Raw genomic sequence first — 47,339 nt, 5'->3', positions numbered from 1 at the left:
TCTCCAGACTCGAACGAGGGCTCACCCGCGACGACGATCTGGCCCACGCCTACCGCGACTGGATCCAGACCGCTTGACAGCAATAGGAGCATCAGTGGACCCGGGCCGCGGCTGCGGCTGCCGCCCCCTAGGGCCGGGGGGCCGGCAGGTACGGGGCCGTGGACGGCAGGGAGAGGTCCGAGGGGAGGAGGGAGCCGATCCAGCAGTCGCGGCGCACGCCCTTGTTGTTGATCGCGGAGCGCAACGTGCCCTCCATGGTGAAGCCCGCCCGTTGGGCCACCGCGCGGGAGGCCGTGTTGCCGACCTCGGCGCGCCACTCCACGCGGTCGATCGCCCGCTCGGCGAAGGACCAGCGGGAGGCGGCGACGGCGGCCTCCGTGACGTACCCCCGGCCGCGGTGCTCCTTGGTGCCCCAGAACCCGATCTCGCCGGCGCCCAGGGAGATCATCGTGACGCCGAGCATGCCCACCAGGTCCCCGGCGGGGAGGAAGAGGCCGAAGGTGAACATCGAGTCGTTGGCCCAGCCGTCCGGGACCATCTGCTCGGTGAAGCCCCGGGCGTGCTCCGGGAGGTAGGGCGAGGGGATCGTCGTCCAGCGCTGGATGTCGGGGTCCCGCGCGGCGGCGTACACGGCCTCGGTGTCCTGGGGGCCGACCGTGCGCAGGACCAGACGGTCGGTGGTGAGCGTGACGGGTTCCATCGGCCGATTCTGCGCGGTGCCCCGTGGCCAACGCCATCTTTTTGCCATGCGTGAACAAGCGGTCACTTTTCGTGCAATTCGCCGGAGGGCGCGGCACCATCCGCGGGGCCCGGACGTTGAACCCGATGACAGCAGACAGGGAAGCTGGATGTAAGGAGTGGACGGTCCCCGTTGCGGCAGGCCTCCCGGGGCGGCGGGGTCCTCGCATACGATGGCCGTTGCTCAGTCCGTCACAGGAAACCGACCGTCCCAGGCCCGACCGGCAAGGAGACCAAGCCCCGTGTCCGTCCTCTCGAAGATCATGCGTGCAGGCGAAGGCAAGATCCTGCGCAAGCTGCACCGCATCGCGGACCAGGTCAACTCCATCGAAGAGGACTTCGCTGACCTCTCCGACGCCGAGCTGAGGGCCCTCACCGATGAGTACAAGCAGCGCTACGCCGACGGTGAGAGCCTGGACGACCTGCTGCCCGAAGCCTTCGCCACCGTCCGGGAGGCCGCCAAGCGCGTCCTGGGCCAGCGGCACTACGACGTGCAGGTGTCGGGCGGCGCGGCCCTGCACATGGGCTACGTGGCCGAGATGAAGACCGGTGAGGGCAAGACCCTCGTCAGTACGCTGCCCGCCTATCTCAACGCCCTGTCCGGCGAGGGCGTGCACATCGTCACGGTCAACGACTACCTGGCCGAGCGCGACGCCGAGACGATGGGCCGCGTCCACAAGTTCCTCGGCCTGTCCGTCGGCTGCATCCTCGCCAACCAGACGCCGGCCCAGCGCCGCGAGATGTACGGCTGCGACATCACCTACGGCACGAACAACGAGTTCGGCTTCGACTACCTGCGCGACAACATGGCGTGGTCCAAGGACGAACTCGTCCAGCGCGGCCACAACTTCGCCATCGTCGACGAGGTCGACTCCATCCTCGTGGACGAGGCCCGTACACCGCTGATCATCTCCGGCCCGGCCGACCAGGCCACCAAGTGGTACGGCGACTTCGCCAAGCTGGTCACCCGCCTGAAGAAGGGCGAGGCAGGCAACACCCTCAAGGGCATCGAGGAGACCGGCGACTACGAGGTCGACGAGAAGAAGCGCACCGTCGCCATCCACGAGCCGGGCGTCGCCAAGGTCGAGGACTGGCTGGGCATCGACAACCTCTACGAGTCGGTGAACACCCCCCTCGTCGGGTACCTGAACAACGCCATCAAGGCCAAGGAACTCTTCAAGAAGGACAAGGACTACGTCGTCATCGACGGCGAGGTCATGATCGTCGACGAGCACACCGGCCGTATCCTCGCCGGCCGCCGCTACAACGAGGGCATGCACCAGGCGATCGAGGCGAAGGAAGGGGTGGACATCAAGGACGAGAACCAGACCCTCGCCACGATCACCCTCCAGAACTTCTTCCGCCTCTACAAGCGCCACGACCACAACGACAAGGAACAGCCCGGCCTGTCCGGCATGACCGGTACGGCGATGACCGAGGCAGCCGAGTTCCACCAGATCTACAAGCTCGGTGTGGTGCCCATCCCGACCAACCGGCCGATGATCCGCGACGACCAGTCGGACCTGATCTACCGCACCGAGGTCGCGAAGTTCGAGGCGGTCGTCGACGACATCGAGGAGAAGCACCGCAAGGGCCAGCCGATCCTCGTCGGCACCACCTCGGTCGAGAAGTCCGAGTACCTCTCGCAGCAGCTCAGCAAGCGCGGCGTCCAGCACGAGGTGCTGAACGCCAAGCAGCACGACCGGGAGGCGACGATCGTCGCCCAGGCGGGCCGCAAGGGCTCCGTCACGGTGGCCACGAACATGGCCGGCCGCGGTACGGACATCAAGCTCGGCGGCAGCCCCGAGGACCTCGCCGAGGCGGAGCTGCGCCAGCGCGGCCTCGACCCCGAGGAGCACATCGAGGAGTGGGCCGCGGCCCTGCCCGCCGCGCTGGAGCGCGCCGAGCAGGCGGTCAAGGCGGAGTTCGAAGAGGTCACGGACCTCGGCGGCCTCTACGTCCTGGGCACCGAGCGGCACGAGTCGCGGCGCATCGACAACCAGCTCCGCGGTCGTTCCGGCCGCCAGGGCGACCCCGGCGAGTCCCGTTTCTACCTCTCCCTGGGCGACGACCTGATGCGGCTGTTCAAGGCCCAGATGGTCGAGCGCGTGATGTCGATGGCCAACGTCCCCGACGACGTGCCGATCGAGAACAAGATGGTCACGCGCGCCATCGCCTCCGCCCAGTCGCAGGTCGAGACGCAGAACTTCGAGACGCGTAAGAACGTCCTGAAGTACGACGAGGTCCTCAACCGCCAGCGCGAGGTCATCTACGGGGAGCGCCGCCGCGTTCTGGAGGGCGAGGACCTGCAGGAGCAGATCCAGCACTTCACGAACGACACGATCGACGCGTACGTGCAGGCCGAGACCGCCGAGGGCTTCCCGGAGGACTGGGACCTCGACCGGCTGTGGGGTGCCTTCAAGCAGCTCTACCCGGTGAAGGTCACCGTCGAGGAGCTGGAGGAGGCGGCCGGCGACCGCGCCGGGCTGACCGCCGACTACATCGCGGAGTCCATCAAGGACGACGTCCAGGAGCAGTACGAGGCGCGGGAGACGCAGCTCGGCTCGGAGATCATGCGCGAGCTGGAGCGCCGGGTCGTCCTCTCGGTCCTGGACCGCAAGTGGCGCGAGCACCTCTACGAGATGGACTACCTCCAGGAGGGCATCGGCCTGCGCGCGATGGCGCAGAAGGACCCGCTGGTCGAGTACCAGCGTGAGGGCTTCGACATGTTCCAGGCCATGATGGAGGGCATCAAGGAGGAGTCCGTCGGCTACCTGTTCAACCTGGAGGTCCAGGTCGAGCAGCAGGTCGAGGAGGTTCCGGTCGAGGACACGGCGCCGTCGCTCGACAAGGGCGCGCAGGACGCGGTCCCCGCCCAGGCGGGCGCCCGTCCGGAGATCCGCGCCAAGGGACTCGACGCTCCGCAGCGCCGGGACCTGCACTTCTCCGCGCCGACCGTGGACGGCGAGGGCGGTGTCGTCGAGGGCGAATTCACCGACGGCGAGTCCGGGCAGGCCCAGTCCGACGGGTCCGACGGGCTCACGCGCGCGGAGCGCCGCAAGCAGGCCAAGGGCGGACGGCGCCGCAAGAAGTGACGGTGCGGTGCCTGCGGGCGCCGTAGCGGTGGGAAGGGCCGGTCACCCGCGGGTGACCGGCCCTTCGCCGTCGGGTTCAGTCGTCGTCCGCGTGCGGCCTGCGGGGGCCGCCCAGTTCCACCGCCGTGCAGCGCCAGCGCAGGTCCCGGCCCTGCTCCAGACGGAAGGCCATGGCGCGCAGCCGGTCGCCCGCACCGATGCGGGCGAAGACCTCGAGGGCGCCCGGACGGGGCTCGAAATAGCCGATGTCGCGGACGACGGGGAGGGCGCCGCGGGTGCGCAGGGGGCCGCGTTCGGCGAGGTGGGCCAGGTCGTCGTAGGCGCGGCCGACGGTGTGGCGGAGCATCGAGTGGACGGGACGCCGGCCACTGAGCACGCCGAGGAGTAGCTCGGCGAAGCGGTCGGTGGGGCGCAACTGCGGGACGGGGCGGCGAGGGGTCTGGGCGGGGACGAGAGGCGCCGCGGCGGGCCTGGCGGGCCGAGGGACCGCCGGTGCGGTCGGGCGCGCGGTGGGGGCCGTGGCGGGGTTCGTGGCGGGGTTCGCGGTGTCGTTGGCGGCGGGCGCCGGGGCGAAGACCGCGGAGGGGCCCGGGGTGAGGGCCGTGAGGGAGGTGCCCGCCGACGTGACCGGTCCCGTCCCGGTGCCCCGGCCCGGACCGGCCGTGGGCGGACGGGTGTCCGCCGGTCGCGTACGGGCCCGCCGGGACCGGCCGGGGGAGCCCGGCGGACGCCCACCGGGCGCCGCGGCACGCGCCCCACGTGCGCCCGGCCTGCGGGGCGGCACACCGCCGGGCTCGCGGGGCGGGACGTCGGCGGGGTCGGTAGCCATCGGAACGAGCCCGTACGGGCGCGGCACCGGGCCGCCGCCGGGCATGGGGAGCGGGGCGTCGGCGGGTTCGCCGCCGGGGGTGCGGGGCGGTACACGGCCGGGTTCGCCGCCGGGGGTGCGGGGCGGTACACGGCCGGGTTCGTGGGACGGGTCGCCGCCGGGCGTGCGGGACAGGGCGCCGCCGGGTTCGCCGGGCGGGGGCGGGGTGAGTGGGTCGTTCGGTGTGTGGAGGGGTGGGCGGAGCTGGGTCCTGGTCATGACCTTGTGCATGGGAGTCCCCGTTCGTCGGCCCGGGTGATACCGGACAGTAACTTTGCGGTCGGGGATCTTGTACGGGTAGCGGGGGCCGTGAGGCAAGGAGGCCGGCGGCCGGGTCGCGGGGGTCGGGATGTTCACCTATCAGAGTGACCGGGGCGGTGGGAGAGCCCGGGATGGAGAGGGTGGGCCGGGTGAATTCCGGGCCCGGAGTGGACGTGTCGGGCGCCCCGGGTGGGGACTCGAAAGGGGACACCCGCACGTATCCTGAAGGCTCTCCCGCCCCGGACGCCGCCGAGCGCTCCGGCGGCGTCCCCGACCAAGAAAGCGGCAGACTCATGCGCGTCTACGTCCCCCTGACCCTGTCCGGCCTCGCCGAGGCGCACCGGACGGGAGAGCTGGGGACCGGGCCGCTAGTCGCCCATGCCGTCACGCCCGCGCTGCGCGAGTGGTACCTCTCGGACGACATCGAGGAGCTGGAGTATGCCGCCCTGAACCGGGCCGCGCTGGCCTCGCTGAGGCTGCTCGCGGCCGACTCCGGCGCGGCGCGGCGCCGGGTCGTGGTCGCCGCCGACGTACCCGACGGCGCCGTCGCGGCCGACCCGGACCGGGGGGCCGATCCGGCGGCGCCGGGCGAGGTGCGCCTCGCCGGGCCCCTGCCGCTGGCCGAGGCGGCCTCGGTGCACGTCGACGCGGCCGATGCGGAGGCGGACGTGACGGCCGCGGCCGAGGCCCTCGCGGCGGCGGACGGCGGGGACGACGACGCCCGGTTCGTCGTGGACGGCGCGGAGGACCACGAGCTGCTGTGGTACGCGACGCAGGAGATCCCCGGCCTGGTGGGACCCGGTCGGTGACACCGCGGCGCCTTGATTGTCAGTGGCGGCGGGTACGTTTTCGGGCATGGGGATGCAGACGGGCGCACACATCGTGTGGGACTGGAACGGCACGCTGTTCCACGACAACGACGCGATCATCGGCGCGACGAACGCGGCGTTCGCCGAGCTGGGGATGACGCCGATCACGCTGGAGCAGTACCGGGCGCTGTACTGCGTGCCGGTGCCGAAGTTCTACGAGCGGCTGATGGGGCGGCTGCCCACCGACGCCGAGTGGGAGGTCATGGACGCGACCTTCCAGCGCCACTACACCGAGCAGCGGGGCCGGTGCCGGCTCGCCGAGGGCGCGACGGAGCTGCTCACCGGGTGGCGCTCGGCGGGACGCAGCCAGTCGATCCTCAGCTTGTACGGCCATGACGAGCTGGTGCCGCTGGTCAAAGGGCTCGGGATCGAGGCGCACTTCATACGCGTCGACGGGCGGACGGGGCCGTCCGGCGGCAGCAAGGCCGAGCACATGGTGCGGCATCTCGCGGAGCTGGCACTGGCCGGGGTGGAGCCCGCTCGGACCGTGGTGATCGGGGACGCCGCCGACGACGCGGTCGCCGCGCGGCACGTCGGAGCGGGAGCGGTGCTGTACACCGGGGGGTCGCACGGCCGGGCCAGCCTCGAGGAGGTCGGGGTGCCGGTGGTGGACACGTTGGGGGAGGCCGTGAAGGTGGCGGAGGGACTCGCGGCGTGACGGCGCCGCGGGCCGTGCCCCTCGGCCGGGTCGTAGCTGCGCGGGTCGTAGCTGTGCCGGTCGAAGCTGTGCGGAACGTAGCTGTGCGGGTCGAAGCTGTGCGGAACGTCCAAGTTGTGGGCCCGGTTTTGTACACATGCGGCCCGTGACGGGGGGCCCGTGCGGGGCGATAGCCTTGTGGCGTGATCAGCGCGATAGTTCGCGGGGGCACTGTTGCCCCTGCCCTGCGCCCGGCACACACGGACCACATCCGTGTCCGGGCGGCGGTCGCTGATCCTCGCGGGCGGGACGGGGCATCCAAGGCCCCCGGTACGGCGCCGCGCACTCCCCGGACGGTGACGGCGAGAGCGATGTCACACCCGGCGGAAGCGGCGACATTGGCTGATATGCCCCCGCTCTTCTCACCTTGCGGCATAGCGTCGGAGCAGACCGGACATCCCGTGTCCCGACGTCATGCCGGAAGGCAGGAGACCGTACTTCCTTCTACGTCACGCAACGGCGCGCGACAGGAGTCAGAGGACAATGCAGACCAAGCTGGACGAAGCCAGGGCCGAGCTGCTCGAAAGGGCCGCGCGGGTAGCTGAGAACAGCCCGGTCGGGGGGCACCTACCGACCGGGACGACGGGCGAGGGAACTCCGGGCACCCCGGACTCCCCGGACGGCACCCCGGACGCTCCGGACGGCTCCCCGGACTACGCGTCCGTGTTCGCGTTCCTCCAGCGCTACTACCGGCACACCGCCCCGGAGGACCTTGCCGACCGCGACCCGGTGGACGTCTTCGGAGCCGCCGTCTCGCACTACCGGCTCGCCGAGAACCGCCCGCAGGGCACGGCGAACGTCCGGGTGCACACCCCGACGGTCGAGGAGAACGGCTGGACGTGCAGCCACTCCGTCGTCGAGGTGGTCACCGACGACATGCCTTTCCTCGTCGACTCCGTGACCAACGAGCTGACCCGCCAGGGCCGCGGCATCCACGTCGTCGTCCACCCGCAGATCGTGGTGCGGCGCGACATCGCCGGCAAGCTCGTCGAGGTGCTCACCGGCCCGCCCGCCGCCGACCTCCCGCACGACGCGCACGTCGAGTCCTGGATCCACGTCGAGATCGACCGCGAGACCGACCGCGGTGACCTGAAGCAGATCACCGCCGACCTGCTGCGCGTCCTGAACGACGTCCGCGAGACAGTCGAGGACTGGGGCAAGATGCGGGACGCGGCCGTCCGCATCGCGGAGCGGCTGGCGACCGAGGCCACCCCCCAGGACCTCCCCGCGCGGGAGCTGGAGGAGGCCGGCGAGCTGCTGCGCTGGCTGGCCGACGACCACTTCACCTTCCTCGGCTACCGCGAGTACGAGCTGCGCGAGGACGACTCCCTCGCCGCCGTCGCGGGCACCGGCCTCGGCATCCTGCGCTCCGACCCGCACCACGCGACCGACGAGAGCCACCCCGTCAGCCCCTCCTTCGAGCGGCTCCCCGCCGACGCCCGGGCCAAGGCCCGCGAGCACCGGCTGCTGGTGCTGACCAAGGCGAACAGCCGGGCCACCGTGCACCGGCCGTCGTACCTCGACTACGTCGGCGTCAAGAAGTTCGACGAGAACGGCAACGTCGTCGGCGAGCGGCGCTTCCTCGGCCTGTTCTCCTCCGCCGCCTACACCGAGTCCGTCCGCAGGGTGCCGGTCGTGCGGCGCAAGGTGGAGGAGGTGCTGGCGCGGGCCGGTTTCTCACCCAACAGCCACGACGGACGGGACCTGCTCCAGATCCTGGAGACGTACCCGCGCGACGAGATGTTCCAGATGCCGGTCGAGGAGCTGGAGCCGATCGTCACCTCCGTGCTCTACCTCCAGGAGCGGCGCCGTCTGCGCCTCTACCTGCGCCAGGACGAGTACGGCCGCTACTACTCGGCTCTCGTCTACCTCCCCCGCGACCGCTACACCACCGGTGTCCGGCTGCGGATCATCGACATCCTCAAGGAGGAGCTCGGCGGCATCAGCGTCGACTTCACCGCCTGGAACACCGAGTCGATCCTGTCCCGTCTGCACTTCGTGGTCCGCGTCCCGCAGGGCACCGAGCTGCCGCAGTTGTCCGACGCCGACAAGGAGCGCATCGAGGCCCGCCTCGTCGAGGCCGCCCGCTCCTGGGCCGACGGATTCGGCGAGGCGCTGACCGCCGAGGTCGGCGAGGAACGCGCCGCGGAACTGCTGCGCCACTACGGCGGCGCCTTCCCCGAGGGCTACAAGGCCGACCACGGTCCGCGCTCCGCGGTCGCCGACCTCGGTCACCTGGAGCGGCTCGACGAGAAGAAGACCTTCGCGCTGAGCCTGTACGAGCCGGTCGGCGCCGCCCCCGAGGAACGGCGTTTCAAGATCTACCAGAAGGGCGGCCAGGTCTCCCTGTCGGCCGTGCTGCCGGTGCTCAGCCGACTCGGCGTCGAGGTCACCGACGAGCGGCCCTACGAGCTGCGCTGCGTGGACCGCACGACGGCCTGGATCTACGACTTCGGCCTGCGCATGCCCAAGGCGGTGGCCGGCGGCGCCGACTACCTCGGCGACGACGCCCGCGAGCGCGTCCAGGACGCCTTCGCCGCCACCTGGACCGGCAAGGCGGAGAACGACGGCTTCAACTCCCTCGTGCTCAGCGCCGGTCTGACCTGGCGCGAGGCCATGGTGCTGCGCGCGTACGCCAAGTACCTGCGGCAGGCCGGCTCCACGTTCAGCCAGGACTACATGGAGGACACCCTCCGCAACAACGTCCACACCACGCGCCTGCTCATCAACCTGTTCGAGGCCCGGATGGCGCCGGAGCGGCAGCGCGCCGGCCGCGAGATCGTCGACGCCCTGCTCGAAGAGGTCGACGCCGCCCTCGACCAGGTCGCGAGCCTCGACGAGGACCGGATCCTGCGGTCCTTCCTCACCGTCATCAAGGCGACGCTGCGGACCAACTTCTTCCAGGAGGCGACCGGCGGCGCGCCGCACGACTACGTCTCCATGAAGTTCGACCCGCAGGCCATCCCCGACCTGCCCGCGCCGCGCCCCGCGTTCGAGATCTGGGTGTACTCGCCGCGCGTCGAGGGCGTGCACCTGCGCTTCGGCAAGGTCGCGCGCGGTGGTCTGCGCTGGTCGGACCGCCGGGAGGACTTCCGCACCGAGATCCTCGGCCTGGTCAAGGCGCAGATGGTGAAGAACACCGTCATCGTGCCGGTGGGCGCCAAGGGCGGCTTCGTCGCCAAGCAACTGCCCGACCCGGGCGTCGACCGCGACGCGTGGCTGGCGGAGGGCATCGCCAGCTACAAGACGTTCATCTCGGCGCTGCTCGACATCACCGACAACATGGTGGCCGGCGAGGTCGTGCACCCCGCGGACGTCGTCCGGCACGACGAGGACGACACCTACCTCGTCGTCGCCGCCGACAAGGGCACCGCGAAGTTCTCGGACATCGCCAACGAGGTCGCCGAGTCCTACAACTTCTGGCTCGGCGACGCCTTCGCCTCCGGCGGCAGCGCGGGCTACGACCACAAGGGCATGGGCATCACCGCCCGCGGCGCCTGGGAGTCCGTCAAGCGGCACTTCCGGGAGCTGGGCGTGGACACCCAGACCCAGGACTTCACCGTCGTCGGCGTCGGCGACATGTCCGGTGACGTCTTCGGCAACGGCATGCTGCTCAGCGAGCACATCCGCCTGGTCGCCGCCTTCGACCACCGGCACATCTTCGTCGACCCGGTCCCGGACGCGGCCAGCTCGTACGCCGAACGCCGCCGGCTGTTCGAGCTGCCGCGCTCCTCGTGGGAGGACTACAACACCGAGCTGCTCTCGGCGGGCGGCGGCATCTTCCCGCGCACGGCCAAGTCGATCCCGGTCAACGCGCACATCCGCGAGGCCCTCGGCATCGAGTCGGGCGTCACCAAGATGACCCCGGCCGAGCTGATGAAGGCGATCCTCAGCTCCCCGGTCGACCTGCTGTGGAACGGCGGCATCGGTACGTACGTCAAGGCGTCCACCGAGTCCAACGCCGACGTCGGCGACAAGGCCAACGACGCCATCCGCGTCGACGGCAAGGCCCTGCGGGTCCAGGTCGTAGGCGAGGGCGGCAACCTGGGCCTGACCCAGCTCGGCCGGATCGAGTTCGCGCTCCAGGGCGGCAGGCTCAACACCGACGCCATCGACAACAGCGCGGGCGTGGACACCTCCGACCACGAGGTGAACATCAAGATCCTGCTCAACGGTCTCGTCAAGGACGGCGACATGACCGTCAAGCAGCGCAACAAGCTGCTCGCCCGGATGACCGACGAGGTCGGCGCGCTGGTCCTGCGCAACAACTACGCGCAGAACACGGCGATCGCCAACGCGCTGGCCCAGTCCAAGGACATGATGAACGCCCAGCAGCGCTTCATGCGGCACCTGGTCAGGGAGGGCCACCTCAACCGGGCCCTGGAGTTCCTGCCCACCGACCGCCAGATCCGCGAGCGGCTCGGCACCGGACACGGCCTGACCGGACCGGAGACGGCCGTGCTGCTGGCGTACACGAAGATCACGGTCGCCGAGGAGCTGCTGCACACCTCGCTGCCCGACGACCCGTACCTCAAGGGCCTGCTGCACGCGTACTTCCCCACGGCGCTGCGCGAGGAGTTCCTGGAGCAGGTCGACGGTCACCCGCTGCGCCGCGAGATCACGACGACCGTCCTGGTCAACGACACGGTCAACACGGGCGGTACGACGTATCTGCACCGGATGCGCGAGGAGACCGGCGCGTCGCTTGAGGAGATCGTGCGGGCGCAGACCGTGGCCCGGGCGATCTTCCGTTCCTCCGTGGTGTGGGACGCGGTCGAGGCCCTGGACACCAAGGTCGACGCCGCGGTGCAGACCCGTATCCGGCTGCACTCGCGCCGGCTGGTCGAGCGCGGCACGCGCTGGCTGCTCAACAACCGGCCGCAGCCGCTGGAGCTGGCCGAGACGGTGGAGTTCTTCGCCGAGCGGGTCGAGCAGGTCTGGTCGCAGTTGCCGAAGCTGCTGCGCGGCGCGGACGCGGAGTGGTACCAGCACATCTACGACGAGCTGACCGCCGCCGGAGTCCCGGACGAGCCGGCCACGCGGGTGGCCGGGTTCTCCTCGGCCTTCGCGACGCTGGACATCGTGTCGGTGGCCGACCGCATGGGCAAGGAGCCGCTGGACGTCGCCGAGGTGTACTACGACGTTGCCGACCGGCTCGGCGTCACCCAGTTGAAGGACCGCATCAGCGACCTGCCCCGCACCGACCGCTGGCAGTCCATGGCCCGCGCGGCGATCCGCGAGGACCTGTACGCGGCGCACGCGTCGCTCACCGCCGACGTCCTGGCGGCGGGCAACGGCAGGTCGACGCCCGAGCAGCGGTTCAAGGCGTGGGAGCAGAAGAACGCCGCGATCCTCGGCCGGGCCCGCACCACGCTGGAGGAGATCCGCAGCTCGGACGCGTTCGACCTGTCCAACCTGTCGGTGGCGATGCGGACGATGCGGACGCTGCTGCGCACGCACGGGTGACGGCGTAGCCGTGTGAGGCGCCCCGGGCCGGTGCGGCCCGGGGCGCCTTTGTGTCCGGGTTACCCGCTGGGTCAGTGAAGGATGTTGGCTGCCAAGCGGGACGCTCTGCGTGTTCGGGGGGTGGACAGGCGGCGTATCGCCGGGCGGATCAGGGACGACGTGGTGCCCGTCGGCCGCCAGTGGATCTGGAGGCGGCCCGGGTTGTGGCCCTCCGGGCGCAGCGTGACCCGGTGCGGGGTGAGGCCGGCGCGGTAGGGGACGCGGGCCGTGAGGGGTGGGAAGGACAGGGGCGCCAGGAGGATGCCGGTGTGGGTCCGGCCCTGGTGGCGCAGGCGGAGTACGGGATGGCGTACCCCCTCGAAGCCCTGGAGGGGAAGGCGGGCCGCCGCCAGGTCCAGGCGGACGCGGCCCTCGAAGAGGCCGGGGCCGACGGGCGAGAGGCGGAAGGGCACCGTGAGCCGCCGCCGGCCGGGGGAGAGGTGGAGTACCGCGCGCTGGGGGCCGACGGGGAGGCGCAGGGCCGGGTCGTAGGTGCGGACGGTGAGGTCGACCGACGCACCGGGGCCGCGTGTGACCTCCGTGATCTCGTGCCGGAGCAGGGCGGTGAAGAACGGCCGGGTGTCCAGTTCCAGGTCCGTCAGGTCCAGCTCGCGACGGGCCTCGGGGGACCGGGGCACACCCTCGCCCCAGTACACGCGGCCGCTTTCCCCGTCCGGCGTCACCCGGCGCGGTGCCACGTCGTGGCCGAGGCCCCGGGCGGCCGTGCGGACGTCGGCGAGGCGCCGGTCACGCAGCAGTCGCAGGACGACCCGTTCGGAGCGGGGCAGCCGGGCGTAGGCGCCCTCGGCGAGCGTGTCGAGGTAGGGGTTCACCAGGTCCGCGAAGGACGCCAGCCACGCGTCGTCCCGGTAGGGGAGGTCACCGGCGTACATCCGGAAGTCGTGCTTGAGGAACTTGAAGTCCTTGTCCTCGCGCAGCGCCTCGTGCCCGCTCCCGGCCAGGAACGCGTCGATGAGGCGCTGCACGTGGACGCGGTCGCGGACGTTGGTGAGCTTGTGCCGCTGGTTGGAGATGGAGGCGGTCTCGGAGGCCGCGTACGGCGCGATGTACCAGCGGTAGACCGGCTCCGGGACGACGGTGAACGTCTTGGCCAGGCAGTACGCCTGCGCCGAGAAGAGCTGGTCCTCGTAGTGGATGCCCTCGGGGAAGCGCAGGCCGTGCCGGTCGAGGAAGCCGCGGGCGTACATCTTGCTGGTGGAGAGGTGCTCGAAGAACAGGCGCGGGTCGGCCTCGATGCCGTCCAGGGCGCGGCGCTCGGCGACCAGGTGCGGCATCCAGGTCGTACGGCGTCCGCCGTCCACGCGGACGCGGTGCACGGCGCCCATCGCGAAGTCCAGGTCGCGTTCGCGGTGGGCGGCGAGCAGGACCTCGACGGCGCGTTCGGGCAGTTCGTCGTCGCTGTCCAGGAACATCAGGTAGGGCGCCCGCGCGATATCCAGGGCGCGGTTGCGCGGGGCGCTGCACCCGCCGCTGTTCTCGGGCAGTCTCAGGTACACGATGCGCGGGTCATGGGCGGCCAGTTCGCGGGCCACCTCCTCGGTCGCGTCGGTCGAGTGGTCGTCGCTGATGACGACCTCGATGTTCGCGTGGGTCTGGCGCAGCACGGAGGCGACCGCGCGGGGGAGGCGCTCGGCGTCGTTGTAGACGATGACCGTGACGGTGACGTCCGGGATGCTCAAGGGCGGGAGCGTGGCCGTGGCCGGGCTCGTGGTGGCTGTCCTCATGACGCGGTGGCCTCCTCGGGGCTCGGCGCCGGGGTGCGGTCCTCGATCGGCAGGACCGGGGGCAGGGTCCGCTCGTCCTCGCCGAGGAAGACCCGGCGTACGACGCGTTCGGCGGCGCGGCCGTCGTCGTACTCGCAGAACCGGCGCCGGAAGGCGGTCCGTGCCTTCGCCGCGCGTGCGTCGCGCCAGGCGTCGGTGGTGAGGATCTCCGTGAGTTCCGCCTGGGTGCGGGCGACCGGTCCCGGGGCTTCGGCCATCAGGTCGAAGTAGACGCCGCGGGTGGTGCGGTACGTCTCCCAGTCGTCGGCGTGGATGACGATCGGGCGGTCGAGGTTGGCGTAGTCGAACATGATCGACGAGTAGTCGGTGACCAGTGCGTCGGCGGCCAGGCACAGCTCCTCGACGGGCTCGTAGGAGGAGACGTCGACGAGGCGACCGGTGCGGCGCAGGCCCGCCAGGGCGGCGGACGGGGAGGGAGGGGCGGACGTGGAGGAAGGGGCGGACGTGGAGGAGGGGGCGGACGGGGAGAACGGGGTGGAAGGGGCGGACGCGCTCTCGTAGAAGTAGTGCGCACGGACCAGCAGTACCGTTTCCTCGCCGAGCTGGTCGGCGAGGGCCGCCAGGTCCAGACGCGGGGTCCAGCCGGCCTCGTAGTCGCGGTGGGTGGGCGCGTAGAGGATCGCCCTGCGGCCGGGCGCGATGCCGAGCCGCTCGCGGACCGCGCGGACCTCGGCGGCGCCGGCGGTGTAGTAGACGTCGTTGCGCGGATAGCCGTGGTCGAGGGAGATGTGGCGGGACGGGTAGGCGCGCTGCCACATGCGGGTGGTGTGGCCGTTGGCGGAGACGCTGTAGTCCCACTTGTCGACGCGTTCCAGCAGGGCCTGGAAGTTCAGACCGTGCGCGGCGGCCGGGAACGGCAACTGGTCCACACCCATGCGCTTGAGCGGGGTGCCGTGGTGCGTCTGGAGATGGACGGTGCCGGGGCGTTTGACCACCGCGTCCGGGAAGTTGACGTTGTTGACGAGGTACTTGGCGCGCGCCAGCACCTCCCAGTAGCGGCGGGTGCCCGGGACGACGTGGTCGGTGCCCGGCGGCAGCAGGGCCGCGTTCGCGGCGGTGACCACCCACACCGGGTGGACGCTCGGGGCGAGTTCGGCGAGCTCGGCGGCGATCGCGGCCGGGTTGCAGGCCACTCCGCGGTTCCAGTACGCCGAGAAGACGGCGAGGTGCGGGTCGACCGGACGGGCCAGGGCCCCGCGGTACTGGAGGGCGCGCAGCCGCGTCCCGGCCCGGCGTCTGCCGGTGCGCACGGCCGACCGCACCCCGCGGCGGGCGTGGTTGGCGGCCTGGAGCGCGCGGTACTCGGTGTAGGCGCCCTCCTCCAGCAGCGACCGGCGTACGCCCTCGAGGCCGGCCGGGCGACGGTGTCCTTCGGGGCGGTGGCGCTGCGCGGTCACGGACGCCCGGCGGAAGAACTCCCGCGCCACGTCGTCCGGCATCCCGGCGCGGGCGAAGGTGCGCAGGCAGTCGCGGACCATCAGGTCGTACAGGACGGCGCGTACGGGCGGCCGGTCGGCGGCGAGGCACAGGAGCGTCTCGTAGCGGTCGACCAGCGCGTACCGCTGTGCCGGCGTGGGCGGCGGGAGGCTCTCGGGGCGCAGCCGGTGGTCCTCGTACGCGGGGTGGGGCAGGCAGGCGACGCGGTCGGCGAGCAGCAGGGCTGCGTACGCGGCGAACGGCTCGTCCTCGGTGGTGAGCAGGCGCTCGTGCGCTTGCCAGAAGCCGGCGCGCACGACGCGGTTGCCGAGCAGCGGGGTCAGGCGGAGCAGCGCCGCGCGGTCGTCGAGGGCGAGGCCCTCCTCGGCGCGGCCCGCGCGCGCGAGGCGGGGGCCGTCGGGGGAGGGCAGCCCGGAGACCCGCCAGGAACCGCGTACGTGGTCGAACAGCAGGACGTCCACCGTGTCCGGGAGGCCGGCGGCGTGCTGGGCGACGGTGTGCGGGGCGCCGGGGGGCAGCCCGTCCTTGGCGTGGACGAAGTGCAGCCACCGGCCCCTCGCCCGGGCCGCCCCCGCAGAGCGGGCCGCGGCGTCACCGGCCCCGTCCGGAAGGGGCAGCACGGTGAACGCGGGGGTGTGCCGCTCGGCCGTCTCCCGCGCCCAGTCCCCGACGGCGGCGACGATCACCTCGACGCCGGTGAGGGGGTGGGCGTCGAGGGAGTCGAGGAGCGGGGGCAGCAGGTCCTGGACGTTGCGGCCGTGGACCACGACGCTGAGGTCGGGGGTCTCGGACATGGCGGGGACTCCTTCGCCTTCGTCGCTCCCGGGGCACTCCTGTGGGTCGCTGGCTATTCGGTCATCGTGACACTAATCGGGCAAAAGGGTTAATTGTGAGTGCGCCTCCCGGGGGAGGGGGCGCTCAGATGGCCGCCTGTGCCTTGGGCGCGGGCTCGGTCTTGGGCGGGGCCTTGGGTGATGCTTTGGGTGATGCTTTGGGCGGGGCCTTGGGTTTCGCCGCCTTGTCCGGGCCGCCGGTGAACCTCTCGTACTCCTTCAGGACCTCCTCCGTCGGCCCGTCCATCCGCAGCTCACCGCGCTCCAGCCACAGCACCCGCTCGCAGGTGTCGCGGATGGACTTGTTGCTGTGGCTGACCAGGAACACCGTGCCGGCGTGCCCCCGCAGCTCGCGGATGCGTTGCTCGGAGCGCTTCTGGAAGGAACGGTCGCCGGTGGCCAGGGCCTCGTCGACGAGGAGGACGTCGTGGTCCTTGGCGGCGGCGATGGAGAAGCGCAGGCGGGCGGCCATGCCGGAGGAGTACGTGCGCATCGGCAGGGTGATGAAGTCGCCCTTGTCGTTGATCCCCGAGAAGTCGACGATTTCCTGGTACCGGTCCCTGATCTGCGCGCGGGACATGCCCATCGCCAGGCCGCCGAGGTACACGTTGCGCTCACCGGTGAGGTCGCTCATCAGGGCCGCGTTGACGCCGAGGAGGGAGGGCTGGCCGTCGGTGTAGATGCGGCCGTTCTCCACCGGGAGCAGGCCGGCGACCGCCTTGAGCAGCGTCGACTTGCCCGAGCCGTTGGTGCCTATCAGGCCGATGGCCTCGCCCCGGTACGCCACGAAGGACACGTTCTTCACGGCGTGCACCCGGCGCACGCCCGACGCCTTCTCGCTCTTCTCGCGGCGCAGGATGCGGTTGAGGGCGGCGGTCGCGGAGCCGCGGCCGGCGCCGGTGCCGTTGACCCGGTAGACGATGTCCACGCCGTCGACGACGACGGTGGGTACACGCTCGTCCGTCTGCCGGCCCGTCTGCTTGCCAGTGCTGTTGTTGTCAGCCACGACCGTAGGTCTCCTCGGCCTTCCAGAAGTAGATGAAGCCGCCGATCCCGGCGACCAGTGCCCAGCCCACCGCGAGCGCCCACACATGGGGCGGTAGCTGGCTCCCGCCGAAGGTGTCGATCAGCGCGAACCGCATCAGGTCGATGTAGACGACGGCGGGGTTGAGCTGGAGGACGGTGCCGACCCAGGACGGCAGGCCGCTGTCCGGGCCGGTCATGTGGTGGATGCTGAACATGACGCCCGAGCCGTACATCCAGGTGCGCAGCAGGAACGGCATCAGTTGGGCCATGTCGGGGATCTTGGAGCCCACCCGGGCCATGATCATCGCGACGCCCGCGTTGAACACGAACTGGAGCACCAGCGCGGGGACCGCCAGCATCCACGAGGGAGAAGGCGGCACGCCGAAGGCGAGCAGGATCACGACAAGCGCCGCCATCGAGAAGATCAACTGCTGGAGTTGCTGGAGACAGAAGGAGACCGGCAGCGCCGCCCGCGGGAAGTGCAGGGCGCGGACGAGCCCGAGGTTCCCGGAGATGGCCCGGGTGCCCGCCATGATCGAGCTCTGCGTGAACGTCCACACGAACACGCCGGTGACCAGGAACGGGACGAAGTCCTCCACGCCGCGGCTGGTGTTCATCAGCATGCCGAAGATGAAGTAGTACACCGCCGCGTTGAGCAGGGGCGTCATCACCTGCCAGACCTGGCCCAGCTTGGCCTGGCTGTACTGGGCGGTGAGCTTGGCGGTGGAGAAGGCGCCGATGAAGTGCCGGCGCGCCCACAGTTGACGGACGTACTGGGGCAGGGAGGGGCGGGCGCCGCTGACCGTCAGACCGTGGCGGGCGGCGAGGGCCGCGAGGTCGTGGCCGGCGGTGGGGGCGTCCGGGGCCGAAGCCTGCGTCGGGGGCGGTGTGTCGAGGACCTGGCTCACATCCGGTGCTTTCGCTCGGGGGAGGGAGGGCGAGAGGGCGGGAGGACGAGACGACAGGGTGACGCCCGTCGTTCACCTGAGTGACCCTGCGGGTTCACTTACGTCGGGACGGGACCGTATCGTCGTAACGTGAGCGTAGGCCGTCGCGACGCCGGAACGCAACCGTTTCGTCGTTACGCCCTATGCTTGACTCGCATGACGACCAACGCCGCCGCCTCCGACGAGCCGCCGCCGCGCCCGCGCCGCCGGGCCCCCGCCGGGGCGGCAGTGCTCCGCGAGGACGTGACGGAGGCCATCCGGGCGGCGGTCTTCGAGGAACTCGCGGGGGTCGGATACGCGCGGATGTCCATCGAGGGCATCGCGCGCCGGGCGGGCGTCGGCAAGACCGCCGTCTACCGGCGCTGGCGCTCCAAGCTGCACCTGGTCCTGGACGTGGTCTCGGCCCTCGCCGTGCAGGGGCTGCCCGCGCCCGACACCGGCTCCCTGGAGGGCGACCTGCGGCTGCTGTACGAAGTGACGTCGCGCGCCCTGCGCCACCCGGTGGCCTCGCAGGTCATCCCCGACCTCCAGGCGGAGGCGGCCCGCAATCCCGACATCGCCGAGGCGCTTCAGAAGACCCTGCGGGAGGGTCAGGACGGCGTTGCCAGCAGGATCCTCGCGGCGGCCGCGGAACGTGGCGAGCTGAGCCCCGCCCTCGACACCGACCTGGCCCTCGACCTGATCTCGGGCCCGCTGTACTGGCGCTCGGTGGTCATCCGCAGCCCGAAGCTGCCGAAGGGGTACCTGGGATCGCTGGCACGGGCCACGGCGGAGGGCCTGAAGGCGCTCTGAACCGGGACCGGACTGTCAGTGGCCCCTGCCAGGATGCACTCATGGAACCTACGGAACCCACGGAACCCATGAAGCGCTTGGAACCCGCGGCGATCGTGCGGGAGTTCTGGGCCCGCATGCAGGCCCGGGACTGGAAGGGCCTGGGCGCGCTGCTCGCCGAGGACCTGGTGGTGGAGTGGCCGGCCAGCGCCGAGCGGATCGTGGGCCGCGCGGACTTCGTGAGCGTCAACGCGGAGTATCCCGAGGGCTGGTCGATCCACGTCATACGCATCGTGGCGGACGGCGGCGACGGTGACGGTGACGGTGACGGTGACGGTGAGACCGTGGTCTCCGAGGTGGAGGTCCCGCACGACACGATGGGCGTCCACCGGGTCGTCTCGCTCTGGACGGTCCGTGACGGGCGGATCACCGGCGGCCGGGAGTACTGGACGGAGCTGGGCTCGGACCCGTCGCCGGAGTGGCGAGCGGCTTTCGTACGACCGCTCTAGCCGATGCCTCTGCCTCTGCCTCACCAGGCGGTGAGCCGGACCACCTGCGCCGCGATGTCCGGCACCGCCCGCCCGTCCGTCGGCACCCGCACCGTGCCGACGGGAGCCTCCTCGGCCAGCCGCCGCCCCATGCGCAGACTCCGCTCGATGTGAGGGCCGAGCTGCGACCCGGTCTCCCGCACGGCGAGCCGTTGCCGGACGGTGGCCTCGTCGGCGGTCAGCAGCACGCAGGTGACCCTGACCTCGTCTCCGCCCATGGCCCGCCCGATCATCGGCGCCTCGAGGATGCTCACGGTGTTGGTGTAGATCAGCCGGCGCTGTCCGAGCGCCGCGTAGTTCGCCCACACCGCGGCGAGGTTCCGCTCGGTGATCGCCGTACGGTGCGGGTCTCCGTCGGGCGCGGGATGGATCTGGTCCATGCCGTCCCCCTCGATCAGACAGTGCGCGGTCCCGGCGTCCCGCAGCAGCGCGGACACTTCCCAGCCGACGGTGCTCTTGCCGACGCCCGAGCCGCCGCCGATGAGTAACAGGTCGTAGATGTTGGCCTCGTCGGCCTCGTGGTTGTCCATGCCCGCAGTCTGAGCCGTAACCAAGGCCGCCTGCGCGGAAATACGGCTTCTCCGCGAACCACGAGGGCTCAACGCCCTGTGACAGGGCGGTTCTTGGCCGCGATCCTGGCGAGCAGGTGATCGCGAACCGTCGGCCACTCGTCCGCGAGCACGCTGTAGTAGAGCGAGTCGCGGCGCGTGCCGTCCTGGCGCACCATGTGGCTGCGCAGCGTCCCCTCGTGGACGAGACCAAGCTGGGTCAGGGCCTTCTGCGACCGCTCGTTGAGGTTGTCCGTACGCAAGGCGACTCTGGTGAGGCCGAGGGCGTCGAACGCGTGGCCGAAGAGCAGGAGCTTGGACTCGGCGTTGTAGGGGCCGCCCCAGCAGGAGCGGTCGAACCACGTCGCACCGATCTCGGCGCGGCCCTGAACCAGGTCGAGCTCGTACAGGCTCGTCGAGCCGATCACCGCTTCGTCGTCCAGGCGCTGGACGGCGAAGCACTGCCGCGCCGGATCCTCCAGCATCTGCCCGAGCATCGCCCGCATCTCCATGTGGGACGCGGGACGAGGCCTGGGCATCCACCGCCACACCTCGGGGTCCGAGGCGGAGGGAAAGAGTGCCTCGGCGTGGTCGACAGACAGTGGGATCAGGCGGACAGTCCGGCCGGTGAGGGAGTCGTCGCTCATTGCCGCACGCTAGCCCGCGCTCGCGAGAGGCTGTCCCACGGGTGGGTGTCGGTCGTCTGTCGGAGGCTGTCGGAGGTTGTCGGTCCGGTGTCGGTGGCGTGTCGGAGCGGACTGGCACCTTTCAGGAGAAGGCCGCCGGAGATCACCGGCGGCCCCGATCCCGAGGAGCCACCATGCACACGCCCGTCACCATCATCGGCGCCGGACTCGGCGGCCTCACGCTCGCCCGCGTCCTGCACGTCCACGGAATCCCGGCCACCGTCTACGAGGCCGAAGCGTCCCCCGCGGCACGCACGCAGGGCGGGATGCTCGACATCCACGACCACAACGGGCAGCTCGCCCTCGAGGCGGCCGGCCTGATGGACGAGTTCCGCGCCGTCGTCGTCGAGGGCCGTCAGACGATCCGGCTCGTCGAGCAGGACGGGACGGTCCTGCACGAGATGGCCGACGACGGCACGGGCGGACGCCCCGAGGTGCAGCGCGCCGAGCTGCGCCGCATCCTGCTCGACTCGCTCCCGGCCGGCACGGTCAGGTGGGGGCACAAGGCCAGCGGCGCCCGGGCCCTCGGGGAGGGCCGCCACGAGGTGGCCTTCGCCGACGGCGGCACCGTCGTCACGGGCCTGCTCGTCGGCGCGGACGGAGCGTGGTCGCGGGTACGGCCACTGCTGTCCGACGCCACACCCGAATACGTCGGCACGTCGTTCGTCGAGACCTACCTGTACGACGCCGACACCCGGCACCCGGCCACCGCGAAGATGGTCGGCGGCGGGTCGATGGTCGCGCCCTCGCCGGGCAAGGAGATCTTCGCCCACCGCGAGACCGGCGACACGCTGCACGCCTACGTGGCGCTGTCCAAGCCGCGGGACTGGTTCGGCGCGATCGACTTCACGGACGCCTCCGCCGCGGCCACGCGGATCGCGCGGGAGTTCGGCGACTGGGCGCCGGAACTCACCGCGCTGATCACGGACGCCGACACGGCACCCGTGCTGCGCCCGCACTACACCCTGCCCGCCGAGCACCGGTGGGAGAGGGTGCCGGGGGTGACCCTGATCGGCGACGCCGCCCACCTCGCGGGACCGAACGGCGAGGGCGCCAACCTGGCCATGCTCGACGGCGCCGAACTCGCCAAGACCCTCGCCGCCCACCCCGACGACGCCGAGGCCGCGCTCACCGAGCACGAGCAGGCCATGTTCGCCCGCGGCGCGGAGGCCGTCACCTTCGAAGGCGCCGAGATCCATGGCATCGACTCCGAGAACAACACGGCCCGCGCCATGCTCGAGATGATCACCGGGCAGGGTGAGTAGTCGGCAGCGGCACGCCTGACCCGGCCGGCCGTCCGGAGCATGTCCGCTTCACCAAGGCCGAAGATGCGTCGGCCACTGCGAGTCGACGGCCCGAGCGCTCTCCGCAGAGCGGTTCTTCGACTTCCTCGACGACCACGTCGGCCTGGCCGTCTCCTGAGTACCCACTGGGTATCCGCAGCGCAGTCGCAAGCCGACGTTTCACCTGATTCTTGTGAGGAGGCTCCGGTGTTCATGCCGGGGAGGAATCGCATCCGGGTGTTGCGACGCGGAGCGTCGCCGCAGTCCGGTTCCGGGCGCGGAGCGCCCGTACCGCTGCCGGCATGATCCAAGGCAATGCGAACACGTGTGCTTGTGGTCGCTGGTCGGGGTGGCGGTTGCGGGATCGGCGGGTGTGTGTGCGGCTGTCGTACGTATGGTCCTTCGCAGGGTCCAGGACGGCACGGTGTCCTGACCGCGGCCGTGAAGGGGCGGGATGGCGCAGGCGGGGGCAGGGGCGGGTGCGGGTGCGGAGGGCGGGCGTGCCCGGTACACGTACCGGTTGCGGGTGTCGTCGGCTGCCCGTACGGCTCTGGAGGCGGAGTGGGGCCGGTGCCGGTGGGTGTGGAACGAGTGCGTCGCGAAGTCCAGGGCCGTGCACCTGCACAACAGGGCGACCGGCGAGAAGACCACGTGCGGCCCGGCGCAGTTGGACAGGATGCTGACCGGGGCCCGCGCCTCTACGCCGTGGCTGCGGGAGGGCTCGTGCGTTCCCCAGCAGCAGGTCATCCGCGACTTCGGCCGCTCCCGTACCAAGGCGCACCAGGACATCGCCGGGCGTCTGCCTGTGGCGCGCCGGGCCGGGATGCCGACGTGGAAGACCAGGCGTGAGGCGCTGGCGACGCTGAACTACACCCGGCGCGGTTTCCGGCTGGGCGACGGCCGGCTGTATCTGGCGGGTGGCATCGTCGTGTCGGTGGTGTGGTCGCGGGAGTTGCCGGGCGAGCCGTCCTCGGTACGTGTGTACCAGGACAGTCTCGGGCACTGGTACGGCTCGTTCGTCGTCCCGGCCCAGGTCCAGCCGCTGCCGAAGACCGGCCGGGTCCTCGGTGTCGACTGGGGTGTGAAGGAGACGGCGACCACGACGTCCGACGCACACGACCTCACGCACCCCGAGTATGGCGGGAAGGCACGGGTGAGGCTGGCCCGGTACGACCGCATGATGGCCCGCCGCAGGCCGAAGAAGGGAACACGCGGGTCGAGGGGCTACCGGACGGCGAAGAAGCTGCGGGCGAAGGCCCACAAGAAGGCCGCCCGGCAGCGTGCGGACACCGGCCGCAAGTGGGCCAAGAAGGTCGTCCGAGACCATGATGCCGTAGCGGTCGAGGACTTCCGCCCCAAGTTCCTGGCCAGGACGACCATGGCCCGCAAGGCCGCCGACGCCGCCATCGGCGCCACCAAGACCGCCCTGATCGAGATGGGACGCAAACACGGGCGGGACATCCGCCTGGTCCACCCCGCGTACACCACGATGGACTGCGCGCAGTGCGGAGCGAGAGCCAAGCACGCACTGCCGCTGGGTGAACGCACCTACACCTGCACCGCCTGCGGAACCGCATCCCCCAGGGACAAGAACTCCGCACGCGTCATGCTCCTCCGGGCTGGTCTCAACCCGGCTGGTGCCGAGGGCACAAGACCTCCTGGAGCGCCGCTCCAGGAGGCAGCCTGAGCCAGGAATCCCCTCCCTTCAGGGAGGGGAGGATTCAATTCTACTTGCAGTCCGCACGCGACGCCCTGCTCTGGAAGCTCGAAGGGCTCTCGGAGTACGACATCCGCCGTCCGGCGACACCGACCGGTACCAACCTGCTGGGCCTGGTGAAGCACGCCGCCAGTGTGGAGCTGGGCTACCTCGGCGTCACCTTCGGGCGGCCGTCGGGCGAACCGCTGCCCTGGCTCGCGGACGATGCCGAGGCCAACGCGGACATGTGGGTCACCGCCGACGAGTCACGCGAGTACATCGTGGAGCTGTACCACCGGGCGTGGGCCCACGCGGACGCGACGATCGACGCGCTGGCGCTGGACACGGTCGGCAAGGTGCCGTGGTGGGCCAGTGGGAAGGACGAGGTGACGTTGCATCATGCCGTGACGCGCGTGATCGCCGACACGCACCGGCACGCCGGACATGCCGACATCGTTCGGGAGCTCATGGACGGTGCCGTGGGGATGAGGAAGGGCAATGTCGGCGTGGCGTCGGAGGATCCGGCTTGGTGGGAGACGTACCGGGGTCGGCTGGAGCAGGCGGCTCGGGAGGCCGGGCGGCGTGTGACGCCGGACCGGGTCCAGTGAGGCGGGTGTGGAGTGGGCCGGCGCTGCTCCTGGCCGCCGGAGTGGGCGTTGCGGTCGGGCTGATCGTCCAGGGCAGCCTGGGTACGGCTGTCGTGCTCCTCCTGGTGTTCGTGCTGCTGGCGGCGATGAATTCGCCCCTGGTGTTTCCCAGGTCGGTCGGTGCGCTGGAGGCGCAGCGGCGCAGTGCCGTCGACGGACGGCCGGTCGTCTTCTGGCGGCCGGGGTGCGCCTACTGCATGCGGCTGCGCATCCGGTTGGGCCGGAAGGCCACGCGGTTGTACTGGGTCGACATATGGCGGGACGAGGCCGGCGCGGAAGTGGTGCGAGCGGCCAACGACGGCAATGAGACCGTGCCCACTCTGCTCGTGGCGGGCCGGCCGTACACCAATCCCGACCCCTCGTGGGTGCGCGAGCAGGTCTCCTCGTCCCGGTGACTCCCGGGCGTCAGTCCCGCGCCGCCTCCGGATGCAGCCGTACCCAGCCCGCCCAGGCCGACGTGATCATGTCTTCGACGTCGTACTTGGCCTTCCAGGCCAGTTCGACGGCGGCGCGGTCGGCCGAGGCGACGACGCGGGCCGGGTCGCCCGGGCGGCGGGGGGTGACCGTCGGGGGCTGGTCGTAGCCGGTGAGGGCGTTGATGCGGTCGATCATCTCGCGGACGGAGACGCCCTCGCCGCGGCCGATGTTGAGGGTGAGGGTGCGGCCGGGGGAGGACTGGAGGGCGCGGGCCGCGGCCACGTGGGCCTCGGCCAGGTCGACGACGTGGATGTAGTCGCGCACGCAGGTGCCGTCCGGCGTCGCGTAGTCGTCGCCGAAGATCCGGGGGGCCGCGGACTCGGTCAGCTTCTCGAAGACCATCGGGACGAGGTTGTAGACGCCGGTGTCGGCCAGCTCCGGGCTCGCCGCGCCGGCGACGTTGAAGTAGCGCAGCGAGGCCGTGGCCAGGCCCGACGCCTTGCCGGTGGCGCGGACCAGCCACTCGCCGGCCAGCTTGGTCTCGCCGTACGGCGACATGGGCACGCACGGCGTCTCCTCGGTCACGAGGTCGACGTCGGGCATGCCGTACACCGCGGCGGAGGAGGAGAAGACGAAGGACGGGACCTCGGCCTTCGTGACCGCGTCCAGCAGGACCCGCAGGCCCTCGACGTTCTCCCGGTAGTAGTGCAGGGGCAGGTCCACCGACTCGCCGACCTGCTTCTTGGCGGCGAGGTGGACGACGCCGGTGACGGAGTGGTCGGCCAGGGCGCGCGCGACCCGTTCGCCGTCCAGGACCGAGCCCACCACCAGGGGGACGCCGTCGGGCACGCGGTCGGCGATGCCGGTGGACAGGTCGTCGTAGACCACGGCCTGCTCGCCCGCCTCGGTCATCGCCCTTACGACGTGCGCCCCGATGTATCCGGCGCCGCCGGTGATCAGCCAGGTCATTGCGGCCGTCTCCTCGTCAGTGAAGTCCGTCAGTCGGTCGGTCCTCTGTGCCCATGATCCGGCATCCGGTTCCCCGCCGGGTAATCAGCCCTCACGAAGAGGCGGGGGGAGGCTCCTGGCCGTAGGCGTCCAAGGCCGCCGTGAGCCGGTCGAGGCGGGCGCGCAGGTCCTGGATGTCCGCGAGGTCCAGGTCGGTCGCCGCCGCGATCCGGCGCGGTACCTCGACGGCCCGTTCGCGCAGCGCCGTGCCCTCGGCGGTCGGCCGCACCTCCACCGACCGCTCGTCGCGCGCGCTGCGCTCACGCCGGACGAGGCCGGCCGCCTCCAGCCGCTTGAGCAGGGGCGACAGCGTGCCGGAGTCGAGGCGGAGGTGCTCGCCGAGCTTCTTCACGGGCAGCCCGCCGCCGTGCCCGTCGTGCCCGTCGTGCCCGCCGTGCTCCCAGAGCACCAGCATCACCAGGTACTGCGGGTAGGTGAGCCCGAGGTCCTTGAGGACCACGCGGTAGACGCCGCCGAAGGCGCGCGAGGCGGCGTTCAGGGAGAAGCAGATCTGCTGGTCCAGGCGGAGCCAGTCGGTTGCGGTTGCGGGCGCGGGCGCGGTCATGACGCCCAGGATAGCCGACAGCTCTTGACCGTCATTTAATTGTGCGCAACTGAATTGTGTGCTCTACTCGTGGTTGTCAGAAGTTGGAAGTCAGAAGCAAGTCGCCACGACACTTCTCCCCAAGCCAGGGACGGTTCCCATGGACGCGCTCTACACCGCCGCAGCCACCGCCACTCACGGCCGCGACGGCCGCACCGTCACCTCCGACGGCAAGGTCGACCTCGCACTCGGCATCCCCGTCGAGATGGGCGGCAACGGGCAGGGCACCAACCCCGAGCAGTTGTTCGCCGCCGGATACGCCGCCTGTTTCGGCAGCGCCCTCGGGGTCGTCGGCCGGGCGGCGAAGGTCGACGTCAGTGATGCCGCGGTGACCGCCGAGGTGGGCATCGGCAAGCAGGGTGAGGGTTTCGCGCTCGCCGTCACCCTCCGGGTCGAGCTGCCCGAGGGGCTGGACCAGGAGACCGGCCGCAAGCTGGTCGAGCAGGCCCACCAGGTCTGCCCCTACTCCAACGCCACCCGCGGCAACATCCCGGTCGACCTCGTCGTCGAGTAGTCGATCAACCGACTCGGCAGGCGCTCACCCGACCCGCGCCAGCACCTCGCCCGTCCGTTCGCTCCACGCCACCACCACCGCCTCCTCGGGCACCGGCTGCCAGCGCGTCAGCAGCAGCCACCGGACGTGGTAGCGGCGGACGACGGCGGCGCGCTCGGCGCGGGTCGAACCGGGCGCCAGATACGCCTCGACGTCGGCCACCCGCCGCCCGCGCTCCCGCTCGTCCAGCGACGGGTCCGGCCAGGCGGGCGCCGCGAGGTTCGGCCCGTACCCGGCGATGGCGTGCCCGGCGTAGTAGCCGTCGGTGATCACGACCTCGCCGGGGCCGATGTGCCGGGCCGCCCACTCGTACGTCGGCCAGTTCGGCGGCTGCTCGAAGCCGACCGGGTCCAGCGCGCGCGGCACCACCGCCCCCGCGTGGACCGTGAGGAAGCCCAGCAGGGCGCCCGCGGTCGCGGCCCACCCCAGCGTCGCCCGCCACCGCCCCCACGGCCGGGGCGCCGCCAGCTCCACCGCCAGGGCGAACTGCAACGGCACGAGCGTGAGCCCGAGGATCCGGCCGTAGGTGTAGTGGCCGCTGAACCAGCCGTACGCCACCACCGCGCAGTCCAGCGCGAACATCAGCACCAGCGGGTCCCGGGCGGAGCGGCGTCCGCGCGCCCACAGCGCCGGCAGGCCCAGCAGCGCCAGCCAGAACTCCCCGGGCAGGTGCAGATACAGGACCCGGTGCATTCCGTCCACGCTGTCGTCGCCGGCCAGCGCGAACACGTCGAAGTACGGCCAGACCGTCGCCGCAACCAACGCCACGGCGCCGGTCAGCGCCCACCGCCCGACGACCGGCCCACGCCACCCGTCCCGGCGCCCGCGCCACCCGTACCGCCCGCCATGCCCCCCGTGCCGCCACCCGCGCTGCCATCCGGCCACCAGCGCCACCGCGCCCAGCGCCGCCCCCACCGAGGTAATCGGGTGGACCAGCAGGATCAGCCCGTACAGGGCGCCGAGGCCCGCGTATCCGGGCAGGCCGCGCAGTCCGCTCGGCCCCACGTACCGCACCCGGCGGACGTCCCGCGCCCGTGCCCCGGTCAGCGCCCAGGCCCAGAAGGTCAGCCCGATCGCGAACGTCGACGGGTAGCCGAGGTTGCCGGTCATCGACATCAGCCCGAGATAGCCGCTCCACCAGGCCCGCTCGGTGCCCCACAGCAGCGTCATCGCGCCCAGCGCCAGCACCGGCGCCCACGGCCGCGGCCGGGGGGTCAGTACCCGCACGAAGCGGCCCAGGCCGGTCAGCAGCACCAGCAGGTTCAGCGGCCCGGCGAGCCGCACCACCTCCCAGCCGCCCAGTCCCGTCAGCCGGGCGAACACGCCCTGCGCCAGCGCGTACGGCGAGTAGTACGCGCTGCCCGAGCCCGGCAGGTCGGCCATCGGGTGGCGGGGGTGGAGCAGGTCGGCCTTCAGGCGTTCCACGACGGCCGCGTGCTGGCCGGCGTCGCAGCACAGCGGCACCGCGAAGTACGCCAGTGACATCACCAGGAAGAACAGGAAGCCGACGGCCTGGTACGGGGTGGGGCGCCAGACACGGCCGCCGCGCAGCGCCGTCGCGCCGCGCACCGACTGCCGGACGAGGGTGCCGGCGCTCACGAAGCAGGAAGAGGAAGGGGCATTCGGGACATTTGGCGTATGTTCCCGGTGGGGTCGCCCCCGTCAATCGCCCAGCAACCCAAGTCACCCGGGCGGCGGACGGTCAGCCGATCGCGTCAGCCGATCGTCCCGGCCCGGTCGGGCCCGGTCGGGTCGGGTCGGCTGACGCGATCCCACCGCCCCGGTCGGTCTGTCCCTGCACGGGCAGTGGCGCCCAGGCGCCCCGCACCGCGCCCCGCACCACCGGCTCCAGCAGCAGGGGCACCCCGATCACCGGCAGCAGCCACGCCAGCACGATCAGCCGCTCGCCCCAGATGTTGATGTCCGGGTGCCCGGCCTGGGTGAGGATCCCGGTGAACGCCGCCGCGACCAGGAAACCGCCGACCGCGCCCCCGCGCCGCAGCGCGCCCCGCGCCCCGGCGCCCAGCGCCGCCACGAACAGCGGGTGCCACGCCTGCCGGCGCAGCCACTCCACCCAGAAGTTGCCCTGCAACTGCCAGAACTCCGCCCACGGACGTTCCCGGTCGGGCCGGGCGAAGTGGTCGGTGAGCAGGTCCTGGAGGCTGTCCGACGAGGACGGGTAGTGCAGCAGCCGGGCCAGCAACAGGGTGACGGCGACCCCCGCCAGCCCCACCGCCGCGAGCGCGAGCACGCCCCGGGCCGACGACGGCTCGCCCCGTCGGAGTCGGCGTTGGCGTTGGCGTCGGCGTCGCCGCAGGGCGATCAGCGCGCCCGCCGCCGCCAGACACAGACCCAGGAACAGGGCCTGGGAGTGCTTGACCGTGAACAGGGCGAGCAGCGACCCGGCGACCAGGGCGAGCCCGGCCCGCGTGCGTCCGGCCCGCAGGACCAGCGCACAGCCCCACACCGCCGCCAGGGTCAGCGCCATCAGCAGCCCCTCGGTCATCGGGCGCATCGCGGTCGTCCCGCACGGCAGCACGTAGTACAGCGCCTGCCCGGCCAGCGCGAGCGGCACCGGCACCGACAGGGTTCGAAGGATCAGGAAGGCCAGGACCCCGCCCGCGCAGGCGATGACGACGCCCGCCGCCCACAGACCCCAGGTCACGCCGAAGGCCAGGACGAACGGCACCAGGAACGCCGGATAGCCGGGCCGCGCCTCGAAGATCCGCATGAAGCGCTCCGGCATGAACGGCACGGTGTGCCCGCCGGTCTGCCCGACGGTCTGTCCGCCCGTGTGCCCGCCGCTATGCCCACCGGTCTGTCCGTCGGTGTGTCCGGCCGCCAACCGTGGCTCCACCACCGCCCATTCCCGCTCGCGGCACTCGGCCAGCACCTCGTCGGTGGGGTCGGGGCGGTGGAAGTGGACCACGTGCACGCTCTGGTCCCGGCGGGCCCGCTCCGCCCGGCTCGCGCACACGTAGTCGATGGTGGCCGTCGCCGCCCCGCGCTTGCTCTCGCCGGTCAGGCTCAGCGCGTACGACAGGTAGTTCTTGGTGTCGGGGGTGTCCCGGCCGGTGATGTTCGCGAGCTGGAGCGCCGCGAACACGGCGGCCAGGAGCAGCACCCCCAGGACCGGGCCCGGACTGCGGGGTCTCACGAGGAGGGCAGCAGGTCGCGCCCGGACGGGACGGCGCGGGTGCCGGGGATGCCGGAGGGTTCCGGCTCGGGCATCGGCTCGCCCAGCATCAGCGTCCGCACCACCCGCTCGGCGGCCCGGCCGTCCTCGTACTCGCAGTACCGCGCCCGGAACGCCGACCGCAGCCGCGCCGCCTCCTCGTCCCGCCACGTCCCGGACGCGAGCAGCCATGCCAGCTCCCGGTAGGAGCGCGAGACGTGCCCCGGCGCCTCGTCGGTGATGTCGACGTAGGCGCCGCGGCTGGCCGCGTACGGGTTCCAGTCGTCGGCGTGGATCACGATCGGGCGGTCCAGGAGGACGTAGTCGAACATCAGGGCGGAGTAGTCGGTGATCAGCAGGTCGGAGGCGAGCATCAGGTCCTCGACGTGCGGTTCGTCCGTCGCGTCGACCAGGACGCCCCGCCGGTGCAGCTCCGACAGGCCCATGCCGCGGGCCGCGCCGGTGGCGAGGGACGGGTGCAGGCGGACCACCAGGGTGTGGCCGTCGCCGAGGTCGGCGGCGAGCCGCGCCAGGTCGATCCGGTCGACGTGCCCGCCCCGCCGGTACTCGCGACGGGTCGGCGCGTACAGCACGACGGTGTGGCCGTCGGGGACACCGAGCCGCTCACGGACCCGGCGGCCGTCCTCGGGCCCCGCGTTCACCAGGGCGTCGTTGCGCGGGCTGCCGGTGCGCGCGGACGTGAAGTGGCACGGGAACGCCCGCTCCCACACCCGCTCCGCGTACCGGCCCGCGACCAGGCTGTGGTCCCAGCGGTCGGCGCGGCGCAGCATCTGCGGCACGTCAAGGCCGTGCCGGGCGCCGGGCCTGGACAGCAGGTCGACGCCCATGTACTTGAGCGGGGTGCCCTGGTGGGTGTGGATGTGGACGCTGCCGTCCCGCTTGGCCACGGAGCCGGGCCAGTTGACGTTGTTGACGAAGAACGTCGCCCGCTCGGTCACCCGGCGGTAGGCCGCACTGCCCAGGATCACGTGCTCCGTACCCGGCGGCAGCAGGGCGGTGTCCGCCGCGTACTCCTCGTCGCGCACCACCCACACCCCGCGCAGGTGCGGGGCGAGTTCGCGGGCCGCGCGGTGGATCGCGGCGGGGTCGCCCAGCACACCCCGGTGGGAGAACGCCGAGTAGACGGCGAGGTCCGGGTCCGGCGGCCGGCGCGTGTGCACCGCGCTCGCGACCCGGCGCAGCCGTCCGGCGGCCGCCGCGCGGACCGGGCGCGTCCGGCGCTCCAGCTCCAGGGCCGCCCGTCCGGACTGCCGCCGCAGCCGGTAGGTGGCGTACGGCCCCTGCAGTACCCGGAGTTCGGCCGGGACCTCCGCGTCGTCCGGCCGGTAGGCGCGGAACATCTTGGCGGTGCGGTGGAAGAACTCGGCCCGGTCGGACGGCGGCAGCCGGTCCGGCTTGGACAGGATGTCCAGACAGTGCTCGCCCATCTTGGCGTGCAGGAACGGCCGCCAGCGGGCCAGGTCCGGGTGTGCGTCGAGGAAGGCGAAGACCCGCTCGTACTGCGCGTGCACGTCGAAGTGCTTGCGGCTGGTCGTGGACAGGATGTTGCCCTGGCGGCGCTGCCGGTAGTTGAGGCAGACGCGGTCCAGCGCGGCGATCCGCTCCGCGCTGAACATCACCGGGAACGTCCAGGGCGTGTCCTCGTAGTAGCCGGGCGGGAAGGTGAAGCCCTCCCGTTCCACGAAGTCGCGCCGGTAGACCTTGTTCCACACCACCATCAGCAGGTCGAGGATCTCGGGGTGCCCGGCGGCCGTGAAGGTGCCGTCGCCCGCCTCGGCCAGCACCCGGGCCAGTACGTTGCGCCGGGTGCCGCCCCACCAGTAGGTGCGCGCGTAGTCGAAGACCAGCACGTCAGGGCCTTCTGGGCCTTCTGGGCCTTCTGGGTAGCCCGTCTCCGCGAGCCGGTCGGCCATGGCGCGCAGGGCGCCCGGGGTGAGGGTGTCGTCGCTGTCGAGGAAGAGGAGGTAGTCGCCGCTCGCGTGCGGCAGCCCGGCGTTGCGGGCCCGGCCGAGGCCGACGTTCTCCGCCAGGTGCAGCACCCGCACCCGTTCGTCCCGGGCGGCGTACTCGTCGAGTACCGCGCCGGAGCCGTCCGGCGAGCAGTCGTCGACGGCGACGACCTCGATGTCGCTGAAGGACTGGTCCAGGACCGAGTCGAGGCACTCGCGCAGGAATCCCTGCACCTTGAAGCACGGGACGATGACGCTGAAGCGGGGCACGGCGGGGTCAGCTCCTTACGAGGGTGGCGGCGGCGGGGGCCGGGACGCGCTTCGCGAGCGGGATCACGGGGGGCAGCGCCTCGGGAGGTTCGCCGAGCAGCACCCGGCGTACGACGCGCTCGGCGGCCCGGCCGTCGTCGAACTCGCAGAACCGCTCCCGGAAGGCCGCCCGCAGCGCCGCCGACTCCGGGCCCGCGTACGAGCCGTCGCCGAAGACGCGGGCCAGCTCCTCCGGGGTCCGCGCCACCGGTCCCGGCGGCGCCGCCATCAGGTCGAAGTAGACGCCGCGGGTCTCCCGGTAGACGTCCCAGTCGTCGGCGTACACGACGATCGGGCGGTTCAGGTTGGCGTAGTCGAACATGATCGACGAGTAGTCGGTGACCAGCGCGTCCGCCGCCAGGCACACGTCCTCGGAGGAACGGTGCCCGGTCACGTCGATGATCCGGCCGGTGCGTTCCCGCTGCCCGCCCCGGTCGTAGAAGTAGTGGGCGCGCAGCAGCACCACCACGTCCTCGCCGGCCGCCTCGCAGAACGCCTCCAGATCCAAGCCGCCGGTGCCGGAACCGGATGCGGAACCGGATGCGAGACCGGATGCGAAACCGGTCTCGTAGTCCCGGTGCGTGGGCGCGTACAGCACCGCCGTCTTCCCCTCCGGGACGCCCAGTTCGCGCCGGACGCGGGCCACGTCCTCGGCGCTCGCCGTGCAGTACACGTCGTTGCGCGGATAGCCGTACTCCAGGTGCTCGTAGGAGCCCGGGAAGGCGCGCTCCCACATCTGGGTGGAGTGGCGGTTGGCGGACAGGTTGTAGTCCCAGCGGTCCACGCGGCCAAGGAGCTTGGTGAAGCTGCCGGTGGCCGCGGCCACCACCGGATACGTCGACTGGTCCACGCCCATCGTCTTCAGCGGGGTGCCGTGCTGGGTCTGCACGTGCACGCTGCCGGGGCGTTTGACGACGCCCTCGGCGAAGTTGGCGTTGTTGACGAGGTACTTGGCGCGGGCCAGCACCTCCCAGTAGCGCGCGCTGCCGATGACGGCGTGGTCGACGTCCGCCGGGACCGTGTGCGCCTGGTCCGGCTCGACCAGGAACACCGACCGCAGGTGCGGGGCGAGTTCGCGGGCCGCGCGATGGATCGCGGCGGGGTTGCAGGCGTAGCCGCGGCCCCAGTAGGCGCAGTACACGACGAGGTTCGCGTCCAGCGAGCGGCGCAGGTGGCGGCGGTACAGCAGGCGGGTGCGCAGCCCCCGCGGCCACGGCAGGCGTCGCAGTACCCCGGTGGCCGCCCGGTTGGCGGCGCGCAGGGCGCGGAAGCCCGTGTACGAGCCGGCCGCCAGCAGCCGGTGCTGCACGCCGAGCCGCCCGCCGGGCGGCCGGAAACCGGCGGGGCGGTGACGGCGGTAGAGGCGGCTCGCCCGGCGGTAGAAGGCACGGCGCCCCCGGCGGGTAAGGCGCCGGGGGTGGGTGGCCGTCTTCAGGATCGCGGCGAAGAGCTGCTCGAACAGCGGGCCGCGCCGCTCGTCCGGCAGACCCCGCTCGGCGGCGTGCGCGAGGGCCAGTTCGGCCTGGTCGAGCAGTTCCGCGTGGTGCTCGCCTGGCAGGTTCAGCCGGTTGCCCTGGCGGCGCACCAGATGCCGTACGACCACGGAGCGCAGCACCGCCACGCGTTCGGCGCGCGCCGCGACCAGGGCGCCGAAACCGACGTCGGTGAAGTGCCCGCCGGGGAAGTCGAGGCGCCGCTCGGCGAGGAAGGTACGGCGGTACACCGCGCTCCACGCGGGCAGGTGCACGCCGGTCAGGTGCGGGGCGCGGTCGGGGGCGAAGGCGCCGTCCGGGGTCCTCGCCAGCAGCGGGGCGGCCGGATTGGTGACCTCGCCCTCCCACCAGGGCACGCGCTCGTACTCGGAATACAGCACGTCCACCCCGCCGGTCTCCGCCAGCCGCGCGTCCAGGGCCGCCAGCGCGCCGGGGGTGAGGGTGTCGTCGCCGTCGAGGAACAGCAGGTACGCGCCGGTCGCCGCCCGCATCCCGCTGTTGCGCGCTCCGGCAAGACCGGCCGACGGCGGCGCGTGCACGGGCGTCACCCGGGAGTCCCGCTCGGCGCGCTCGACGGCGACGTCGGCGGCGGCGGAGTCCGGGGCGTCGCAGACCGGGATCAGCTCGAAGTCGCCGAAGGACTGGGCGAGGACCGAGTCCAGTGCCTGGGAGAGCCGCCCCGCGACCCCATGGGACGGGACGATGATGCTGAAGCGGGGCATACTGCTCTTTCTCTCGTGAACTGCGTCCTGTTTACCCTGTTTGCCCTGATTGGCATGTTGTGGGGCATGCTGCCAGGCATGCGAACTCCCGGTGGACAAACGGCGGTCAGAGGCTGTCGGTGACGGTGCGGGGCCCCGCGGGTTGCGGCACCGTCGCCAGCGGCGCGCGGACCAGGGACGCGGCGGCCGAGGGTGCGGGACGGCGCGCGGCGAGCGGAACGACCGGCGGATGGTCCCTCTCACCCAGGACGACCCGGCGTACGACGCGGTCGGCGGCGCGGCCGTCGTCGTACGGGCAGAACCGCTCGCGGAAGGCGGCCCGCAGCCGCGCCGAGCGGGCGCCGTGCCAGTCGCCGCCGGCGAAGACCCCGATCAGCTCGTCCTCGTCCCGCGCGATCGCGCCCGGCGGGAACGAGCCCAGGTCGAAGTAGGTGCCGCGGGCCGCCCCGTACGCCTCCGGCTCGTCGGCGTGGATCACGATCGGGCGGTCCAGGCCCGCGTAGTCGAACATCAGTGCCGAGTAGTCGGTGACAAGGGCGTCCGAGGCCAGGCAGAGCGACTCCACGTGCGGGTGGTCGCTCACATCGAGGACCCGGCCCCCGGACGCGGCGAGCGGGCCGCCGTGGCGGGGGTGGGCGCGGGCCAGCACCATGAAGCGCGGGCCGAGCCGGCGCACGACGCGCTCCAGGTCCAGGGCGGTGCGCTGGGTGCGCCGGTAGTCGCGGTGGGTGGGCGCGTACAGGATCGCGACGGTGCCCTCGGGGATGCCGAGGGTCTCCCGCAGCCGGGCCACGTCCGACGCCGTCGCCCGCTGGAGCACGTCGGTGCGCGGCTGGCCGTACTCCAGGGTGGTGTAGCCGCCGGGGTGGACGCGTTCCCAGGTCAGGGTGGAGTGGAGGTTGGCGGAGACCACGTAGTCCCAGGAGTCGACGTCGCGCAGCAGCCGGGCGAAGTCGGTGCCGCGCGCGGCGGCCGGGCGCTCCTGGAGGTCCAGGCCCATGTGCTTGAGGGGCGTCCCGTTCTGCGTCTGGACCAGGATCTGGCCCCGGCGCCTGACCAGGCCCGCGTCGAAGGCCGAGTCGCGCACCAGGTAGCGGGAGCGGGCCAGGGCCGTCCAGTGGGCGGCCGTGCCGGGGGCCAGGCGGCGCGTGCCGGGCGGGACGGTGTGGTGGTGCGCGGGGTCGGCGGCCCACGCCGTGCGCACGTGCGGCGCGAGACGGCGGAACGCCTCCTCCAGCGCGCCCGGGTCGCGGCCGTACCCCCGGCCCCCGTCGACGGCGAAGACGGCGCGGTCGGCGCGCAGGGGGAGGCAGCGCTGGACGCGGTAGTGCAGGCGGAGGGTGCCGGTCCGGGCGGCGTTGAGGAGCGCCGCGGTGCCCTTCGCCGTACGGCGGCGCAGGGCCGACGCGAGGCGCAGGGCGGCGTAGGTGCGGCGCAGGCCGAGGCGGAGCAGGGCGTGGCGCAGCCGGACGGGCAGCGGGGCCGGGGCGCCGGGGACCCGGTAGCGGCGGCAGTGGACGCGGGCCCGGCGCAGGAACTCGGCGCGCAGGGAACGCGGGAGGCGGTCGGGGCGGGTGTAGACCGTCGTCAGGTGGTCGGCCATGCGGCGGTACAGAACGGGGCGCCAGCGGGACAGCTCCGGGGACAGCTCCGGGGGCGTCCCCGGGCGTGACTCCGGGTGCGTCTCGATGCCCGTCTCCATGCGTGCCTCCAGGAACGCGAAGACGCGGTCGTACTGGTCGAAGACGTCCAGGTGCCGCTCGCTCGGCGTGCCCAGGATGCTGCCCCGCCGGCGCTGCCGGTAGTGGACGCAGACCCGGTCCAGGGTGGCGACGGACCCCGCCGTCATCAGGACCGGGTACGTCCACGGGGTGTCCTCGTAGTAACCCGGCGGGAAGGCGAAGCCCTCGCGCTCGGCGAACTCCCGCCGTACCGCCTTGTTCCAGGCCACCATGAGCAGGTTCAGCAGCCCCGGCCGGTCGGTGAGCCGGAACGGCGCCGGGCCCTGTTCGGTGAGGTGCGCGGCGGCCTGGTTGCGGACCGTCTCGCCGGTCCAGTAGGTGCGCGCGTAGTCGTAGACCAGGACGTCGGGCTCCCCGGTCTCCTTGATCCGGTCGGCGACGGCCCCGAGCGCGCCCGGGGTGAGGGTGTCGTCGCCGTCGAGGAAGACCAGGTAGTCACCGCTCGCCCGTTCCAGGCCGGCGTTGCGGGCCGGGCCGAGGCCCTGGTTGTCCGGCAGGTGCACGGCGCGTACGCGCGGGTCGCGGGCCGCGAACTCGTCGGCGATCGCCCCGCACGCGTCCGGCGAGCAGTCGTCGACCACGATCACCTCGAGGTCCGGGTACGACTGGGACAGCACCGACTCCAGGCACGCGTGCAGATACGCCTGAACCTGGTACGCGGGAACGATGACACTGAACCTGGGCACGGGGACATCCATGGGTCGGCGGGGTCGGTGCGGGCGTTCGGCCCGGGAACGGCCAATGGAGTGACTTGGTTACGGTCCCTGCGGCATTCGGGGGACGTCGTGCCCATACGGATGAGGGGGCGGACCGGTGACCGGCCCGCCCCCTCACGGGTGTTGGAGCGACGGCTACTTGACGGCGCCCGCCATCACGCCGGAGACGAACTGCCGCTGGAACGCGAAGAACACGGCCAGCGGGATCACCATGGAGATGAACGCTCCCGGTGCCAGGACGTCGATGTTGTTGCCGAACTGCCGTACCTGGGTCTGCAGGGCGACCGTGATCGGCTGGCTCCCGGAGTCCGAGAAGATCAGCGCGACCAGCATGTCGTTCCACACCCACAGGAACTGGAAGATGCCGAGGCTGGCGATCGCGGGCCCGCCGAGCGGCATCACGACCCGCAGGAACAGCCGCAGTTCACCCGCGCCGTCCAGCCGGGCGGCCTCCAGCAGCTCGCGCGGGATCTCCGCGAAGAAGTTCCGCAGCAGGAACACCGCGAAGGGCAGGCCGAAGCCGACGTGGAAGAGGATCACGCCGACGACGGAGCCGAACAGACCGATCTTGCCGAAGAGTTCGGCGATCGGGATCAGGGCGACCTGCACGGGGACGACGAGCAGCCCGACCACGGCCAGGAACCACCAGTCGCGGCCCGGGAAGTCCATCCACGCGAAGGCGTACCCGGCGAGGGACCCGATGACCACGACCAGAACGGTCGCCGGGACCGTGATCATCACGGTGTTGAGCAGGGAGGAGGTGATGTCGCCGTTCTTCAGCAACTCCTCGTAGCTCTGGAAGGTGAGCTGGGACGGCTTGGTGAAGACCTCCCACCAGCCGTTCGCCGCCATGTCCTCGGGCGTGCGCAGCGAGGACAGCAGCAGCCCGATCGTCGGGACCAGCCAGAACAGGCCCACCACGATCAGGAACACCCGGACGAGACCGCCGCTGAGACCTTCGGTGATCCGCGACCCCAGCGACTGCTTCGCCTTGACGACCGTCTTGGGCGGCGGTGATGGCACCACCGGTTCGGTGAGGGAACCCGCCTGCGCGGTCATCGCCGCACCTCCCGCCGCAGTCGCCGTACGTTGAACCACATCACCGGGATGACCAGGAGCAGCAGGAACACCGCGATGGCGCTGGCGACGCCCGGCTGGTCGGAGGCGAAGCCCTTGCGGTACAGCTCCAGGGCGAGCACGTTCGCGTCGTCCTGGGAGGAGCCGGGGGCGATGATGAAGACCAGGTCGAAGACCTTCAGCACGTTGATCATCAGGGTGACGACCACGACCGCGAGGACCGGTGCGAGGAGCGGCACCGTGACCCGTCTGAAGACCTGCCACTCGTTGGCGCCGTCGACCCGGGCGGCCTCGAGCAGCTCCCTGGGCATCCCGGCCAGCCCCGCCGCGATCAGCACCATGGCGAAGCCCGCCCACATCCATACGTACGACCCGATGATCGCCGGGGTGACGAGGGAGGGGCCGAGCCAGTTCAGGCCGTTGTACGGCTCCTTGAAGTTGTCGGCGGGCAGTCTGAGCAGCGCCCCGTCGGCCGCGGCGGGCAGCGTGAAGGTGCCGTCCGCGGCCGCCGTGGTCGACGCGACGACCTCGCCGTCCTTGACGGCCTCGATCTTCATCCCGGCGTAGCCCAGCTCGGCCGCGTCGACGCCGCCCAGCTTCCCGACGCCCTTGCCGCGGGTGAAGTCCTGCCAGGTGGTACCGGTGACCTTCCCGTCCTCGGGCTCGGCGACTACGGCCTTCTGCGCGCCGTCCGGCATCACGTCGGGGGCGACGCCGACGAGGGGCAGGACGACCGGCGTGCCGAGGCCGACCGGCTGCTTGGTGACGAACGCGCCCCCGCCGGCCGGCTCCAGCGGCGACTGGCGGCCCGGGTGCGCCTTCGGGAACGCGGACGACTCGGCGAACGTGTCGTGCACCCCGACCCACACCGCGTTGGCGACGCCCTTGTCCGGGTCCTGGTCGTACACGAGGCGGAAGATGATGCCGGCCGCCAGCATCGAGATCGCCATCGGCATGAAGACGACCAGCTTGAACGCGGTGCCCCAGCGGATGCGTTCGGTCAGTACCGCGAAGATCAGGCCGAGCGCGGTGGCGACCGTCGGCGCGAACACCACCCAGATGATGTTGTTCTTCAGGGCGGTGCGGATGCCGTCGTCGGTGAACAGCGCTTCGTAGTTGTCGAATCCGGCGAAGGAGTCGCCGGACTGGTCGTAGAAGCTGCGGATCAGCGAGTACCCGATCGGGTAGACCACGAGCGCGCCGAGCAGCACCAGAGCGGGCAGCAGGAACAGAACCGCCACGGACTTACGGGTGCCGGTCACGCTCTTGGGCGACTTGCGTGACTTGCGTGACTTGGGGGCGGCAGGGCCCGACGAGGTGGACGAGTCCCCTGCCGCCGTGGCCGACGTCATCGCGTCAGCCTCCGTAGGCGGCAGCCGCGTCCGCCTCCAGCTTCTTCTGGGCGCCGGCGACGTCCTTCGGGTTCTTGAGGAAGTCCTGCAGCACCTTCCACTCGCCCTTGCCGGGGGTGCCGCCGAAGGCCTGCGGGGCCTGGTCCGACATGTCGAAGCGGAAGTCGTCGCCGGCCGAGACCAGCGCCTCGGCGATCTTCTTCTGCACTTCGTTCGGATACACCGAGGAGTCGATGTTCTTGTTGGGCGAGAGGAAGCCGCCGAGCTTCGCCTGGATCGCCGCCGCGTCCGGCGAGGCCAGCCAGGTGGCCAGCGCCTGCGCCGCCTTGGAGTCGTCCAGGATCACGGCCGCGTCGCCGCCGGACACCACCGGCGCGGTGTCGCCGACGGCCGGGAACGGGAACACCTTCGCGTCCGTGCCGACCTTCGCCTTCGTCTCACCGATGTTGACCTGGACGAAGTCGCCCTCGTAGACCATGCCCGCCTTGGGCTGGTCGCCGCCGGTGAAGGTCTGCGTCACCGAGGCCGGGAACTCCGTCTGGAGCGCGCCGGACGCGCCGCCCGCGACGTAGTCGTCCTTGCCCCAGATCTCCGCGAGGGTGGTCAGGGCCTCCTTCACGGAAGGGTCCGTCCACTTGATCTCGTGCTTGGCGAGCTGGTCGTACTTCTCCGGGCCCGCCTGCGAGAGGTAGACGTTCTCGAACCAGTCGGTGAGCGTCCAGCCGTCCGCGCCGCCGACCGAGAACGGGGTGACCCCCGAGTCGTAGATCATCTGGGCGGTGTCGAGCAGCTCGTCCCAGGTCTTGGGCTCGGCGGCGCCCGCGTTCTCGAAGACCTGAGCGTTGTACCAGATCAGGGACTTGTTGGCGGCCTTGTAGTACACGCCGTACTGCTTGCCGTCGACCTTGCCGATGTCCTGCCAGCCCTGCGAGTAGTTCTCGCCGAGCTCCTTGGTCGCCTCGGCGCCCAGCGGCTTGGCCCAGCCCTTGTCTACGGCCTGCTTGATGGCGCCGGGCTGCGGGAGCAGCGCTACGTCCGGCGGGGCGCCGCCCGCGATCTTCGAGCCGAGGAAGTTGACGATGGGGTCCTGCGCGGGCACGAAGGTCACCTTGGCGCCGGTGCGCTTCTCGAACTCGGCGAGGACCTTCTTGAAGTTCTCCTGCTCCGTACCGGTCCAGACGGCGGCGACCTCCAGGCTCTCGCCGTCCAGCTTCGGAAGGGTGACGGAGGACGCCGGCTCCTGGCTGCCGCCCCCCTTGTCGCCGCTGTCGCCACCGCCGTTGCCGTCATCGCCGCCGCACGCGGTGAGCGAGAGCGCGAGCGCTCCCACGGCGAGGGTGGCGGCGGCCCGGGTGGTCCTGCTGAAGGTTCTACCGTGGGTCTTGCGAGTCCGCATGGTGCTGCTCGTGCGCATCACTGCCCCGTTCTTCGTTCCTCGTCGAACGTCCGGCGCTGTCCCGTGCGCTCTGGTGTACGCCAGGGGGGTGAGGGCGGCAAGAGCGCGTCCGCGGTCGGGACGGAGATCGTGACCGCGTCGTGACTCGAAGTGGCGGGGCCACGAGGAAAGCGGCACGCTCCGAACTCGTCGGAGCGAGCCGTCGTTTGAGCGGGTCGCCCTCCTACGCGTCGGAGCGGAGCCCGCCACGGGCCACAGCGGCGGTGAACGCGGACATCACGGCACTGTCGAAGACCAGCGCCGGGCCGGTCGGATTCTTGCTGTCCCGGACGGCCATCCACTGACGGTCGACGAGCCCGCACTCGACACACTGTGCTCCGCTGTCGCTGTATGTGGACTTCCGCCACGAAACGCTCAAGGTAGAGGCGTCATCAACAGGATTCATGCGTTCTTCCTTGCCTTGGTGACCAGTTCGTCTCGTGGGTGGATGTGACCATGCGCGCAATCTATTTCTGGAGTAGGACCGGATTGTCGGGTGATCGCGGCACGTTCACCCTTTCGAGCGGCGACGAAACGTTCACGCCGCCGACCCCGAAGAGCCGAGTTCGCACCAGATGTATTTGCCTCGGTTGCCCTCCCGGGCCAGCGGCTGCCAGCCCCATACGTCGGCGCAGGCGCGCACCAGGGCCAGCCCCCGTCCCTCCTCGGCGTCCAGCCCCCGGTCGAACGGGAGCGGCGGCTCGGGCGGGGACGGGTCCGCGTCCCACGCGCCGATGCGCAGTACGCCGTTTCCCGGCCAGCGCACGCGCAGTGCGGCCGGGCCCTTGGTGTGCCGTACGGCGTTCGAGACCAGCTCCGTCGCGAGGAGTTCCGCCACGTCGACCATGCCGATCAGGCCGTGCATCGTGAGGATGAGGCGGAGGGTGCGGCGGCTGACGGTGACGGCTCGGACGTCGTTCGGGATGTAGAGGGAGTACTCCCACGGGTCGGTTTCGGGCATGCGGCAGCTCCTGCTCGGTGGTGAGTGGTTGAGTGCGGGGTCGGTGGCAATGCCGCGCGCGTCCTGGCAGGACGGAGTGGTGCGCTTCCGGTGCCCCGGGATTCCGCAGAGTGTGCGGCGCGTCACTGAAGGTAGACCTAAGATGTGATGCGAAACAAGCGGGTCGCGCAATTCGCCCCCGAACGAGTCGCGTCAACAGGCGCATTGATCCAAGGAGTCACTGATGCCCCTGCGGCGGGAACCCACGGCACGCCAGATGCGCCTGGCGGTCGAACTTCGCAGACTCCGCGAAGCCGCGGGCCTCGCCTCTCGCGAAGCCGCAGCCCTGCTCGGAGTGGGGCACACACAGATCAGCCACATCGAATCCGGGCTCACCGGTGTGAGCGAGGCACGCCTGCGCCGCCTCGCGGCCGATTACGCGTGCCGTGACGAGCGGTTGATCGACGCGCTGGTCGCCATGGCGACAGACCGAACCCGAGGCTGGTGGGAGGAGTACCGAGGACTACTGCCTACGCCCTTCATGGACATCGCCGAACTGGAACACCATGCCGCCTTCCGCCGCGACGTGGAGTTCATGTTCATTCCCGGGCTGCTCCAGACCGAGGACTACGCCCGCGCTGCCTTCTCCTCCAGGGTCCCCGCACTCCCCCATGACGACCTCGAGTCACGTGTCGAGCACCGCATGCGGCGCAAGGTGATCCTCGAAGGGGACAGGGACGCCCCGTACGAGGCACTCATTCACGAGGCGGCGCTGCGCATCAGAGTCGGCGACGGCGCCGTCGCACGAACTCAGCTTGCCCGGGTCCTGGAATTCTCGGAAGCATCCAACATCACCGTGCGGGTCATCCCCTTCGACCTGGACAACTTCGGTGCGACCTGGACCACCATGATGCTGGCCGACGGCGCCGTACCAAGGCTGGACACCGCCGTGCGCGACGCCCCGCACGGAGCCGCGTTCGTCGATTCAGAGGCTCAACTCGACGTCTATCGAACGCTCTTCCGTAGAGTGGAGGCCGCGTCACTCGATCCCGAGCGTTCGCGTGACTTCATCCACAGGCTGACGAAGAAACGGTGAGGCGCCCCGTGACCACCCCCGGCAACTGGCGGAAGTCGTCCCACTCCGGCGGCGGCGACGGCAACAACTGCGTCGAGATAGCGCCCTGTCCCGACCACGTCTTCATACGTGACTCAAAGGTCGCGGCGGGAGCAGTCCTCACCCTCCCGCCCACCACATTCGCCACCTTCGTCGACGCCCTGAAGCCCGCTCACTCCACCGTCACCGACTTCGCCAGGTTGCGCGGCTGATCCACCTCGTTGCCCCGGGCCGTCGCCAGTTCACAGGCGAAGCCCGGGGCTGGAGCAGGAACAGGGTGGCCGGGATACGGACAGGGAGTTGGCCTGGCCACCACGCGCCCCCTGCCTCCTCGAGAAGGCCCGCGGAGACGCCGATCGGCAACTCGGCGGTGCGAAGAAGGCAGCCGGACGGGGTGCCCACCGCTTCCGACGGCGGGCGCTCCCTCATCACAGGTGGAGAGCCTGGATGCGTGACGGGGAGGAGTCAGGTGGGGGTGGACGCGGCGGCGACGCCCAGGACGAAACTGACCGATCCCGAGATGGTGGTGATCAGGAGTGGTCCGACGTAGCGGCTGACGGCTGCGGCTAACCGGTTCACAGCCGCTCTCCGCGGCTGCGCTGGTTGGCCTCGCGCACTGCGGCGCTCAGCATCTCCGCGCCGTACTCGGGCGTGGCACCGCCGTGCTGCGGGCAGAGACACGGCGAGAACCGGTTCGAACCCGGCGGCAGGTCCGCGCCCTGGTAGGTGTCGATCCTCAACACCCCGTCCATGCCATGCTCCTCGGTCATCCGAGCCAGACGGGCCCGTGCTTCGCTTCTCATCCCTCAGCCCTTCAGACGACTGCTGCGGCGAGGACTCGCCGTTGCCTGCTGTCTCTACGCAACCGCACGGCCACGCTCAGCGGTACCGTTGCCGCAGCGTCAGGACTTGAAAGCCTTGAAAGTTCGCAAGGTCAAGGGGAGTTGAGAGCATGGCCGAGCGTGAATCGAACGTGGCGCTCGGGCGCCTGCTCGCCGAGAGCCGCTGGACTCACCGCCAGTTCGCACGGGCGGTGAACCGCGTCGGTACAGAGACCGGGATCCCTCTTCGTTACGACGAGTCGGCGGTGAGCCACTGGCTGGGCGGCACCGTCCCTCGGGGTGCGGTGCGCGGATGCATCCTCGAAGCTCTCTCCCGCCGCCTCGGCCGCCCCGTCACCCATGCCGAGGCCGGACTGCCCGTTCCACGCGATCGCTCCTCCACGGCTGCGGATACCGTGGAAGGGGTGATCGACCTGGGGAGGCTGGATATGGACCCGTCCCGCCGCAGCGTCCTGGGTGCCGGCCTGTTCTCCGTCGCCGTCACCATTCCCGGCTGGCCGGATGTGGTCGGGCGGGCCGATGCCATTCAGTCCGGCCGCACAAGTCGCATCGGTATGAACGAAGTGGACATGGTCATCGCCATGACCGAGCGGGTTTCGGAACTGGACGACGAGTTCGGCGGTCGTCACGCACGCCCCATGGCAGCCTCGTTCATGGTCAACACCGTGGCCTCCTACCTGCGCGCCGACGCACCCGAGAACGTACGCAAGGCGATGCTGTCCGCCGCCTCGGACCTGCTCTACCTGACCGGCTACATGGCCGTGGACGAAGGTCTGCACGGTCTCGCGCAGCGCTACTACGTCAAGGCCCTGGAGCTGGCGGGCGCGGCCGAGGACCACCTGACGTACTGCACCACCTTGCGGGGCATGAGCGTCCAGGCGGTCGACCTCCGCCACGGGGCGAAGGCCATGGAACTGGCCGACGCCGCTGCCGCCGCCTCCCCGAAGGCCGGCCCCCGGATGCTGGCCTTCCTCGTCGGCCAGCAGGCACACGCCGCCGCGCAGACCGGCGACCGTACGGGTGCGCTGCGCTGCATCCGGGAGGCCGAGGCGGCCATGGACCGTGCCGAGTCACGCGGGAAGGCGTTCGGCTCGTACGACCCCTCTTCGCTCAACTACCACGTCAGCCAGGTACGTTACGAACTCGGTGACAAGTCCGGAGCCGTCGACGCCATGCAGCAGGCGGACCGGCTCCGGCCGAGCGTGTACCAGCGCACACGCGTACACCGTCGTGGCCTGTTGGCAGAGCGGCAGTTGGAACTCGGCCACCTGGAAGCGGCCTGCGTCACCTGGCACCAGACCCTCGACGACTACCCCAAGGTGCAGTCCGGCCGCGCCGACGACCGCGTGCAGGCGATGTTCGGTCTCCTGCGCCCTCATCTGAAGAACGCGACGGCGCTCGACCTGTACGACCGAGCACGGACGATCGCACCACCGTCGCGGGTCGCCTGATCCCCGTCGCACCTTCAACCTCAGCCACAGAAAGTCAGCCACGACAGTGGGCGCCCCGAGAGATCACCCGCCACGTGTGTCTATCGACATCGACCCCAGACTGGTCGAAACCGCCGTCCGACACCTCGAGTCGGTGGGTATCCGGCCGACCGCAGCCGTCGGCGACGGCGCACAGGGCTACTGGACCCTCCCACCGTTACGACCGCATCATCTCCACGGCGGACCTCCACATCCTGGAGCCCAGCCGGGTCGAGCTCGGCCGCGAAGAAACTCGCCGCCGCCTTCAGGGTCTCGTTCGCCCGCTTCAGCTCGGCGATCTCCTTTTTCATTGCCTTGAGCTGGGCCGATTCGTCCGTCGTCGTCCCCGGCCGCGTGCCCGCGTCGATCTCGTGCTGCGGGCCAGATCACCCGCGCCGGGAAGCGTAAGCTCAAGATGCTGCAGTACCGACCGGAAGTCATCGACGGCTGCCTCGCCAGCACCAACCTAAGGGCTGTCCCGTAAATGATCTACGACGGGCTGGATGAGCTGCTGGGCTCCTGCTCACCCGGCGAGGGTGAGATTGTGCAGCCGGGCGATGCCAAGCATGGCCTGGTGGACGCCGTCGCCTTTGAGGCGGCAGTCGCGGAGGATCTTGTAGGTCTTCATTCGGGCGAAGGCGTGCTCGACGCGGGCGCGGACTATGCGGTGGGAGGTGTTGTGTTCCTCTTTCCAGCCCGGGAGTGCGACCTGGCCGGGTTCGCGGCGGTGCGGGATGACCAGGCCGGTGCCCCGGTAGCCGCCGTCCGCGATCACGGTGGTCCTGCCGACGGCCGCCTTCGCTCCGGACAGCTCCCACGCCTTGCAGTCGTTGCGGTTGCCGGGCAGTGGCCGGCCGACGGCGACGACGAGCCGGGTGTCGGCGTCGATGACGACCTGGTGGTTGGTGGAGTACCGGTAGTTCTTCGACTGCTCGGCGACGGTGTGGTCGCGGGTGGGGACCAGGGTGCCGTCGACGATCAGCACGGTGTCCTTTCCGAAGCGCTTGCGCTGCTGGAGGGCGAGCGACGGCCCGAGGTGGTCGATGATGCGGTCGGCCGCGGACTTGGAGACTCCGAAAAGCGGGGCGAGCTGCCGCATGGTCAGGTTGGTCCGCCAGTACGCGGCGACCAGCAGGACCCGATCCTCAAGAGGCAGGCTCCACGGCCGGCCCTTGCGGACCGGGTCGGCGCCTTCCCGGCGCAGTGCCGTGATCAGCTTGCTGAACTGACGCGGGCTCAACCCGGAGAAGGGGGCTATCCATGACGGCTCCGACGCCGTGATCACAGCAGACACACCAAGATCATGTCACCCGTGGCCAGCAGTTACGGGACAGCCCTTAGACCTGAACGCGTGAACACACCGGCCGGCCGAACGGCAATGGGTCAGGCACGGTCGGAGCCAAAAGCCCCTGCTCAGATACGGTGACGGGATGACCGGGAGCCTGCCTGCCGACGTAGCCGACGTGTTTGCGGCAGTCCTGAACACGGACAGTCCGGTTTATGCCGCGCTCCGACGGCAGGTTCCGCACCTCAGCGTGCGAGCTCGCTGCACATGCGGGTGCGGTACCGCCTACTTCGAACTCGACACCAGCAAGGTCGAGCCCGCGCCCACCGGCCCCGGCACTGTCGTGGCGGCCGAAGCGCAGCTCGTCACCGAGGCCGGTGAGTGCCCCGGCGAGGTCCTGGCCTTCACGCAGGGCGGCTACTTGGCGTGGCTAGAAGTCTGTTCATGGAGCGACGACATCGAGGTGACACTGGCCGCCGCGCGTCACTGGCTGCAGCCACGCTCTTGATCCCGGATGGCCAGCGCCCAGCGGTTTCCAATCTGCACGACACCACGATCCGACCGACATCACGAATTGAATTTCAGTAGCGGGAGGCGCCACCCCGGACATCGCCAACAAGCAGCAGACTAGCGAGGTTCACCTGTTCCTCAACATCAGAATTCCAGTCCGCCCTGAGTGACTCACCGCCGCCGTAGCCAGCTTTCCGTGGAACTCGCGAGAACGTGCAGCAACCTACTCCCACCCTCGCCTCAAGAAGCAATGCCACTTAGCTTAAGTTGATCATGGTGGTGTTGTTGTCCTCTGCTGTCGGGAAGGTCGACGGTGGTCGTGGCTGCGCGGGGCGCTAGCCTCGAT

Annotated in this window: 37 protein-coding genes and 1 pseudogene; 15 read left to right on the top strand and 23 right to left on the bottom strand. The window is 71.2% G+C overall.

Going from position 1 to position 47,339, the window contains the following annotated elements:
* Window positions 1-127: 127 nt before the first annotated feature.
* Window positions 128-700 (bottom strand): GNAT family N-acetyltransferase, encoded by a 573-nt coding sequence (locus tag KUM40_RS17525; RefSeq protein WP_217166921.1) that lies wholly within the window; start codon window positions 698-700, stop codon window positions 128-130.
* Window positions 701-980: 280 nt separating this feature from the next.
* Between KUM40_RS17525 and secA the strand changes: the two genes are divergently transcribed.
* Window positions 981-3,833: a preprotein translocase subunit SecA gene (gene secA, locus KUM40_RS17520; protein ID WP_217166920.1), complete on the top strand. Its 2,853-nt coding sequence runs from the start codon at window positions 981-983 to the stop codon at window positions 3,831-3,833.
* 76 nt (window positions 3,834-3,909) lie between these two features.
* On the opposite strand, the gene KUM40_RS17515 is transcribed toward secA, so the two are convergent.
* The gene (locus KUM40_RS17515; RefSeq protein WP_308401176.1) at window positions 3,910-4,920 is read right to left on the bottom strand and encodes an Rv3235 family protein; all 1,011 of its coding nucleotides are present in this window, start codon (window positions 4,918-4,920) and stop codon (window positions 3,910-3,912) included.
* 335 nt (window positions 4,921-5,255) lie between these two features.
* On the opposite strand from KUM40_RS17515, the gene KUM40_RS17510 reads away from it, so the two are divergent.
* From KUM40_RS17510 to KUM40_RS17500, 3 genes are all read left to right on the top strand, one after another.
* Complete coding sequence (locus KUM40_RS17510; protein ID WP_217166918.1) at window positions 5,256-5,771, top strand: hypothetical protein; 516 nt, start codon at window positions 5,256-5,258, stop codon at window positions 5,769-5,771.
* A gap of 46 nt (window positions 5,772-5,817) precedes the next feature.
* Window positions 5,818-6,489, top strand: a complete 672-nt coding sequence (locus KUM40_RS17505; protein ID WP_217166917.1) for an HAD family hydrolase — start codon at window positions 5,818-5,820, stop codon at window positions 6,487-6,489.
* Between the two features lie 522 nt (window positions 6,490-7,011).
* The gene (locus tag KUM40_RS17500; protein WP_217166916.1) at window positions 7,012-11,994 is read left to right on the top strand and encodes an NAD-glutamate dehydrogenase; all 4,983 of its coding nucleotides are present in this window, start codon (window positions 7,012-7,014) and stop codon (window positions 11,992-11,994) included.
* Window positions 11,995-12,065: 71 nt separating this feature from the next.
* On the opposite strand, the gene KUM40_RS17495 is transcribed toward KUM40_RS17500, so the two are convergent.
* From KUM40_RS17495 to KUM40_RS17480, 4 genes are all read right to left on the bottom strand, one after another.
* Entirely contained in the window at window positions 12,066-13,778 is a 1,713-nt protein-coding gene (locus KUM40_RS17495; RefSeq protein ID WP_217166915.1) for a glycosyltransferase family 2 protein, read from the bottom strand.
* Window positions 13,775-16,069, bottom strand: coding sequence for a CDP-glycerol glycerophosphotransferase family protein (locus tag KUM40_RS17490; protein WP_217166914.1), 2,295 nt, complete (start codon window positions 16,067-16,069; stop codon window positions 13,775-13,777). Before KUM40_RS17490 ends, KUM40_RS17495 begins: the two co-directional genes overlap by 4 nt.
* A gap of 124 nt (window positions 16,070-16,193) precedes the next feature.
* Window positions 16,194-17,114: an ABC transporter ATP-binding protein gene (locus KUM40_RS17485; RefSeq protein ID WP_217166913.1), complete on the bottom strand. Its 921-nt coding sequence runs from the start codon at window positions 17,112-17,114 to the stop codon at window positions 16,194-16,196.
* Window positions 17,107-18,042 (bottom strand): ABC transporter permease, encoded by a 936-nt coding sequence (locus tag KUM40_RS17480; protein ID WP_217166912.1) that lies wholly within the window; start codon window positions 18,040-18,042, stop codon window positions 17,107-17,109. Before KUM40_RS17480 ends, KUM40_RS17485 begins: the two co-directional genes overlap by 8 nt.
* Window positions 18,043-18,237: 195 nt before the next feature.
* Between KUM40_RS17480 and KUM40_RS17475 the strand changes: the two genes are divergently transcribed.
* Both KUM40_RS17475 and KUM40_RS17470 read left to right on the top strand, forming a co-directional pair.
* Window positions 18,238-18,873 carry a TetR/AcrR family transcriptional regulator gene (locus KUM40_RS17475; RefSeq protein WP_217166911.1) on the top strand — a complete coding sequence of 212 codons (636 nt, stop codon included), beginning with the start codon at window positions 18,238-18,240 and terminating at the stop codon, window positions 18,871-18,873.
* 68 nt (window positions 18,874-18,941) lie between these two features.
* A complete protein-coding gene (locus KUM40_RS17470) occupies window positions 18,942-19,361 on the top strand; it encodes a nuclear transport factor 2 family protein (protein WP_308401175.1) in 420 nt (139 codons plus the stop codon).
* 20 nt (window positions 19,362-19,381) lie between these two features.
* Here KUM40_RS17470 and KUM40_RS17465 read toward each other — a convergent pair whose 3' ends face one another.
* Together KUM40_RS17465 and KUM40_RS17460 are read right to left on the bottom strand one after the other, a co-directional pair.
* Window positions 19,382-19,930 carry a hypothetical protein gene (locus tag KUM40_RS17465; protein WP_217166910.1) on the bottom strand — a complete coding sequence of 183 codons (549 nt, stop codon included), beginning with the start codon at window positions 19,928-19,930 and terminating at the stop codon, window positions 19,382-19,384.
* Window positions 19,931-19,998: 68 nt separating this feature from the next.
* On the bottom strand, window positions 19,999-20,595 hold the full coding sequence (locus tag KUM40_RS17460) for a GNAT family N-acetyltransferase (protein WP_217166909.1): 597 nt from the start codon (window positions 20,593-20,595) through the stop codon (window positions 19,999-20,001).
* Window positions 20,596-20,768: 173 nt separating this feature from the next.
* Here KUM40_RS17460 and KUM40_RS17455 point away from each other — a divergent pair, with 173 nt between their 5' ends.
* The 4 genes from KUM40_RS17455 (at window position 20,769) to KUM40_RS17440 (ending at window position 24,655) form a co-directional block, all read left to right on the top strand.
* Complete coding sequence (locus KUM40_RS17455; protein ID WP_217166908.1) at window positions 20,769-21,899, top strand: NAD(P)/FAD-dependent oxidoreductase; 1,131 nt, start codon at window positions 20,769-20,771, stop codon at window positions 21,897-21,899.
* A gap of 472 nt (window positions 21,900-22,371) precedes the next feature.
* On the top strand, window positions 22,372-23,604 hold the full coding sequence (locus KUM40_RS17450; protein WP_217166907.1) for an RNA-guided endonuclease TnpB family protein: 1,233 nt from the start codon (window positions 22,372-22,374) through the stop codon (window positions 23,602-23,604).
* Window positions 23,605-23,648: 44 nt separating this feature from the next.
* The gene (locus KUM40_RS17445; RefSeq protein WP_254395258.1) at window positions 23,649-24,221 is read left to right on the top strand and encodes a DinB family protein; all 573 of its coding nucleotides are present in this window, start codon (window positions 23,649-23,651) and stop codon (window positions 24,219-24,221) included.
* Window positions 24,218-24,655, top strand: a complete 438-nt coding sequence (locus KUM40_RS17440) for a glutaredoxin domain-containing protein (RefSeq protein WP_217166906.1) — start codon at window positions 24,218-24,220, stop codon at window positions 24,653-24,655. The genes KUM40_RS17445 and KUM40_RS17440 overlap by 4 nt, the downstream gene beginning before the upstream one ends.
* Window positions 24,656-24,665: 10 nt before the next feature.
* Here KUM40_RS17440 and galE read toward each other — a convergent pair whose 3' ends face one another.
* Together galE and KUM40_RS17430 are read right to left on the bottom strand one after the other, a co-directional pair.
* A complete protein-coding gene (gene galE, locus KUM40_RS17435; protein ID WP_217166905.1) occupies window positions 24,666-25,646 on the bottom strand; it encodes a UDP-glucose 4-epimerase GalE in 981 nt (326 codons plus the stop codon).
* A gap of 91 nt (window positions 25,647-25,737) precedes the next feature.
* A complete protein-coding gene (locus tag KUM40_RS17430; protein ID WP_217166904.1) occupies window positions 25,738-26,250 on the bottom strand; it encodes a MarR family winged helix-turn-helix transcriptional regulator in 513 nt (170 codons plus the stop codon).
* Between the two features lie 139 nt (window positions 26,251-26,389).
* Here KUM40_RS17430 and KUM40_RS17425 point away from each other — a divergent pair, with 139 nt between their 5' ends.
* Window positions 26,390-26,803: an organic hydroperoxide resistance protein gene (locus KUM40_RS17425; RefSeq protein ID WP_217166903.1), complete on the top strand. Its 414-nt coding sequence runs from the start codon at window positions 26,390-26,392 to the stop codon at window positions 26,801-26,803.
* A gap of 24 nt (window positions 26,804-26,827) precedes the next feature.
* On the opposite strand, the gene KUM40_RS17420 is transcribed toward KUM40_RS17425, so the two are convergent.
* The 10 genes from KUM40_RS17420 to KUM40_RS17375 form a co-directional block, all read right to left on the bottom strand.
* A complete protein-coding gene (locus KUM40_RS17420; RefSeq protein ID WP_217166902.1) occupies window positions 26,828-28,441 on the bottom strand; it encodes a hypothetical protein in 1,614 nt (537 codons plus the stop codon).
* Window positions 28,442-28,544: 103 nt separating this feature from the next.
* Window positions 28,545-29,999, bottom strand: a complete 1,455-nt coding sequence (locus KUM40_RS17415; protein WP_308401174.1) for a hypothetical protein — start codon at window positions 29,997-29,999, stop codon at window positions 28,545-28,547.
* The gene (locus KUM40_RS17410) at window positions 29,996-32,257 is read right to left on the bottom strand and encodes a bifunctional glycosyltransferase/CDP-glycerol:glycerophosphate glycerophosphotransferase (protein ID WP_217166901.1); all 2,262 of its coding nucleotides are present in this window, start codon (window positions 32,255-32,257) and stop codon (window positions 29,996-29,998) included. The genes KUM40_RS17415 and KUM40_RS17410 overlap by 4 nt, the downstream gene beginning before the upstream one ends.
* A gap of 7 nt (window positions 32,258-32,264) precedes the next feature.
* Window positions 32,265-34,511: a CDP-glycerol glycerophosphotransferase family protein gene (locus KUM40_RS17405; RefSeq protein ID WP_217166900.1), complete on the bottom strand. Its 2,247-nt coding sequence runs from the start codon at window positions 34,509-34,511 to the stop codon at window positions 32,265-32,267.
* A gap of 106 nt (window positions 34,512-34,617) precedes the next feature.
* Window positions 34,618-36,939: a bifunctional glycosyltransferase family 2 protein/CDP-glycerol:glycerophosphate glycerophosphotransferase gene (locus tag KUM40_RS17400; RefSeq protein WP_217166899.1), complete on the bottom strand. Its 2,322-nt coding sequence runs from the start codon at window positions 36,937-36,939 to the stop codon at window positions 34,618-34,620.
* A gap of 165 nt (window positions 36,940-37,104) precedes the next feature.
* On the bottom strand, window positions 37,105-38,028 hold the full coding sequence (locus KUM40_RS17395; RefSeq protein WP_217166898.1) for a carbohydrate ABC transporter permease: 924 nt from the start codon (window positions 38,026-38,028) through the stop codon (window positions 37,105-37,107).
* A complete protein-coding gene (locus KUM40_RS17390; protein ID WP_217166897.1) occupies window positions 38,025-39,398 on the bottom strand; it encodes a carbohydrate ABC transporter permease in 1,374 nt (457 codons plus the stop codon). The genes KUM40_RS17395 and KUM40_RS17390 overlap by 4 nt, the downstream gene beginning before the upstream one ends.
* Window positions 39,399-39,402: 4 nt before the next feature.
* Window positions 39,403-40,812, bottom strand: coding sequence for an ABC transporter substrate-binding protein (locus KUM40_RS17385; protein WP_217166896.1), 1,410 nt, complete (start codon window positions 40,810-40,812; stop codon window positions 39,403-39,405).
* A gap of 205 nt (window positions 40,813-41,017) precedes the next feature.
* A complete protein-coding gene (locus tag KUM40_RS17380; protein ID WP_217166895.1) occupies window positions 41,018-41,239 on the bottom strand; it encodes a DUF397 domain-containing protein in 222 nt (73 codons plus the stop codon).
* Window positions 41,240-41,371: 132 nt separating this feature from the next.
* Window positions 41,372-41,794: an ATP-binding protein gene (locus KUM40_RS17375; RefSeq protein ID WP_217166894.1), complete on the bottom strand. Its 423-nt coding sequence runs from the start codon at window positions 41,792-41,794 to the stop codon at window positions 41,372-41,374.
* Between the two features lie 223 nt (window positions 41,795-42,017).
* Between KUM40_RS17375 and KUM40_RS17370 the strand changes: the two genes are divergently transcribed.
* Window positions 42,018-42,869, top strand: a complete 852-nt coding sequence (locus KUM40_RS17370; RefSeq protein WP_217166893.1) for a helix-turn-helix transcriptional regulator — start codon at window positions 42,018-42,020, stop codon at window positions 42,867-42,869.
* Between the two features lie 8 nt (window positions 42,870-42,877).
* Window positions 42,878-43,099 carry a DUF397 domain-containing protein gene (locus KUM40_RS17365; protein ID WP_217166892.1) on the top strand — a complete coding sequence of 74 codons (222 nt, stop codon included), beginning with the start codon at window positions 42,878-42,880 and terminating at the stop codon, window positions 43,097-43,099.
* A gap of 363 nt (window positions 43,100-43,462) precedes the next feature.
* Here the strand turns inward: KUM40_RS17365 and KUM40_RS17360 are convergent, their stop codons facing one another.
* A complete protein-coding gene (locus KUM40_RS17360) occupies window positions 43,463-43,639 on the bottom strand; it encodes a hypothetical protein (protein WP_254395255.1) in 177 nt (58 codons plus the stop codon).
* A 200-nt stretch (window positions 43,640-43,839) separates the two neighbouring features.
* On the opposite strand from KUM40_RS17360, the gene KUM40_RS17355 reads away from it, so the two are divergent.
* Window positions 43,840-45,180 (top strand): tetratricopeptide repeat protein, encoded by a 1,341-nt coding sequence (locus tag KUM40_RS17355; RefSeq protein WP_254395254.1) that lies wholly within the window; start codon window positions 43,840-43,842, stop codon window positions 45,178-45,180.
* A gap of 246 nt (window positions 45,181-45,426) precedes the next feature.
* On the opposite strand, the pseudogene KUM40_RS41385 reads toward KUM40_RS17355, so the two are convergent.
* Together KUM40_RS41385 and KUM40_RS17350 are read right to left on the bottom strand one after the other, a co-directional pair.
* A pseudogene (locus KUM40_RS41385) lies at window positions 45,427-45,569 on the bottom strand (IS3 family transposase); the annotation flags it as partial.
* A gap of 152 nt (window positions 45,570-45,721) precedes the next feature.
* Entirely contained in the window at window positions 45,722-46,492 is a 771-nt protein-coding gene (locus KUM40_RS17350; protein ID WP_217166890.1) for a transposase, read from the bottom strand.
* 136 nt (window positions 46,493-46,628) lie between these two features.
* Here KUM40_RS17350 and KUM40_RS17345 point away from each other — a divergent pair, with 136 nt between their 5' ends.
* Window positions 46,629-46,991 (top strand): hypothetical protein, encoded by a 363-nt coding sequence (locus KUM40_RS17345; RefSeq protein ID WP_217166889.1) that lies wholly within the window; start codon window positions 46,629-46,631, stop codon window positions 46,989-46,991.
* Window positions 46,992-47,339 lie beyond the last annotated feature (348 nt).

Source organism: Streptomyces sp. AC512_CC834 (genome assembly GCF_019049325.1).
Lineage (GTDB): Bacteria > Actinomycetota > Actinomycetes > Streptomycetales > Streptomycetaceae > Streptomyces.
The sequence above is the reverse complement of the archived record's forward strand: the minus strand, read 5'-3'. Positions and strand labels throughout refer to the sequence as shown.

Excerpts from the sequence above, each read along its gene's own strand:
- KUM40_RS17380 (WP_217166895.1), bottom strand. The coding sequence starts at position 41,239 with ATGAATCCTGTTGATGACGCCTCTACCTTGAGCGTTTCGTGGCGGAAG.
- KUM40_RS17405 (WP_217166900.1), bottom strand. The coding sequence starts at position 34,511 with ATGCCCCGCTTCAGCATCATCGTCCCGTCCCATGGGGTCGCGGGGCGG.
- KUM40_RS17395 (WP_217166898.1), bottom strand. The coding sequence starts at position 38,028 with ATGACCGCGCAGGCGGGTTCCCTCACCGAACCGGTGGTGCCATCACCG.
- KUM40_RS17510 (WP_217166918.1), top strand. The coding sequence starts at position 5,256 with ATGCGCGTCTACGTCCCCCTGACCCTGTCCGGCCTCGCCGAGGCGCAC.
- KUM40_RS17355 (WP_254395254.1), top strand. The coding sequence starts at position 43,840 with ATGGCCGAGCGTGAATCGAACGTGGCGCTCGGGCGCCTGCTCGCCGAG.
- KUM40_RS17495 (WP_217166915.1), bottom strand. The coding sequence starts at position 13,778 with ATGAGGACAGCCACCACGAGCCCGGCCACGGCCACGCTCCCGCCCTTG.
- KUM40_RS17470 (WP_308401175.1), top strand. The coding sequence starts at position 18,942 with ATGAAGCGCTTGGAACCCGCGGCGATCGTGCGGGAGTTCTGGGCCCGC.
- KUM40_RS17430 (WP_217166904.1), bottom strand. The coding sequence starts at position 26,250 with ATGACCGCGCCCGCGCCCGCAACCGCAACCGACTGGCTCCGCCTGGAC.
- KUM40_RS17370 (WP_217166893.1), top strand. The coding sequence starts at position 42,018 with ATGCCCCTGCGGCGGGAACCCACGGCACGCCAGATGCGCCTGGCGGTC.
- KUM40_RS17490 (WP_217166914.1), bottom strand. The coding sequence starts at position 16,069 with ATGTCCGAGACCCCCGACCTCAGCGTCGTGGTCCACGGCCGCAACGTC.
- KUM40_RS17385 (WP_217166896.1), bottom strand. The coding sequence starts at position 40,812 with ATGCGCACGAGCAGCACCATGCGGACTCGCAAGACCCACGGTAGAACC.
- KUM40_RS17460 (WP_217166909.1), bottom strand. The coding sequence starts at position 20,595 with ATGAGCGACGACTCCCTCACCGGCCGGACTGTCCGCCTGATCCCACTG.
- KUM40_RS17455 (WP_217166908.1), top strand. The coding sequence starts at position 20,769 with ATGCACACGCCCGTCACCATCATCGGCGCCGGACTCGGCGGCCTCACG.
- KUM40_RS17425 (WP_217166903.1), top strand. The coding sequence starts at position 26,390 with ATGGACGCGCTCTACACCGCCGCAGCCACCGCCACTCACGGCCGCGAC.
- KUM40_RS17525 (WP_217166921.1), bottom strand. The coding sequence starts at position 700 with ATGGAACCCGTCACGCTCACCACCGACCGTCTGGTCCTGCGCACGGTC.
- galE (WP_217166905.1), bottom strand. The coding sequence starts at position 25,646 with ATGACCTGGCTGATCACCGGCGGCGCCGGATACATCGGGGCGCACGTC.
- KUM40_RS17450 (WP_217166907.1), top strand. The coding sequence starts at position 22,372 with ATGGCGCAGGCGGGGGCAGGGGCGGGTGCGGGTGCGGAGGGCGGGCGT.
- KUM40_RS17390 (WP_217166897.1), bottom strand. The coding sequence starts at position 39,398 with ATGACGTCGGCCACGGCGGCAGGGGACTCGTCCACCTCGTCGGGCCCT.
- KUM40_RS17475 (WP_217166911.1), top strand. The coding sequence starts at position 18,238 with ATGACGACCAACGCCGCCGCCTCCGACGAGCCGCCGCCGCGCCCGCGC.
- KUM40_RS17505 (WP_217166917.1), top strand. The coding sequence starts at position 5,818 with ATGGGGATGCAGACGGGCGCACACATCGTGTGGGACTGGAACGGCACG.
- KUM40_RS17515 (WP_308401176.1), bottom strand. The coding sequence starts at position 4,920 with ATGACCAGGACCCAGCTCCGCCCACCCCTCCACACACCGAACGACCCA.
- KUM40_RS17375 (WP_217166894.1), bottom strand. The coding sequence starts at position 41,794 with ATGCCCGAAACCGACCCGTGGGAGTACTCCCTCTACATCCCGAACGAC.
- KUM40_RS17465 (WP_217166910.1), bottom strand. The coding sequence starts at position 19,930 with ATGGACAACCACGAGGCCGACGAGGCCAACATCTACGACCTGTTACTC.
- KUM40_RS17345 (WP_217166889.1), top strand. The coding sequence starts at position 46,629 with ATGACCGGGAGCCTGCCTGCCGACGTAGCCGACGTGTTTGCGGCAGTC.
- KUM40_RS17500 (WP_217166916.1), top strand. The coding sequence starts at position 7,012 with ATGCAGACCAAGCTGGACGAAGCCAGGGCCGAGCTGCTCGAAAGGGCC.
- KUM40_RS17360 (WP_254395255.1), bottom strand. The coding sequence starts at position 43,639 with ATGGACGGGGTGTTGAGGATCGACACCTACCAGGGCGCGGACCTGCCG.